The 47,970-nt window shown below is 66.6% G+C and carries 49 protein-coding genes and 1 tRNA gene (1 of these 50 cut by a window edge); 33 read left to right on the top strand and 17 right to left on the bottom strand.

The features are described from left to right. A partial coding sequence (locus tag IT779_RS34355) for an acetyl-coenzyme A synthetase N-terminal domain-containing protein (protein WP_196153642.1) occupies window positions 1-454 on the bottom strand: 454 nt, incomplete at its 3' end. Window positions 455-839: 385 nt separating this feature from the next. Here IT779_RS34355 and IT779_RS34350 point away from each other — a divergent pair. From IT779_RS34350 to IT779_RS34330, 5 genes are read left to right on the top strand one after another with little or no spacing between them, the layout of a single operon-like run. Continuing rightward, a complete protein-coding gene (locus IT779_RS34350) occupies window positions 840-2,447 on the top strand; it encodes a peptide ABC transporter substrate-binding protein (RefSeq protein ID WP_408637821.1) in 1,608 nt (535 codons plus the stop codon). Window positions 2,448-2,466: 19 nt separating this feature from the next. Further along, the gene (locus IT779_RS34345; protein WP_196153640.1) at window positions 2,467-3,393 is read left to right on the top strand and encodes an ABC transporter permease; all 927 of its coding nucleotides are present in this window, start codon (window positions 2,467-2,469) and stop codon (window positions 3,391-3,393) included. Then, window positions 3,386-4,339, top strand: coding sequence for an ABC transporter permease (locus IT779_RS34340; RefSeq protein WP_196153639.1), 954 nt, complete (start codon window positions 3,386-3,388; stop codon window positions 4,337-4,339). The genes IT779_RS34345 and IT779_RS34340 overlap by 8 nt, the downstream gene beginning before the upstream one ends. A 5-nt stretch (window positions 4,340-4,344) precedes the next feature. Further along, on the top strand, window positions 4,345-6,009 hold the full coding sequence (locus IT779_RS34335; RefSeq protein WP_196153638.1) for an ABC transporter ATP-binding protein: 1,665 nt from the start codon (window positions 4,345-4,347) through the stop codon (window positions 6,007-6,009). Window positions 6,010-6,049: 40 nt separating this feature from the next. Then, the gene (locus tag IT779_RS34330) at window positions 6,050-6,796 is read left to right on the top strand and encodes an oxidoreductase (protein ID WP_196153637.1); all 747 of its coding nucleotides are present in this window, start codon (window positions 6,050-6,052) and stop codon (window positions 6,794-6,796) included. A 435-nt stretch (window positions 6,797-7,231) separates the two neighbouring features. On the opposite strand, the gene IT779_RS34325 is transcribed toward IT779_RS34330, so the two are convergent. Continuing rightward, window positions 7,232-8,011, bottom strand: a complete 780-nt coding sequence (locus IT779_RS34325; protein ID WP_332839092.1) for an HAD-IB family hydrolase — start codon at window positions 8,009-8,011, stop codon at window positions 7,232-7,234. Between the two features lie 480 nt (window positions 8,012-8,491). Here IT779_RS34325 and ssd point away from each other — a divergent pair, with 480 nt between their 5' ends. From ssd to IT779_RS34290, 7 genes are all read left to right on the top strand, one after another. Beyond that, on the top strand, window positions 8,492-9,598 hold the full coding sequence (ssd, locus tag IT779_RS34320) for a septum site-determining protein Ssd (RefSeq protein WP_196153635.1): 1,107 nt from the start codon (window positions 8,492-8,494) through the stop codon (window positions 9,596-9,598). Between the two features lie 169 nt (window positions 9,599-9,767). Continuing rightward, entirely contained in the window at window positions 9,768-10,955 is a 1,188-nt protein-coding gene (locus IT779_RS34315; protein WP_196153659.1) for a TadA family conjugal transfer-associated ATPase, read from the top strand. A gap of 253 nt (window positions 10,956-11,208) precedes the next feature. Beyond that, window positions 11,209-12,009, top strand: coding sequence for a type II secretion system F family protein (locus IT779_RS34310; RefSeq protein ID WP_196153634.1), 801 nt, complete (start codon window positions 11,209-11,211; stop codon window positions 12,007-12,009). A gap of 108 nt (window positions 12,010-12,117) precedes the next feature. Further along, window positions 12,118-12,756, top strand: coding sequence for a type II secretion system F family protein (locus IT779_RS34305; protein ID WP_196153633.1), 639 nt, complete (start codon window positions 12,118-12,120; stop codon window positions 12,754-12,756). A gap of 222 nt (window positions 12,757-12,978) precedes the next feature. Beyond that, a complete protein-coding gene (locus IT779_RS34300; RefSeq protein WP_196153632.1) occupies window positions 12,979-13,200 on the top strand; it encodes a DUF4244 domain-containing protein in 222 nt (73 codons plus the stop codon). A 53-nt stretch (window positions 13,201-13,253) separates the two neighbouring features. Beyond that, window positions 13,254-13,565, top strand: a complete 312-nt coding sequence (locus IT779_RS34295) for a TadE family type IV pilus minor pilin (protein ID WP_196153631.1) — start codon at window positions 13,254-13,256, stop codon at window positions 13,563-13,565. Next, entirely contained in the window at window positions 13,562-13,975 is a 414-nt protein-coding gene (locus IT779_RS34290; RefSeq protein WP_196153630.1) for an Rv3654c family TadE-like protein, read from the top strand. Before IT779_RS34295 ends, IT779_RS34290 begins: the two co-directional genes overlap by 4 nt. A gap of 296 nt (window positions 13,976-14,271) precedes the next feature. Here IT779_RS34290 and IT779_RS34285 read toward each other — a convergent pair whose 3' ends face one another. Beyond that, a complete protein-coding gene (locus IT779_RS34285; RefSeq protein ID WP_196153629.1) occupies window positions 14,272-16,620 on the bottom strand; it encodes a DEAD/DEAH box helicase in 2,349 nt (782 codons plus the stop codon). A 500-nt stretch (window positions 16,621-17,120) separates the two neighbouring features. Here IT779_RS34285 and IT779_RS34280 point away from each other — a divergent pair, with 500 nt between their 5' ends. The 4 genes from IT779_RS34280 (at window position 17,121) to IT779_RS34265 (ending at window position 22,087) form a co-directional block, all read left to right on the top strand. Further along, window positions 17,121-17,327, top strand: coding sequence for a cold-shock protein (locus IT779_RS34280; protein WP_011206895.1), 207 nt, complete (start codon window positions 17,121-17,123; stop codon window positions 17,325-17,327). Window positions 17,328-17,808: 481 nt separating this feature from the next. Then, a complete protein-coding gene (topA, locus tag IT779_RS34275) occupies window positions 17,809-20,694 on the top strand; it encodes a type I DNA topoisomerase (protein ID WP_332839091.1) in 2,886 nt (961 codons plus the stop codon). Between the two features lie 54 nt (window positions 20,695-20,748). Next, the gene (locus IT779_RS34270) at window positions 20,749-21,954 is read left to right on the top strand and encodes a DNA polymerase III subunit delta' (protein ID WP_196153628.1); all 1,206 of its coding nucleotides are present in this window, start codon (window positions 20,749-20,751) and stop codon (window positions 21,952-21,954) included. Window positions 21,955-22,011: 57 nt separating this feature from the next. Then, a tRNA-Thr gene (locus IT779_RS34265) sits at window positions 22,012-22,087 on the top strand. A gap of 92 nt (window positions 22,088-22,179) precedes the next feature. On the opposite strand, the gene IT779_RS34260 is transcribed toward IT779_RS34265, so the two are convergent. Further along, window positions 22,180-23,487 (bottom strand): tyrosine-type recombinase/integrase, encoded by a 1,308-nt coding sequence (locus tag IT779_RS34260; RefSeq protein ID WP_196153627.1) that lies wholly within the window; start codon window positions 23,485-23,487, stop codon window positions 22,180-22,182. Between the two features lie 83 nt (window positions 23,488-23,570). Further along, window positions 23,571-24,146 (bottom strand): helix-turn-helix domain-containing protein, encoded by a 576-nt coding sequence (locus IT779_RS34255; protein WP_196153626.1) that lies wholly within the window; start codon window positions 24,144-24,146, stop codon window positions 23,571-23,573. Window positions 24,147-24,271: 125 nt separating this feature from the next. On the opposite strand from IT779_RS34255, the gene IT779_RS34250 reads away from it, so the two are divergent. The 3 genes from IT779_RS34250 to IT779_RS34240 all read left to right on the top strand — a co-directional run bounded on the left by IT779_RS34250 (window position 24,272) and on the right by IT779_RS34240 (window position 28,893). Continuing rightward, window positions 24,272-24,667 carry a helix-turn-helix domain-containing protein gene (locus IT779_RS34250; protein WP_196153625.1) on the top strand — a complete coding sequence of 132 codons (396 nt, stop codon included), beginning with the start codon at window positions 24,272-24,274 and terminating at the stop codon, window positions 24,665-24,667. Window positions 24,668-25,118: 451 nt separating this feature from the next. Continuing rightward, window positions 25,119-27,029 (top strand): AAA family ATPase, encoded by a 1,911-nt coding sequence (locus IT779_RS34245; RefSeq protein ID WP_196153624.1) that lies wholly within the window; start codon window positions 25,119-25,121, stop codon window positions 27,027-27,029. A 1,204-nt stretch (window positions 27,030-28,233) separates the two neighbouring features. After that, window positions 28,234-28,893, top strand: a complete 660-nt coding sequence (locus tag IT779_RS34240; RefSeq protein ID WP_196153623.1) for a hypothetical protein — start codon at window positions 28,234-28,236, stop codon at window positions 28,891-28,893. 432 nt (window positions 28,894-29,325) lie between these two features. Here IT779_RS34240 and IT779_RS34235 read toward each other — a convergent pair whose 3' ends face one another. Then, complete coding sequence (locus IT779_RS34235) at window positions 29,326-29,745, bottom strand: hypothetical protein (RefSeq protein ID WP_196153622.1); 420 nt, start codon at window positions 29,743-29,745, stop codon at window positions 29,326-29,328. Between the two features lie 122 nt (window positions 29,746-29,867). On the opposite strand from IT779_RS34235, the gene IT779_RS34230 reads away from it, so the two are divergent. Next, window positions 29,868-30,698: a hypothetical protein gene (locus IT779_RS34230; protein ID WP_196153621.1), complete on the top strand. Its 831-nt coding sequence runs from the start codon at window positions 29,868-29,870 to the stop codon at window positions 30,696-30,698. Window positions 30,699-31,141: 443 nt separating this feature from the next. On the opposite strand, the gene IT779_RS34225 is transcribed toward IT779_RS34230, so the two are convergent. Beyond that, entirely contained in the window at window positions 31,142-31,288 is a 147-nt protein-coding gene (locus tag IT779_RS34225) for a hypothetical protein (protein WP_196153620.1), read from the bottom strand. 270 nt (window positions 31,289-31,558) lie between these two features. Between IT779_RS34225 and IT779_RS34220 the strand changes: the two genes are divergently transcribed. The 4 genes from IT779_RS34220 to IT779_RS34205 all read left to right on the top strand — a co-directional run bounded on the left by IT779_RS34220 (window position 31,559) and on the right by IT779_RS34205 (window position 33,664). Beyond that, window positions 31,559-31,780 (top strand): hypothetical protein, encoded by a 222-nt coding sequence (locus IT779_RS34220; RefSeq protein WP_196153660.1) that lies wholly within the window; start codon window positions 31,559-31,561, stop codon window positions 31,778-31,780. Beyond that, the gene (locus IT779_RS38980) at window positions 31,761-32,288 is read left to right on the top strand and encodes a DUF6879 family protein (protein ID WP_196153619.1); all 528 of its coding nucleotides are present in this window, start codon (window positions 31,761-31,763) and stop codon (window positions 32,286-32,288) included. Before IT779_RS34220 ends, IT779_RS38980 begins: the two co-directional genes overlap by 20 nt. Further along, entirely contained in the window at window positions 32,260-33,114 is an 855-nt protein-coding gene (locus tag IT779_RS34210) for a helix-turn-helix domain-containing protein (RefSeq protein ID WP_196153618.1), read from the top strand. The genes IT779_RS38980 and IT779_RS34210 overlap by 29 nt, the downstream gene beginning before the upstream one ends. A gap of 139 nt (window positions 33,115-33,253) precedes the next feature. Next, window positions 33,254-33,664, top strand: coding sequence for a hypothetical protein (locus tag IT779_RS34205; RefSeq protein ID WP_196153617.1), 411 nt, complete (start codon window positions 33,254-33,256; stop codon window positions 33,662-33,664). Between the two features lie 60 nt (window positions 33,665-33,724). On the opposite strand, the gene IT779_RS34200 is transcribed toward IT779_RS34205, so the two are convergent. Then, complete coding sequence (locus tag IT779_RS34200) at window positions 33,725-33,961, bottom strand: hypothetical protein (RefSeq protein WP_196153616.1); 237 nt, start codon at window positions 33,959-33,961, stop codon at window positions 33,725-33,727. 555 nt (window positions 33,962-34,516) lie between these two features. On the opposite strand from IT779_RS34200, the gene IT779_RS34195 reads away from it, so the two are divergent. From IT779_RS34195 to IT779_RS34185, 3 genes are all read left to right on the top strand, one after another. Continuing rightward, on the top strand, window positions 34,517-34,858 hold the full coding sequence (locus IT779_RS34195; protein ID WP_196153615.1) for a hypothetical protein: 342 nt from the start codon (window positions 34,517-34,519) through the stop codon (window positions 34,856-34,858). Window positions 34,859-35,193: 335 nt separating this feature from the next. After that, complete coding sequence (locus tag IT779_RS34190) at window positions 35,194-35,478, top strand: type II toxin-antitoxin system Phd/YefM family antitoxin (RefSeq protein ID WP_196153614.1); 285 nt, start codon at window positions 35,194-35,196, stop codon at window positions 35,476-35,478. After that, window positions 35,475-35,735 (top strand): Txe/YoeB family addiction module toxin, encoded by a 261-nt coding sequence (locus IT779_RS34185; RefSeq protein ID WP_196153613.1) that lies wholly within the window; start codon window positions 35,475-35,477, stop codon window positions 35,733-35,735. Before IT779_RS34190 ends, IT779_RS34185 begins: the two co-directional genes overlap by 4 nt. 89 nt (window positions 35,736-35,824) lie before the next feature. On the opposite strand, the gene IT779_RS34180 is transcribed toward IT779_RS34185, so the two are convergent. From IT779_RS34180 to IT779_RS34165, 4 genes are read right to left on the bottom strand one after another with little or no spacing between them, the layout of a single operon-like run. Beyond that, complete coding sequence (locus IT779_RS34180; RefSeq protein ID WP_196153612.1) at window positions 35,825-36,661, bottom strand: ABC transporter permease; 837 nt, start codon at window positions 36,659-36,661, stop codon at window positions 35,825-35,827. Continuing rightward, a complete protein-coding gene (locus IT779_RS34175; RefSeq protein WP_196153611.1) occupies window positions 36,661-37,551 on the bottom strand; it encodes an ABC transporter ATP-binding protein in 891 nt (296 codons plus the stop codon). The genes IT779_RS34180 and IT779_RS34175 overlap by 1 nt, the downstream gene beginning before the upstream one ends. Window positions 37,552-37,610: 59 nt before the next feature. Next, a complete protein-coding gene (locus IT779_RS34170) occupies window positions 37,611-38,279 on the bottom strand; it encodes a hypothetical protein (RefSeq protein ID WP_196153610.1) in 669 nt (222 codons plus the stop codon). Then, window positions 38,279-39,196 (bottom strand): hypothetical protein, encoded by a 918-nt coding sequence (locus IT779_RS34165; protein ID WP_196153609.1) that lies wholly within the window; start codon window positions 39,194-39,196, stop codon window positions 38,279-38,281. The genes IT779_RS34170 and IT779_RS34165 overlap by 1 nt, the downstream gene beginning before the upstream one ends. A 400-nt stretch (window positions 39,197-39,596) precedes the next feature. Here IT779_RS34165 and IT779_RS34160 point away from each other — a divergent pair, with 400 nt between their 5' ends. Continuing rightward, entirely contained in the window at window positions 39,597-39,797 is a 201-nt protein-coding gene (locus tag IT779_RS34160) for a hypothetical protein (RefSeq protein ID WP_196153608.1), read from the top strand. A 110-nt stretch (window positions 39,798-39,907) separates the two neighbouring features. Here the strand turns inward: IT779_RS34160 and IT779_RS34155 are convergent, their stop codons facing one another. Both IT779_RS34155 and IT779_RS34150 read right to left on the bottom strand, forming a co-directional pair. Next, a complete protein-coding gene (locus tag IT779_RS34155) occupies window positions 39,908-40,678 on the bottom strand; it encodes an SDR family NAD(P)-dependent oxidoreductase (protein WP_196153607.1) in 771 nt (256 codons plus the stop codon). A gap of 144 nt (window positions 40,679-40,822) precedes the next feature. Then, window positions 40,823-41,530, bottom strand: a complete 708-nt coding sequence (locus tag IT779_RS34150; protein WP_196153606.1) for an SDR family oxidoreductase — start codon at window positions 41,528-41,530, stop codon at window positions 40,823-40,825. Between the two features lie 200 nt (window positions 41,531-41,730). Here IT779_RS34150 and IT779_RS34145 point away from each other — a divergent pair, with 200 nt between their 5' ends. Together IT779_RS34145 and IT779_RS34140 are read left to right on the top strand one after the other, a co-directional pair. Beyond that, window positions 41,731-42,537 carry an SDR family NAD(P)-dependent oxidoreductase gene (locus tag IT779_RS34145; protein WP_196153605.1) on the top strand — a complete coding sequence of 269 codons (807 nt, stop codon included), beginning with the start codon at window positions 41,731-41,733 and terminating at the stop codon, window positions 42,535-42,537. Between the two features lie 235 nt (window positions 42,538-42,772). After that, window positions 42,773-43,963, top strand: coding sequence for an esterase/lipase family protein (locus tag IT779_RS34140; RefSeq protein WP_232542362.1), 1,191 nt, complete (start codon window positions 42,773-42,775; stop codon window positions 43,961-43,963). A 174-nt stretch (window positions 43,964-44,137) separates the two neighbouring features. Here IT779_RS34140 and IT779_RS34135 read toward each other — a convergent pair whose 3' ends face one another. Together IT779_RS34135 and IT779_RS34130 are read right to left on the bottom strand one after the other, a co-directional pair. Continuing rightward, window positions 44,138-45,193 (bottom strand): alpha/beta fold hydrolase, encoded by a 1,056-nt coding sequence (locus IT779_RS34135; protein WP_196153604.1) that lies wholly within the window; start codon window positions 45,191-45,193, stop codon window positions 44,138-44,140. 220 nt (window positions 45,194-45,413) lie between these two features. Next, entirely contained in the window at window positions 45,414-45,683 is a 270-nt protein-coding gene (locus IT779_RS34130; RefSeq protein ID WP_196153603.1) for a hypothetical protein, read from the bottom strand. A gap of 100 nt (window positions 45,684-45,783) precedes the next feature. On the opposite strand from IT779_RS34130, the gene IT779_RS34125 reads away from it, so the two are divergent. The 3 genes from IT779_RS34125 (at window position 45,784) to IT779_RS34115 (ending at window position 47,052) form a co-directional block, all read left to right on the top strand. Beyond that, the gene (locus tag IT779_RS34125; protein WP_332839090.1) at window positions 45,784-46,152 is read left to right on the top strand and encodes a glyoxalase superfamily protein; all 369 of its coding nucleotides are present in this window, start codon (window positions 45,784-45,786) and stop codon (window positions 46,150-46,152) included. Window positions 46,153-46,261: 109 nt separating this feature from the next. Beyond that, complete coding sequence (locus IT779_RS34120) at window positions 46,262-46,648, top strand: DUF2752 domain-containing protein (RefSeq protein WP_196153655.1); 387 nt, start codon at window positions 46,262-46,264, stop codon at window positions 46,646-46,648. A gap of 215 nt (window positions 46,649-46,863) precedes the next feature. Next, window positions 46,864-47,052, top strand: a complete 189-nt coding sequence (locus tag IT779_RS34115) for a hypothetical protein (RefSeq protein ID WP_196153602.1) — start codon at window positions 46,864-46,866, stop codon at window positions 47,050-47,052. A 21-nt stretch (window positions 47,053-47,073) separates the two neighbouring features. On the opposite strand, the gene IT779_RS34110 is transcribed toward IT779_RS34115, so the two are convergent. Next, on the bottom strand, window positions 47,074-47,970 hold the 3' portion of the coding sequence (locus IT779_RS34110) for a M1 family metallopeptidase (RefSeq protein ID WP_196153601.1). 450 nt of this gene lie beyond the right edge of the window; 897 of the gene's 1,347 nt are visible here — the last part of the coding sequence; the start codon falls outside the window, past its right edge; its stop codon occupies window positions 47,074-47,076.

Raw genomic sequence — 47,970 nt, 5'->3', positions numbered from 1 at the left:
GGGCGCAGGCCAGGATGGCGACGACGGCCTCGGGGATCATCGGCATGTAGATCGCGACCCGGTCACCGGCCACCAGACCGAGTTCGGTGAGGTAGTTGGCGGCGCGGGAGACCTCGGCGAGCAGGTCTCGGTAGGTCATGGCGCGGGTGTCGCCGGGTTCGCCGACGAAATGGATGGCGGTCTGGTCGCCGTGGCCGTCGAGCACGTGGCGGTCGACGCAGTTGTAGGCGACATTGAGTTTCCCGCCGAGGAACCATTTGGCGACGGGGGCGTCGCTCCAGTCCAGGACCTGATTCCATGGCTCGTGCCAGTGCAGGCGTCCGGCTTGTTCGGCCCAGAAGGCTTCGCGGTCGGTGGCGGCGCGTTCGTACCAGGACTGGTCGGCGTTCGCCTGCGCGGCGAACTCGGCGGAGGGAGGGTACGAGGCACTGTGATCGGCGCTGATATCGGTCATCTCGTCACTTCTTTCCACGGAACCTTGGCGCGGGTCGTTCGCGCGAACGCTGTCGTGTCGACAGTAGTCAACGTCGATCACCGGGATCGACAACTCGGGAACCCGGTTCGCGTACCCGGCCCGCGGAAGCTCGGCGCCGGGCTCGAACCGCTTGTCGCCGGTGCGTCGCGCACCGTCGGGGATCGGTCGTTTCCCGATGATCATCGACCTGTTTCGGCTAAGTTGCCGCTTTGGTAATAAGTGTCATAGTCGGGGCCGAGCGGGTGACAGTCGTCGGCTCGGATGGTTAATCTCCGAGGCGTCGTCGGGTGGAGTCGAGTCGGGGGCGCGCGGGCTCGGATCGGGCCCGTCCGGTCCGCAATACTGTCGAAATCGGGAGGGCGCGTTGATTTTTCGCAAAGCTACCGCGTACGCGACGGCGGTGCTGCTCGCCGCGGGCCTCGGCCTGGCCGCCTGTTCGTCGAGCGATCCCGTCGATCCCGACGTCGTCACCGTCAACGGCGGCGAGCCGCAGAATCCGCTCGTGCCGACCAATACCAACGAAAATCAGGGCGGCCGTGTGGTCGATCGCCTGTTCGCGGGCCTGAAGTACTACGACAACAAGGGCGCCGCGCACGACGAGATGGCCGAGTCGATCACCTCGAGCGACCGGAAGTCCTACCGCATCACGATCAAGAGCGGATGGACATTCTCCGACGGCACCCCCGTCACCGCGAAGTCGTATGTCGACGCGTGGAACTACGGCGCACTCGGCGCCAACGCGCAGTTGCAGAGCTATGTCTTCAGCCCCATCGTCGGCTTCGACGAGGTCTCGGCGAATCAGCCAACCGCGCAGACCATGTCGGGCCTGCGGGTCGTCGACGACAACACGTTCACCGTCGAGCTGAAACGGCCGTCCATCGATTTCGAGACCGCACTCGGCTACGCGCCCTTCTATCCGCTGCCGGAGGCGGCGTTCAAGGACATGAAGGCGTTCGGCGAGAACCCGATCGGCAACGGGCCATACAAGTTCGCGGGTAACGACGCGTGGGAGCACAACGTCAAGATCGACCTCGTGCCCAATCCCGACTACCGGGGCGGGCGGCCCGCGAAGAACAAGGGCCTGCGCTTCGTGATGTACCAGTCCTTCGACACCGCGTACTCCGATCTGCTCGCGGGCAATCTGGACGCCCTCGACACCATTCCCGACAGTGCGCTGACCACCTATCGCGCCGACCTCGGCGATCGGGCGATCCTCGCTCCCACGGCACAGAACGGGCTCATCGGCGTACAGCCGAACGTCCCGCATTTCGGCGGCCAGGAGGGTCTACTGCGCAAGCGGGCCATCTCCCTTGCCATCAACCGCGAGCAGATCGGGCAGACCATCTTCAACGGCACCAGGATGCCCGCCCGCGATTTCACCGCGAGCACGCTGCCCGGATTCGACCCGAACCTGCCCGGTTCCGAAGTGCTGAAATACAACCCGGAGGAGGCGCGACGGGTGTGGGCGCAGGCCGATGCCATCGCGCCGTGGTCGGGTCGCTTCGAAATCGCCTACAACTCCGACGGCGGACATCAGGCGTGGATCGAGGCCGTGGCCAACAGCGTCAAGAACACCCTCGGCATCGACGCCGTCGGCGTGCCGTACCCGACCTTCAAGACCGTCAGGGACCTGGTGGACGCGAAGACCATCGGCAAGGCGTTCCGACACGGCTGGCAGGGCGACTACCCGACCATGCTGCAATTCCTTACCTCGCAGTACTACAGCTACTCCGACACCAACAACGTGGGCTACGCGGATCCCGAATTCGACCGCCTGCTCGATGCCGCGCTGGCCGCGCCGACACTGGAGGAGTCGCACCGGATCGTGGCGCAGGCGCAGGCGCTGCTGTTCGCGGATATGGCCGATATCCCGGTCTTCGACTACAAGGGAGCCGCGGGTCGTTCGGATCGGGTCGGCAAGGCCGAACTCGCCTGGAACGGCCTGTTCGACTTCGAGAACATCGAGAAGTAGTCGCGGAGCCCGATCCCTCATGGCGTGGTACATCCTGCGGCGACTACTCCAGATGATCCCGGTCTTCCTCGGGGCCACCCTGCTCATCTACGCACTGGTCTTCCTCATCCCCGGCGACCCGATTCGGGCGCTGGCGGGCGACAAACCGATGACACCGGCCGTCGAGGCCCAACTCCGGGCGCGCTACCACCTCGACGAACCGTTCCTCGTGCAATACCTGCTCTATCTGAAAGGCATAGTCACCCTCGATTTCGGCACGGCGTTCTCCGGTCGCCCGGTGCGCGACGAGCTGGCGCGCGCCTTCCCGGTCACGATCAAACTCTCGCTCCTGGCGGTGCTGATCGAGGGCGTGTTCGGCGTGCTGTTCGGCCTGATCGCCGGACTGCGCAAAGGCAGGCTCTTCGATTCCACCCTGCTGGTGGTGAGCCTGGTCATCATCGCGGTACCGATCTTCGTGACCGGATTCCTCGCCCAATTCCTGTTCGGGGTGAAATGGGGTATCGCACCGGTGACGGTCACCGGCGGCGCGAGCGTGTCCGAACTGCTCCTGCCCGCCTTCGTCCTTGGTTCGCTGTCCTTCGCCTATGTGCTTCGGCTGACCCGGAATTCGGTGGCCGAGAACATGTCCGCGGACTACGTGCGCACGGCCACCGCCAAGGGACTCGGCAGGCCGCGTGTAATCACCGTGCACATCCTGCGCAATTCGATGATCCCGGTGGTCACCTTCCTCGGCGCGGATCTGGGCGCGCTGATCGGCGGCGCGGTGGTCACCGAGGGCATCTTCAACATTCCGGGCGTCGGCGGCACCCTCTACCAGGCGATCACGCGCGGCGAACCGCCGACGGTGGTGTCGTTCGTGACGGTGCTCGTGGTGATCTTCCTGATCGCGAATCTGGTCGTCGACCTGCTCTACGCCGCACTCGACCCGAGGATTCGCTATGGGTGACCGGTTCGCGAAACCCCGTCCGCGCCAAGAGCGTTACGTCGCCCCGCCCGACGAGGTGGAAGTGCTCGCCACCGACGGGGTGCGGGAATCCGGTGCGCCGCTGAGTCTGTGGCGCGACGCCTGGCGCCGGTTGCGGCGCAACCCGCTGTTCGTGATCGCGGCGCTGCTGATCGTTTTCGTGCTTGTCGTGGTGATCTGGCCGAGTCTGTTCACCGACCAGGATCCGCGCTACTGCAACGGCGATTTCAGCATGCACCCGCGCGAACCCGGCCACCCGTTCGGCTTCGACAGGCAGGGGTGCGACATCTACGCGCGCACCGTCCACGGCGCGCGGGCCTCCGTATTGTGCGGACTCGGCGCCACCACGCTGTTCCTGCTCGTCGGCGGAGTTCTCGGCGCACTGGCGGGCTTCTACGGCGGTGTGCTCGACTCGATAATCTCGCGGATCGCGGAGATCTTCTTCGCCATCCCGATGATTCTCGCGGCGATCGTCATCATGCAGCTGCTCGATCAGCGCACCATCTGGACGGTGATCCTGATCCTTGTCGCGTTCACCTGGCCGCAGGCCGCACGGATCGCCCGCGGCGCCGTGATCGAAGCCAAGAACAGCGAATACGTGAAGGCCGCCACCGCGCTCGGGGTCTCGCGCGGGCGCATCCTGTTGCGGCACGTCCTGCCGAATGCCGCGAGCCCGCTGATCGTGGTGACGACCATCGGGCTCGGGGCGTTCATCGTCGCCGAGGCGACACTGTCCTATCTCGGCGTCGGGCTGCCGCGCACCATCGTGTCCTGGGGCTCGGACATCAACACCAATCAGGTGCAGCTGCGCGGCGGCTCACCGATTCTGTTCTATCCCGCCACGGCGCTGGCGCTCACCGTGCTGAGTTTCATCCTGCTCGGCGACGCCCTGCGTGACGCGCTCGATCCGCGGACGAAACGGAGGTGAGCGCGATGTCGGATCGCCCACTGCTCGAGATCGAAAATCTTACGGTCTGCTTCACCTCCGACGGTGAGCGCGTGCCCGCGGTGCGCGATGTCGGGCTCACCGTGTACCCGGGCCAGACCGTCGCGATCGTCGGCGAATCCGGGTCGGGCAAGACCACGACGGCGCACAGCATCATCGACCTGCTGCCCGGCACCGGCGAGATCACGGCCGGATCGATCGTCTTCGACGGCAATGACCTGACCAAGGCATCGAAGAAGCAGATCGTAGCGGTGCGCGGCAGCGAAATCGGGCTGGTGCCGCAGGACCCGATGTCGAACCTGAATCCGGTGTGGAAGATCGGCTTCCAGATCACCGAAACCCTGGAGGCCAACGGCATCGCCAAAGGCAAGGCGGCGCGACGTCGAGCGGTCGAGCTGCTCGAAGAAGCGGGTATGCCCGATGCCGAACGCCGGGTCAATCAATACCCGCACGAATTCTCCGGCGGGATGCGCCAACGCGCGCTCATCGCCATCGGATTGGCTTGCAGGCCCGCGCTGTTGATCGCCGACGAACCCACCTCGGCGCTCGACGTCACCGTGCAGCGGCAGATCCTCGACCACCTCGCCGGACTCACCGCCGAACTCGGCACCGCGGTCCTGCTCATCACCCACGACCTCGGATTGGCCGCCGAACGCGCCGAACACCTGGTCGTGATGTATCGCGGCCGCGTGGTGGAATCCGGTCCGGCCGCGGACATCCTGCGCGACCCGAGGCATGCCTACACGAAGAAGTTGGTGAATTCCGCGCCGTCCTTGGCTGCCGGGCGCAGGTCCGCCGATCGCGAGCGGATCGCGGTGCGTGAGCGAGCCGTCGAGGTAGCGACGGCCGACGGCGACGCCGATCCACTGGTCGCGCGAAATCTCACCAAGGTCTTCCGAATTCGCGGCGCGACGCCGTGGCGGTCCACCGGACTCACCGCCGTCGACGACGTGTCGTTCCGGCTGCGACGCGGCACCACCCTCGCGATCGTCGGCGAATCCGGCTCGGGGAAGTCGACGGTCGCGCAGATGGCGCTCGGTCTGCTCGAACCGACCTCGGGCGCGGTCGAATTCGACGGTCGCGCGGTCGCGACGCTGGATCGCAAGGCGGCTTTCGCCTTTCGCCGTCGCGTGCAGCCGATCTTCCAGGACCCCTACGGGTCGCTCGATCCGATGTACTCGATCTACCGCACCATCGAGGAACCGCTGCGCACCCACCGGATCGGCACCCCGAGCCAGCGGCGCGACATGGTGTGCGAACTGCTCGACAAGGTGTCGCTGCCGAGTTCGGTCATGCGCCGCTACCCCAACGAGCTTTCCGGCGGGCAGCGTCAGCGGGTCGCGATCGCGCGGGCGCTCGCGCTGTCGCCGGAGGTGGTGATCTGCGACGAAGCGGTTTCGGCGCTAGACGTGCTCGTGCAGGCGCAGATCCTCGCCCTGCTCAACGACCTACAGGCCGAACTCGGACTCTCCTACCTGTTCATCTCCCACGATCTCGCCGTGGTGCGCCGGATCGCCGACGAGGTCCTGGTCATGCGTGCGGGGAAGGTGGTCGAGGCCGCGCCGACCGCGCAGGTGTTCGGCGATCCGCGCGAGGAGTACACGCGCGGACTGCTCGACGCCATACCGGGACGGGGGCTGGTGGCGGGTTGAGTGCCGGGTCACCGGCGCCGGGTCGCTAGCCTCGTAACCCGTGACCGACCCGCTACAGCCCCTAGTCGACCTGCCCGGTGTGCGCGACGCCGCCGACCGCGCCCGCGACGCGCTCGCCGCCGTGCACCGGCATCGCGCGAACCGGCGGGGTTGGCCGACCACCGCCGCCGAGGCCGCGGTGCGGGCGGCCAGATCCTCGGCGGCCGTCGACGGCGGAAGTACCGACATCCCCGTCGACGGCCGGGTCGCCGACCCGATTCTCGCCGGGGCGCTGCGTATCGGTCAGGCGCTCGACGGTGACGCGCTGCGCAATCTGGTCGGGATCTGGCAGCGCGCACCGCTGCAAGCGCTGGCGCGACTGCATCTGCTCGCCGCCGCCGACCTGGTTCCCGATGAGCGGAGTCTCGGTAGGCCGAGGGCCGAGATCGGGGTCTCCGAGCGCCTGGACCTGCTGGCCCAGACCGTATTGGCCACCGCGGCGCCCGCTCCCGTTGTGGCGGCGGTGGTGCACGGCGAGCTGCTCGCGCTGCGTCCCTTCGGCACCGGCGACGGCCTGGTGGCGCGCGCGGCGTCGCGGCTCGTCACGGTGGCGAGTGGGCTGGATCCGCACGCGCTCGGGGTTCCCGAGGTGTTCTGGCTGCGTCGGCGGCAGGCGTATGCGGACGCGGCCGCCGGATTCGCCTCGGGTGACCCGGAGGGGGTGGGAGGTTGGGCGATCCTGTGCTGCGGCGCACTCGAGGACGGTGCGCGCGAGGCCACGTCCATCGCCGATTCGGCGGCCGGATAGGGCCGGACACATCGAAGCGGGCGGCGTTGTCTTCGATGACCTCACCGCCCGCTAGCACGGACTACCCGGTTACCAAGCGTGCTGTTCGGGTTGTGTTCTTCGGCCTCGGCGGTTCTCCGATTCCCGCCGGTTAATCCCCGCAACCTGTGCGAGGCTCTCGCCGCCGGATATCGAATCTCGCAGGCCCACAACGCTTCTGCCCTTGTCGCGGCGTGCTCCGCGTGGGTGCCTGGTGTCCGTGCTGGGAAGGGTGGGTCGGGAGACGAAACCTTCTCTTCCGGTCTGGCCTTGGCCGTCCGTCCTTCCGTAGCTACCTTTCTACCACTGTGACCGGCCTCACTTCAAGGGCCGGTAAAGGCCGGAAAACAGGGCGTGTCGCTCGGCGTTTCATGGTTCAATCGCGCCCGCGACGCAGCGCGTTCGCGGGGCGGCAACTCAGCGGCGACCGCGCAGTATCCGGTAGGTGATCGCACCCGCGAGCAGCGCGCTGACGCTCACCGCGGCGGTGGCCGCGACCGTGGTCGAGGACGGCGTCTGCAGCCGCGCCCACAGCGACACCGGATTGGAGAAGGTGAGGATCGGCCAACCCCGCGCCATCGCCTCGCGGCGCAGGCTCCGGTCCGGGTTGACGGCCGTCGGATGCCCGACCGCGCTCAGCATCGGCACGTCGGTCACCGAATCGGAATAGGCGTAGCAGCGCGAGAGGTCGTAACCCTCACTCGCGGCCAGCTTTTCGATCGCGGTGACCTTGCCTTCGCCGTAGCAGTAGAACTCGACGTCGCCGGTGTACTTGCCGTTCTCGACCACCATCCGGGTGGCCTCGGTGTGTGCCGCGCCGAGCGCCGCCGCGATCGGCGCGACGATCTCGTCGCCGGAGGCCGAGACGATGACCACATCGTGGCCGCGGATCTTGTGATCGGCGATCAGGTCGACCGCCTCGGCGTAGATCAGCGGGTCGACCAGATCGTGCAAGGTCTCGGCCACAATGGATTTCACCTGTTGGACGTCCCAGCCCGCGCACATGCTCGCCAGATGCGCGCGCATCCGTTCCATCTGGTCGTGGTCCGCGCCCGACAGCAGATACAGGAAATGCGCGTAGCTGCTTTCCAATACGGCGCGTCGGTTGATCAGGCCCTGCGCGAAGAACGGCTTGCTGAACACGAACGCGCTGGATTTCGCGATCACCGTCTTGTCGAGATCGAAGAAGGCGGCCACCCGCCCGCCACCGCCGGAAGGTTGGTCCGGAGCCGCCGTGCTGCGCGCGGTCCGGTCATGAGCCGATTCGTGGTCGCCCTCACCCGTCACCCGTTCAGGATATGCGGTGCCCGCCGCCGCGCCCGAAGGATGCGGGCGCTGATGCGACCCGCCCGCGCGTGTCTCGTTGCCTCCGAGAGTTTGCCGGCGAGATGCAGGCTCGCCGACGCGCTCAAAGTTCTCCCGCGACGGACTTGCGTTCCCGCCGGGATATGGGTGTAGTATTGCTGGCACCTGGACATAGTCCAGGCGCGTTCAGCCCGACCCCCCGGGGCTGAACCCGACGGCCCCAGCCTCCTCCCCCCCCGGCTGGGGCCGTCCTCTATTTCGGGCACGGATGGCCCCTTTCTCGGCCCTCCGATTCATCCACACCCCGCGAGTTATCCACATTCGGTATATCGGCGCTGTCGCGGTGCTCCGTAATCGGACACGCTGACCTGCATGGATCTCCTACCAGAGCGGATGGTCGCGAAACGCCCGGCTCTCGTCCTCATCGGGGGCGGTCGGCTGCGCGAAGAGGTGCGTCGCATCGCGGCGGCCGCCGAGCGTGAACTCGAGGAACGAGAGCTACCGGTCGGTCGTCATACCTGGGCGGCCGCCCCGCTGGTGATCCTCGACACAACCGCCGCCCGCGGCTGCGCCGAGGCCGGATATGTCCGCCGGATCGGCGTCGTCATGGTCACCGAAGGCGAGCCGGGCCTGTCCGATTGGCAGGCCGCGGCGGCCGTCGGGGTGGAGTGTGTGACGGCCCTTCCCGGCGCCGCCGTCGGGCTTATCGAGAAGTTTGCTGAGCACGCGGAAACGCGCGCGGGAGACGGCGTCGTCGTCGCCGTGGCGAGCGCCTGCGGCGGTGCGGGAGCCTCCGTGCTCGCCGCCGCCACGGCGCTGCGATCGGCCGCGCTGCGGTTCCGCCGCGACACCGTCCTGGTCGACGGAGCACCCCTCGGCGGCGGCCTCGACCTGCTGCTCGGTATCGAATCCGCAGCGGGATCGCGCTGGCCGGATCTGGTGGTCGAGGAGGGGCGAGTCTCCGCGGCCGCGCTGCACGATGCGCTGCCCGCCGCCGCCCCCGGCCTGGTCGTGCTGGCCAGTGGGCGCGGCGGTGCCGGTCGATTGCCGGGCGCCGTCGCACCGGCCGCCGTCCGTGCCGTAGTCGAAGCAGGCCGTGCCGCAGGCGATCTCGTGATCTGCGACGTGTCGGGAGAGCGCGGGCCACACGCGGATCAGATGTTCGACTGCGCCGATCTCGTCGCGCTCGTGGTCCCGGCGCGGCTGCGCGCGGTCGCCGCGGCGGAAGCGGTCGCGACGTATATCCGTCATCGAAATCCCAATCAGGGGTTGATAGTTCGAGGGCCAGCGCCCGGTGGATTGCGCGGCGGCGAGGTCGCCGAACTGCTCGATCTGCCCCTGCTCGCGGCGATCCGCGCCGAAGCGGGTTTGGCCGCCCGCCTGGAACGCGGCGGGCTCACCCTGCGGCGCGGTCCGCTGTGTCGGGCGGCCGATGCCGTGCTTTCTGTGCTCAGCGCGTCGACGGCGCAGGTGGCGTGATGAATTCGAGTGAGCGAGTCGCGCGGCATCGCTGTCATTCGACACGGGTGTCCGATGTGATGAAAAACGCATGGCGGCCGATATTTCCGGATTTGCCCGCCCGTACCGCACCCGGCACGGACGCGACCTGTCCTCGGTGTCGCATGCGGGCGGCGTCGGGAGACGTGCGATGAGCGGCGTCGTCACCGGGGAACTGCTCGACCGGGTCCGCGAGCGGCTCGCGGGCGAAGCGGGTGAACCGAATCCGGCGCGGGTCGCGGCGGCCATCCGCGCCGAAGCGGGCGGAGTCCTCGGCGACACCGACCTGCTGCGCGCACTGCGGCTGCTCCAGACCGAGATGACGGGCGCAGGCGTCCTCGAACCACTGCTGCACGACTCGAAGGTGGCCGACGTGCTGGTCACGGCGCCCGACGCGGTGTGGGTGGATCGCGGACGCGGACTGGAGAAGGCCGCGGTCACCTTCCCCGACGAGGCCGCCGTGCGTCGGCTCGCGCAGCGGTTGGCCTCCTCGGCGGGCCGCCGACTCGACGACGCGCAACCGTGGGTCGACGGTCGGCTGTCGGGAACCGAAGCGGCGCTCGGTGATTCGTTCGGAGTTCGGCTGCACGCCGTCCTCGCCCCGATCGCCCACGGCGGCACCTGCCTGTCGCTTCGCGTGCTCCGCCCAGCCACCCAGGGCCTCGACGCGCTCGCCGCCGCCGGATCGATACCCGCCGACGCGATGCGGCTACTGCGGCGCGTCATCCGGGCACGTCTGGCCTTCCTGGTCGTCGGCGGCACCGGCGCCGGAAAGACCACCATGCTGTCGGCCTTGCTCGCCGAGGTCGCCCCGGCCGAGCGCATCATCTGTGTGGAGGACGCCGCCGAACTCGCACCGCCGCATCCGCACGTGGTGCGGCTGGTGGCGCGCACGGTGAATGTGGAAGGCGTCGGCGATGTCACCGTCCGCGATCTCGTCCGCCAGGCCCTGCGCATGCGGCCCGACCGCATCGTCGTCGGCGAAGTGCGCGGCGCGGAAGTGGTCGACCTGCTCACCGCGCTGAACACCGGTCACGACGGTGGCGCGGGTACCGTGCACGCCAACTCTCCACGCGAGGTGCCCGCCCGGCTCGAAGCGCTCGCGGCACTCGGCGGCATGGACAGACCGGCCCTGCACAGTCAACTCGCCGCGGCGGTACAGGTCGTCCTGCACGTCCACCGCAGGCCCGACGGTTCCCGCGGCCTGCGCGAACTCGGTGTGCTCGACCGCGACGGACAGGGGCACGTCCATATCGTGCCCGCGTGGCGCGCCGACGGTACCGACGCCCCGGCCGCCGATCGACTCGCCGAACTGCTCGCGGACAGGTGCGACGAATGACGGCGACGGTTTTCGACTCCGGGAGGGAGGCTGCAACGTCGGTGGACAGGGCGCTGACGGTGTCGTCCTCGTCGCTTTCCGTGCCGGTGTCTTCGGCGTCGGTGCTTTTCCACTGCGATGCCGATCAGCAGCCGGGCGGCGTGCTGGTCGAATCGTCCGCGCGGCGTCGGAATCGAGCCGTCGAGCCACGGCCGGTGCAGGTAGGCAGGCGAACCGAAGACGGCGTCGGCGTCGAGACGGGCGGATTCAGCGCATGACGGCCTCGGTTCTCGCCCTCTTGTGCCTGGCCTCGGCGTCGGTCGTCGCGGCGCGGCCGCTGGTCGAGCGTCGGCGGGCGGCCGTATTCGGTTCGCGGCGTTCGGTTCCGCGTATTCCGCGGGCATTGTCGGTTCCGGTCGTCGCCGTCGCGGGCCTCGTGTTCGTGAGCGCGTTCGGTCTCGGTGCGTCGGTCGCCGCCGTCGCGGTGGCGGGTACGAGCGCGTACCGGTGGCGGCGCTCGCGCCGGGAGCGAAACAGCGCCATCGAACGCGCACGGCTGCTCGACGCCTTGGAAGCAATCGTCGGCGAACTGCGAATCGGCGCGCATCCGAGCGCGGCGGCTCACGTCGCCGCCGCGGAGGTCGAAGGTGTTGCCGCACAGGCATTCGCGGTCGCGGCGGCGCGCAGCAGGCTCGGCGGCACCGGCGCCGACGGTCTGCGTCGTCCGGGAACGGTCCTGTCCACCGAACTGGATCGTGTCGCCGAAGCATGGCGACTGGCCGAACACCACGGACTCGCGCTCGCCGAACTGCTGTCCGCGGCCCGCACCGACCTGTCTGGCCGAATCCGTTTCCGCGCCAGGACCTCGGCCGCGATGGCCGGAGCCCGAGCCACCGCCTGCGTGCTCGCCTGCCTACCCCTGCTCGGCATCGGCCTCGGCCAACTCATGGGCGCGACCCCGCTGACCGTGCTGTTCCACTCCGCCGCGGGCACGATCCTGCTCCCACTCGGCGCCGCGCTCGTCTGCACCGGCCTGCTCTGGGCCGACGCCATCACCGGAAAGGCAGTGGCATGAATTCCGAACCACCGGAATCGAACCCGGCACCCGGGCGCGGGTATGGCGGTGCGACGAATCAGCGGGGCGGAGGCAGCGCCGAATCCATCGGGGGAGTCGGCTCTCGGTATGCGGGGACGAGCGGAATCGGTCGGGAGGTATGCGGTGGCGGTGTCGCTCGTGCTGGTCGCCTGTGCGCTGCTGATGCTGCCGGGGCGGGTGGCGGTGGTGCGGCGCATGCGCGGGTTGCGAAGCGAGGTGGGCGAATGGGGTGTGGCGAAGGGGCGGGCGGCGCGCGACGATCCGCTGGCGGTGGCCTCGGTGCTGGACCTGTTCGCCGCCTGCCTGCGGGCCGGATTGCCGATGGCGGTGGCCGCGCGGGCGGTGGCGCGGACCGCGCCCGGCGCGTTGGGGTCCGCGCTGACGCACGCGGCCGACCTGCTCGCGCTCGGCTCGGATGCCACGATGGCCTGGGAGCGCGCGGCGGCGGACGCGCGCGACGGACGGGTGGCCGCGGAGGTGGAGTCGCTGGCGCGGATGGCCCGCCGGTCGGCGCGTTCGGGGTCTTCGCTCGCGGTGGCGATCAGCGAGTTGGCCGAACAGCGCCGCGGTGCGATCGAGGACGCGGCGGCGGCGCGTGCGGAACGTGCGGGAGTGCTGATCGGCGGTCCCCTCGGCCTGTGCTTTCTCCCCGCTTTCCTGTGCCTCGGGATCGTCCCGGTGGTGATCGGCCTGGCGGGGCGTGTTCTCGATGGCGGACTGCTGTGAACAGTGAGACCTGCCCGCGCGGAGATGCCGCGCGGGCGCGAATAGGAGGGGTGAACGGTGCGAATGGTGGGGAATACGACCGTACTGCCGTCGGCGCGACGCCTGCCAGGGCGGGCGCGAGCGCGTACCGGGGTGTCGCAGGCGCCACGGCCGAGCCGCGGACTGTCGCCGGAGGTGGTGAAACTCAGGATCGCGAGATCGATGGTCAGGTTTCGCGGGTCGATGCGCACCACCCTGCGATCCGCATCGATCCGGTCGGCCCGGATCCGGATACGCCTGCGGCGGTTCGCGGCCGCCGAGGAAGGCATGAGCACCGCCGAGTACGCGATCGGCACCGTGGCTGCCGCGGCGTTCGGCGCGGTGCTCTACGGCGTCGTGACAGGCGACTCGATAGTCGACGCGTTGACCGGGATCATCGACAAGGCGTTGAACACAGCTATCTGACCAGGGGGTCAGGTCGTTGTAGTACAACGGATCTGGTGGGTGACCGTGGTGCGGTGACAGTGGAGGCCGCGATCGCGGTGGCATCGATCGTCGCCGTCGTACTGTGCTGTGTCGGTGCGTTGTTGGCGGCGTCGACACAGGTGCGCTGTGTCGACGCGGCCCGCGAGGCCGCGCGGCTCGGCGCTCGCGGCGACGAGGCGAACGCGGTCTCCGCGGCCCGCGCCGTCGCCCCATCCGGCGCCCGTATCACGCTGCGCGGCGAGGGAGATCGGGTCCTGGCCACGGTCACGGCGCACACACCGCTGCTGCCGCTGGTGGAGTTGCACGCCGACGCGGTCGCGGTGAAGGAACCGGGTGTGCGATGACGAACGGGGCAGGCGCGGTCGCACGGAAACGGGAAGCGGCCGAGGGGGGTGTCGTGCGGGCGGGGGAGCGCGGTGGGGCGACGGTACTCGGCTGTATCGCGCTCACCGCGTTGATCGCACTGACTCTGATGGTCGCGCAGATCGGTGTCGTTGTGGTCGCCCGGCATCGGGTGCAGGCGGCGGCGGATCTGGGTGCGTTGGCCGCGGCGGGTGCGCTTACCGCGGGGGTGGACGCGGGTTGTGCCGAGGGCGAGCGGGTGTTGCGACATATGGAGATTCGTATGCGTACCTGCGAAGTCGATGGCTGGGCCGCATTGATGATTGCAGAAGGCGATGTACCAATAGGTCTGTTCGGACAACGGACTGTTCACGCGGTCGCCAGAGCGGGGCCGGTAGCGGAAGAAGAGTGACCGGCCTGTACGGGCACCGGCCGGTGTTAGTTTCCCGTCCGAGAATGGGTAATTTCGACCGGCGGACAATTGCGGTTCCCGCGCTATTACCGAAACGCTACTGAGAATGGCGGGAATGTTTCCGCAGGTCTCCTCCGGAACTATGTGGCAATGGCTCAGTTAACATGATCGAATTCCTCTTTATTCGGCCCGCTCGGACAGGGGGTCCGCCGGGGGCGGGGCGATACGGAGGGCGGGCTGATACCTGGCGACCGCAGGCCGCGTCGCGGTGCGGTGACGCCGGGAAGGCGCCGCTGTCACAGTTCGAGAACCCGGCCTTGACCTGGCGGAATTCCGCCGCGATCCGCGCCGAGTTCGGCGAGCACGGCGGTCAGCAGCAGTACGGCCCCCGCCTTGTCCAGCGGGTTGTTGCCGTTACCGCATTTGGGGGACTGGACGCAGGACGGGCAACCGCTCGCGCAGCCGCAGGCCTCCACGGCCGACAGCGTGGCGGCCAACCAGCGCCGCAGCTGGCCGAATCCGCGCTCGGCGAAGCCCGCGCCACCGGGTTGCCCGTCGTAGACGAAGACCGTCGGCAGGCCGGTATCGGGGTGTTCGGCGGTGGAGACGCCGCCGATATCCCAGCGGTCGCAGGTAGCGACCAGCGGTAACAGGCCGATCGCGGCGTGTTCGGCGGCGTGCAGCGCTCCCGGCGCGCGCTGCGGGGTGATGCCTGCGCAGGCCAGCAGTTCCGGCGTGACCGTGTAGAACACCGCCCTGGTCGGCAGCACGCGTTCGGGCATATCGAGTTCGACCATGTCGAGCACTTCGCCGGTCACCAGGGTCCGCAGGTAGCCGACGACCTGGCTGGTCACCCTGACCTGCGCGAACGCGTGGGTAACCGCGCCGTGTCGGTGTTGTTCGGTGATCGTGTCGACGGTGATGGAGGTGAGTTGACGCGCGCTGGTGGTCCAGCCGGGATCTTCGGCGTGCACGAAGGCGATCCCGCCGTCGAGGTCGAGTTCGTCGACCAGGTAGGTCTCGCCCTGGTGCAGGTGCACGGCCCCCTCGTGCAGGGTGGCTTGCGCCCGACCGGCGTCGGCGGTGCCGAGCAGCCTGCCCGTTTCGGCATCGACGATCGCCACGGGCGTGCCGATCCCGCCCCTGACGTCGACCGCGTCGTGGGGTTGGGCGTCGGCGGTCACATGCCAGCGCGCCGTGCCGTCACGCCCGCCCGTACGCCGCCGAATCATGCCCTGAGCTGCAAGTTCTTCGAGTAGTTCGCGGGCTCCGAAGGTGTCGACCTCGGCATCGGTGAGCGGATGCTCCATGGCCGCGCACAGCAGTTGCGGGCCGAGTACATACGGGTTTTGCGGGTCGGTGATCGCGGCCTCGACGGGCTTGTCCAGCAGCGCTTCCGGATGGTGCACGAGGTAGGTGTCCAGCGGATCGTCCCTGGCCACGAGCAGGATCAGCGAGCCCTGGGAACGGCGTCCTGCCCGCCCTGCCTGCTGCCAGAAGGAGGCGACGGTGCCGGGAAAGCCGGAGATGACCACGGCGTCGAGTCCCGCGATGTCGACGCCGAGTTCCAGCGCGTTCGTGGTGGCCGCGCCGAGCAGGCTGCCGTCGGACAGCGCCGCCTCGAGTTCCCTGCGGTCTTCGGCCAGGTATCCGGCTCTGTAGGCCGCGACACGCGCAGCGAGCTGCGGATCTGTGTCGGCGAGCAGTCGGCGGGCTTCGATCGCGGTCAGCTCGGCGGCGCGCCGGGACCGCACGAAGGTCAGCGTCCGCGCGCCTTCGACGACGAGATCGGCCATGATCCTGGCCGATTCCGAGATCGCCGAACGGCGTACCGGTGCGCCGTTTTCCCCGGTCAGCGCCGTGACCAGCGGAGGTTCCCACAGGGCGACGGTCCGCGCGCCGCGCGGTGAGCCGTCCTCGGTGACCGCCGCGCACGGCGCCCCGATCAGTCGGGCGGCCGCGGCGGCGGGTTCCGCGCCGGTCGCCGAGCAGAGGACGAAGGTCGGGTCGGCGCCGTAGTGCGCCGCGACACGCCGCAGCCTGCGCAGTACCAGCGCCACGTGCGAGCCGAAGACGCCCCGGTAGGCGTGGCATTCGTCGATCACGACGTAGCGGAGCCTGCGCAGTACTCGGGCCCAGCGCTGGTGCGAACGCAGGATGCCCAGGTGCAGCATGTCGGGATTGGTGAAGATCCACCGCGCGTTGGCGCGCACCCATTGCCGTATCTCGGCTGGTGTGTCGCCGTCGTAGGTCGCCGGATGGATATCGCGAAGCGGGCCATCGTGGGTCAACGCGCCGGTGGCCCGCAACTGATCGGCTCCCAATGCTTTTGTCGGCGCCAGATACAGGGCGGTGGCCTTGGGATCTTCGAGTAGTGCGGTCAGCACCGGAAGTTGGTAGCCAAGTGACTTGCCGGATGCTGTCCCGGTGCTGACGACGACGTGGCGGCCGGACGCCGCGAGGTCGGCGGTCCGGGTCTGGTGCGCCCAAGGGGCGTGCACGCCCTGCTCGCGCAGCGCGTCGATCACCCCGGGAGCGACCCAATCGGGCCAGGTGGTGGTCACCGCGGGGTGTGCAGGGAGCTCCACGACGTGGGTGAGTCCCGATGTCGATTCCGATCGCCCCGAAAGGACACGATTCAGCAACGATCGCCCGTATCCTGCGGAGTTGCCGGTGGTCGCGGGAGCGCTTCGATCGGCCGGAATCACGAGGCGCGGCCCTCGTTACGCTCGGAAAGTGTGAAACGTGTGCGGTTGGGACGCGCGACCCGACTTTTCGATACCAAATAGCGACCTGGGTCACAGCCTGATTGCTGAACGTGCACTCGGTTATCGAGCGGCAAACGTACCCGAAGTCTGGATTCGAGCATTGTCTCCCTTACCTGCGCATTCGCAAGATCAAGTTTTTTGCAAATTGTCGGTAACTCGACTGTTGAATTGCTCGAAGACATGGTTCACTGGTTCCTGGTCGCAAGCTTCTGTGTTCGAGGGACGGATCCAAAGTCCAAACCGTCAGCAGGATCGATGTTGCGAACGGTGTGCTTGGTGCTTTCCTTGCAGGGGGAACCAAGAGTACAGCGGTCGGAACGGACCCGGTGGACGAACCCAGTTGTCCGCCGTTCCGGTAAGAAAAGAGAAGGAACAGAATGGCACAGGGAACTGTGAAGTGGTTCAACGCGGAGAAGGGGTTCGGCTTCATCGCGCCCGAGGACGGGTCCGCTGACGTCTTCGTCCACTACTCCGAGATCCAGGGTTCGGGATTCCGCACCCTCGAGGAAAACCAGAAGGTCGAGTTCGAGGTCGGCCAGGGCACCAAGGGCCCCCAGGCCACCGGAGTTCGCGCACTCTCCTGAGTGGCGCAACGATCCAGCTCGTCCCTCACCACCGGAAGACCGGAGGTGAGGGACGAGCTATATCCGGGGTAGGCACGACCGGCGTTCGCCGGAACACTCACGCCGCACGCGGCGGGAACACTCACGCCGCACGCGGCGGAGATACCCACGCCGCACTCGGCCCGGGATATCGGGGACGCTCACGCCGCCATACGGCCGAGGACGCTCTTGCCGTTCGCGGCGGGAACGCTGATGCCGTTCGCGGCGGGAACGCTCATGCCGCACGCGGCGGGGACACCGGGGCCGCTCGCGGCCGGGGACACTGCATACTGAACGACGGTGAACACGTACGCTCAGTGGTTCGAGTCGTAAGAACTCGACCGCCGTCGGCGTCAAGGTATAAACGTGTCTGGTGGCGGGATAACAATCATCGCTGCTTACCCCAGCCGCGCGAGCGGCGCTGACGCGTCGCGCGGGTCGAGAAGGAAAGGTGTATTCGCCGGTGGCAACACGAGACCGCGGTGCAGCCGACCAGGGCCGTCCCCTGCGTCGTCTCGTGATCGTCGAGTCCCCTACCAAGGCTCGCAAGATCGCGCCCTACCTGGGCCGCAACTACACGGTCGAAGCTTCGGTCGGTCATATCCGCGACCTCCCGCGCGGCGCGGCGGATGTGCCCGCCAAGTACAAAGGCCAGTCGTGGGCGCGGCTCGGTGTCGATGTGGACAACGACTTCGAGGCCATCTATGTGGTGAGCCCCGACAAGAAGGCCAAGGTCACCGAGCTCAAGAGTCTGCTGAAAGATGCCGACGAGCTCTATCTCGCCACCGACCCCGACCGTGAGGGCGAGGCCATCGCCTGGCATCTGTTGGAAACTCTCAAGCCAAAGGTGCCGGTTCGCCGGATGGTGTTCCACGAGATCACCGAGCCCGCGATCCAGGCCGCCGCCGCCGACACGCGCGAACTCGATTCCGATCTGGTCGACGCGCAGGAGACCCGCCGCATCCTCGACCGCCTCTACGGCTACGAGGTCAGTCCCGTGCTGTGGAAGAAGGTCATGCCCGGCCTGTCGGCGGGGCGCGTGCAGTCGGTCGCGACGCGGGTGATCGTGCAGCGCGAGCGCGAGCGCATGGCGTTCCGTTCGGCCGAGTACTGGGATATCGCCGCCAAACTCGACGCGGGTATCGACGAGAAGTCCGATTCCACCAATCCGCGGACCTTCGGCGCGCGTCTGGTGAACGTGGACGGCGCCCGTGTCGCCTCGGGCCGTGATTTCGGCGCCGACGGTCGACTCAAATCCGACGCGGGCGTCGTCGTCCTCGACGAGGCGCACGCCCGCCGACTCGCCGAGGCGCTCGACGGCGCGGACCTGGTGGTTTCCTCCGCCGAGGCGAAGCCGTACAGCCGCAAGCCGTACGCGCCGTTCATGACCTCGACGTTGCAGCAGGAGGCGGGCCGCAAACTGCGTTTCACCTCCGAGCGCACCATGCGGGTGGCGCAGCGGCTGTACGAGAACGGCTATATCACCTATATGCGTACCGACTCGACCACGCTGTCGGAGTCGGCCATCGCCGCGGCCAGGTCGCAGGCCACCCAGCTCTACGGCGCGGAGTATGTCTCGCCGTCGCCGCGTCAGTACACCCGCAAGGTCAAGAACGCGCAGGAGGCGCACGAGGCGATCCGCCCCTCCGGCGACACCTTCCAGACGCCGGGGCAGCTGCATTCGCGCCTGGACAACGACGAATTCCGGCTCTACGAGCTGATCTGGCAGCGCACCGTCGCCTCGCAGATGGCCGACGCGCGCGGCACCACGCTGACCTTGCGCATCACCGGTATCGCGGGTACCGGCGAGGAGTGCGTGTTCTCCGCGTCCGGTCGCACGATCACCTTCCCCGGCTTCCTCAAGGCGTACGTGGAGAGTGTGGACGAGGAGGCGGGCGGCCAGTCCGACGACGCCGAATCCCGCCTGCCCGCCTTGGAAGAGGGCCAGGGCGTCACTGCGGTCGAGTTGAATCCCGACGGGCACAGTACGAATCCGCCCGCGCGCTACACCGAGGCGTCGCTGATCAAGACGCTGGAAGAACTCGGCATCGGGCGGCCTTCGACGTATTCCTCGATCATCAAGACGATTCTGGATCGCGGATACGTCTACAAACGCGGCAGCGCGCTGGTGCCGTCGTGGGTCGCCTTCGCCGTGGTCGGCCTGTTGGAAGCGTATTTCGGCAGGTTGGTCGACTTCGACTTCACCGCCGCGATGGAGGACGATCTCGACGCCATCGCCGGTGGTCGCGAGCAGCGCGGCAATTGGCTGTCCAGCTTCTATTTCGGCGGCGACCACGGCGTCGAGGGTTCGATCGCGCGGTCGGGCGGGCTGAAGAAGATGGTCGGCGGCCAGCTCGACGATATCGATGCCCGCGAGATCAACTCGATCAAGCTGTTCAGTGACGCGCAGGATCGCGATGTCGTGGTCCGGGTCGGCCGCTACGGCCCGTACCTGGAGCGGATGATCGTCAATCCCGATGATCCCGATGGCGATTCGATCTCCCAGCGCGCGAATCTGCCCGACGACCTGCCGCCCGACGAGTTGACGGCCGAGGTCGCCGAGGAGTTGTTCGCGACCCCGCTGGAGGGCCGCAGTCTCGGTGTCGATCCGGCGACCGGGCACGAGATCGTCGCGAAGTCGGGACGTTACGGCCCGTACGTGACGGAAATCCTGCCCAAGCCCGCCGCCGAGGAACCCGCGCAGGCGAAGAAGACCGCGAAGAAGGCCGCCGCGCCGAAACCGCGCACCGGGTCGTTGTTCAAGACGATGGATCTGGAGACGGTCACCCTCGAGGACGCGCTGAAACTGCTGTCCCTACCACGTGTGGTCGGCAACGATCCCACCTCCGGTGAGGAGATCACGGCGCAGAACGGCCGCTACGGCGCGTATCTGAAGAAGGGGACCGACTCCAGGTCGCTGGCCGATGAGAATCACATCTTCACGGTGTCGCTGGACGAGGCGCTGAAGTTGTATGCCGAACCCAAACGCCGTGGCAGGCAGGCCGCTTCCACCGCACCCCTGCGGGAACTCGGGAACGATTCGGCCAGCGGGAAGCCGATGGTGATCAAGGACGGCCGCTACGGGCCGTACGTCACCGACGGTGAGACCAACGCCAGCCTCGCCAAGAACGAGGATGTCGCCACGGTCACCGATGAGCGGGCGTCGGAACTGCTGGCCACGCGGCGGGCGCGCGGCACGGTGAAGAAGACCGCCAAGAAGGCCGCGGCGAAGAAGACTCCCGCCAAGAAGGCCGCCGCGAAGAAGACGGTCGCCAAGAAGGCTGTCGCGAGTAAGACAGCTGTCGCGAAGAAGACACCGGCCAAGAAGACGGCCGCGAAGAAGTCCTGACCGTGCCCCGGTGCGGGGGCGAACCTGTCGGTGGCTGCCGTTAGGGTGTATCGCGTGGCGGGTGTCTTCGATCGGTTGGTCGGCCAGGAGGCGGTCGAGTCCGAGCTCACGGCTGCCGCCGTCGCGGCGCGCGGCGGTGTCACCGACGGGGCGATGACGCATTCGTGGCTGTTCACCGGGCCCCCGGGTTCGGGACGTTCAGTCGCGGCCGTATGTTTCGCCGCCGCATTGCAATGCACCGATCCCGGCGCGCCCGGTTGCGGCAAGTGTCACGCGTGCACCACCGTCATGGCAGGCACGCACGGTGATGTCCGGCGTGTGATCCCCGAGGGGCTGAGCATCAGCACCAAGGAGATGCGCGAGATCGTGCAGATCGCGGCAAGGCGCCCGAGCACAGGCCGCTGGCAGGTCGTGGTCATCGAGGATGCCGACAGGTTGACGGAGGCCGCGGGCAATGTGCTGCTGAAGGTGGTCGAGGAGCCGCCGGACCGCACCGTATTCCTGCTGTGCGCGCCGTCGGTGGATCCCGAGGACATCTCGATCACCCTGCGTTCCCGATGCAGGCACGTCCATCTCGTCACGCCGTCGGTCGCCGCCATCGCCCGTGTCCTGCGCGAGAGCGACGATCTCGACGAGCGCACCGCGCAATGGGCCGCCTCCATCAGCGGCGGCCACGTCGGCCGCGCGCGCCGCCTCGCCACCGACGAGGAAGCCCGGATGCGCCGCCAACGCGCACTCGCCCTCGTCGGCGCGGTCGGCAAACCGGGCGCCGTCTACGCCGCCGCCGACGACCTGGTGAAATCAGCCGACGACGAAGCCAAACAGCTCAGCGCGGCCCGCGACGAACGCGAACGCGAGGAACTCGCCACCGCACTCGGCGCGGGCGGCACCGGAAAAGGCACAGCGAGCGCCACCCGCGGCTCGGCGGGCGCACTCAAAGACCTCGAACGCAGACAGAAATCCCGCGCCACCCGCACCGGCCGCGACGCCCTCGACCTAGCCCTCATCGACGTGGCGGGCGTCTACCGCGACGCCATCGCCATCCGCTTCGGCGCCGCCCGCAACGGTTCCGGCGTCCCCCTCACCCACCCCGACCTCTCCGACCAGATCCACGACCTGGCCGACCGCGTAAGCCCCGAAGGCCTACTCCGCTCGGTGGACGCCGTCCTGGCCTGCCGCGAAGCCCTCGACCTCAACGTGAAACCCCGCTTCGCCCTCGCCGCCATGGTCGCCACCCTCATAGCCGCCCGATCCACCTGACCACCCGTTTTCGCGTTAACCCCCTCCAAGCGATAGACTCGCGTGGCCGAAAGGCACGCCGCCTTAGCTCAGTCGGTAGAGCGCTTCACTCGTAATGAAAAGGTCGGGGGTTCGATTCCCCCAGGCGGCTCCATGAAAAAGGCCCCTGACGTGGTAATTCACGCCGGGGGCCTTTTGGTTGGAATCGCTCATGCGTTCGGTGTGGTCACATTGTGGTCAGATGTGTCACACAGCCTTGCGGGGGACCAACACCGACACCGCCTCCACCGCTGCGTCCTTCGCATCCTCGTACACGCTGGCGTAGATATTGCCCGTGATCGTGAGGTCCGAATGTCCGAGGATTTCCGACACCGTTTTCATGTCCGACCCAGACGCGAGCATGAGCGACGCGGCGGTGTGCCGGAGATCGTGGAACCGGATCGGCGGGAGATCGGCGGCGGTCACCTGTCGCTTGAATTCCTTGGACACCCAGTGCGGATCGAGCGTTTCCCCGGTGGGTGTGGTGAACATGTAGCCCGACCCCTTGCCCACACCCCACGACAACAGTTCGGCGCGTTGGTCCGACCGGTGCGCGGTGAGCAACTTCACACCCGCCGTGCCCACCGACACGGACCGGCCGGACGCATCTGATTTCGGGGTGTCCTCGATGATCCCGTCCGGCGTGCACACCAGCTGGCGTTCCACGGTGATCACGCCATCATCGAGGTCCGACCATTTCAACCCGCACACCTCCCCGCGACGGAGGCCGCAGTGCGACGCGATCCAGAACAACGCGTACAGCGGGTGGTCGGCCATCGCATCGAGAAACGCGCCCAGGTGCGCGGGGGTCCACACCATCGATGACGACGGACGGGGCGCGGACCGGCGTGCGGCGGCCACGGTCTTACCGTCCTCCACCAACGCGGCCACGTCCCACCGCCACGACGACTCACGGGCTTTGGTCCACACCAACGCGCGGGGTGATCGACCACCGGCCATTTTCACCAATGCCGCCGCGTTGACCGTCACGAGACCGGCCCTGAGCGCGTCGGAGAGCGCCGAACGCAACACCGCCCGCATCCGTTGTGCCGACGATGGGGCGAGGTGGGTGTGGTCATCGAACATGGCCTTGATGTGCGCCGACCGGAGATCACGCAACCGGACGTGGCCGAGGTGGGGAACGAACACCTTCTCGATGTACCGCGAATAGTTCGCATGGGTGTTGGCCTTGATGTCGTCCTTGCCGTCGATCCATTCGTTGAGGTACTGGCCAACAGTCATTTTTTCATTGACCACAACACCTTTCGACGCACGGGCCTTCACGTCGTCCATCGCGGACACGGCATCGTTCTTGGTGGCGAACCCGGCACGGCGGACCTGACTCCGCGCACCGCCCATGCCGACGACGCCGATCGTGAAGCCCCACGTGCCGTGATCGGCCCACGTCCCATTCGGACGTTTCAACTTGGGGCATTTGGGGCCGAGCTGGACGCGCTTGCCGTTGTCGTCCACGGTCGTGCACCCGCACCGCCGATAGACCGAACCTTGTGCCATCAGAGTTCCTTCGCCTAGAAATGACAATGGCCCCGTTGCCGGGGCGCATCGGATGTGAGATATGCAGTTGTGGGAGAACGGGTTTAACTGGTTCCTGACTCCTCCCGATGCAACTTGATTTCGTTCGCGAGTCGTTTGGTCATGCCGCCCCGGAGGTTCCGCATGGCGGCGGGATCCTTGGTGCCGTGATGGGCCAACCGTTTGTCACGTTCCTCGGTGGCGGTGTGGCCCCACAGTTCGCAGGCGATCCCGATTACAACGTCACGGTCGATGTCGAGGCGCACGGCGATGCTCTCGTCTGCGGGCAGGCGGACATCGTTTCGGAAGTCGAGAACGCGCGATGCGTCGTGATCCGCCTCGCCTTTCAACGCATGTTGGATATCGCTGCGACTGACCGTGTACTCGTCGTTGAGGTCGACAAATCCGTCACCGTCGAACCACTCATGGAGTTGGACCTTGTAGGCGTCCGACAGGATCAACAATTCTTCGATCGAGACCGATTTGCGGTTGCCGCTTTCGAGCGATGACACATGGCTCTGCGCCCAGTTGAGGCCGAACGCCGACACGCGCTGTGCACACTCCGACTGGCTGTCACCTGCCTTGACGCGGATGCGTTTGAGGTTCAGGCCGACGACGTGACCTGTCCTTTTCTCTGTCATGCAACAGACCATACCGTATTCATGAACCAGTTGCACGTATTCATGACGACGGGTTACCGTTGGCGTCGAACATACGTGAATCGTGTTCATGACATTGATCGAGGAGATGGAGAATGGCCGGTCAAATGACCATCGAAGACATCCATGCGTTGCCCGCCATGTTGGGTATCGAAGTGGCCGGGCGGGCGCTCGGGTTGTCCCGGCAGCACGCCTACACGTTGCGCATGAATGGGGAGTTTCCGGTACAGGTCCGCCGGATCGGTAGTCGGTACAAGGTGTCGAAGGCCGACGTAATGCGGTACCTCGGCATCGACCCGTCTGCACACGGCGTGACCACACCCCCCGCTGCCACGGACAACGACGGCGGGATTTCACCCGTTGTGACAATCCGCTCGGGTCGGGTGGTGCACCCGGTCACGGGCAAGGTCATCGAACCGGACAAGGGATACAAGGTCGACGGCCGCGCGATGTTGGGGGCCGACATCATCGCCGTACTTCATCGGTGGGGTGTGGTGGCGTGACGTCGATAGTCGACCACGAGTGCCTCATGTGCGGTGAATTTATCGACGGTCCGGACGTACCGGAAGACGTTCGGTTCGGTGTTCACGCCGTCGGGTGCCCGCTCGAACCACCCCCACCGGTGAATCTGGACGCGGTGGTCAGGTATCCGGAGCACGCCGAATGCCGACACGCGCAGAAGGCCGCTGCCGTTGCGAAGTGCGAACGGCGTAACCGACCGGTGCCGGAGATGGCCCCCCGACATCCCCGGTGCACGCACCCGCTCACCGCGCATGAGGTCGACAAATGCAACAGGCGTCGGTTGTCGCGCGTCCCGAAAAGGTGGCGAATCCGCCAGGGGCCAGTCAAACGGGCCAAACGATCACACGCCCGGTGCGACCACCCCGCCACTCCCGCAGGCCGCGCCGCGTGCCGCGCGGCGGGCAGACCGAATCACGAGACAGGACAATAGGAATGAGCGAATCAACCGTGGCAATGCGCCATATCGAAACCGACTTCAGCGATGCGGCGATCATGGCCCCGCATTTCGCGCGGATGTTCCGGACGGACGGATTCCTGGTCGCGTCGTTCGGGGTGAAGCCGGGTGCGATCCAGAAGTACCCCAACACCCGCGAGGGATATGGGCGGTTGTATGCCGACGCGGCCGAAGCGGAGACACGTGGGCGCAGTTCGTTCTTCAACGGTGGGGTGTGGTCGGAGGTCGGTCGGACGCTCAACAGTCGAACGGCCACACCCGCCCAGGAACAACACGTGCTGTGGGTGGATATCGACGCGGACAAGAATCCGAACTGGGACCTGTTGAATCGGTTGCAGCGCAAGGGATGCCTGATCATCAACTCGGGCTCACTGGGGAATCAACACGTGTGGTTCATCATCGAGGACGCCATGGCCCCGGACACATGGCAAGAGATGAACACCGCGCTTACACGGGCGGTGGGTGCGGACCACAAGGACAACGTGCACTCGTGGCTCCGACTCCCCGAAATGAAGAGTTTCAAGCCGGTGCACGGACCGGATGGCCGGAAGGTCGAAATCTACGACATCCGTGAGGGTACGTGGGGCCTCGATGAATTCAAACGGGCAATCGGCTACAAGCCCGTTTCCCGGCCTGGGGGTGTCAAACGGTGGAACGATGCCCGAAACGGCCCGATAGCCCCGGAAACGGGCAAACAGCGGGCATTACCGGCCGCCGTACGATGCGTTAATCCGGGGTCATACGACGACAAGAGCGCAGGGTGGTGGCAATTCTGGCGGTTGTGCGCTGAGCATGGTGTGTCCAAGGAGCGGGCGAAGGCGTACACAATCGACCACGAGGATTTCCCGCGTCGGTGGGATGACGCAAACCTCGACAAACAAATCCATAAGGCGTACGCGGAGGAATCGGCCGTGTCCACACCCGCCGCGCCGACCAAGGCGAAACGCGCACGGCGCACCGAGTGGGGGCTCGATGATCTCATGCGTGCGAAATTTCCAAAGTTGCGGTTCATCGCATCGGGCCTTCTGACGGAGGGACTGGCGCTCGTTGTTGCTGCGCCGAAAACCGGAAAGTCATTTTGGCTGCTGGATCTTTCGCTCGCGGTGGCACAGGGTAAGCGGGTATTCGAGTCGATCGACACCACACCCGGCGAGGTGTTGTATCTCAGCCTCGAAGGTGGTGGCGGGCGGTCGCTTCAATCTCGTGTGAAAACCCTTGTGTCGGGCGATGAACTGGAACCGCTCCACCCGATCCATTTCAAGACCGAGTGGCCGAATATGAACGACGGCGGTATCGGCGCGCTGGATGAGTGGTTGGCCGATCACCCCGAATGCTCGCTGGTTGTGATCGACACACTCGCGGCGTTCAAAGGCGAGCCCCGCGCCGGACGAGTAGACCCTTTCGCTGCGGACTACGGTCCCGCCAAGGAACTTTCGGACCTGGCCCACACCCACAGTTGCGCAATCGTCGTCGCGCACCACGACCGGAAAGCCGAGGCCGAGGACTACGTCGATTCGATATCGGGTACCAAAGGATTGACCGCAGCGGCCGATGTGCTGATCGTGCTGCGACGGCCTCGGAACAAACCGGTCGGCAAGATGTTCCTGGTGGCCCGTGAGATGGAAAGCGCCGAATGGCTGGTCGCGTTCGAGGACGGCCGGTGGCGGATCACGGATCAGGCGGAAGTCGAAGCAGGCCGCGGAACTGCCAAAGGGACGGTGCTCAAAGCATTGGGCCACGACGTGCTGACGGCAGAACAGGTGTACGAACGAGTGCAAGCATGGGATCGAACGATGACACTCGGCAATGTGCGCACCACGTTGAGCCGCCTTGCCAAAGTGCAGCAGGTGAACCATTCGAAGCCGGACGGAACGTACGAACGGGTGTAAACGTGTAATTGTGTAACTGCCAGCCATGGAATTACACAATTACACAATTACATCAATTTATATCGGGTGACGTATGAAACCGCATGTCAAGCAGTATGTCGCGAACGGGGATCGGTCGAATAGGGGCCGGAATTACATCGGAATTACACTCCCAGTGTAACAAGTTTAAGGTGTTACACCCCCATGTAATTCCGGTGTAATTGCGGCCCGATATGTGACCGACCGAAACCTGTGATTCAGAAATGAAAGGTGCATCACAATGGGCGACATCAAACTACGGCGGGCATCGGCGGTGAAGGTGCGCCGGTTGAAAGCGTCGGAACTCGACGGGACGGAATCGCGTCGGGGGGTGTGGTCGACATTCCCGCATTGCCCTGGTTGCAAGAGGCGGTTGTGGTCGAAATCTCCACGGCATCCTCGCGACCCGCGCGGGCCGGTCATTCCGCCGACCGATGACGGACGGTGCCCGCATTGCAAACGCACATTGTCCGGCCGATAAATGGCCGGGCCTCGGGGTGTTAGAAATTGGGGCATTATCCGATAAAATGGATTCGATATTACGTGAGGGAGAGGACGATCAAATGCCCGCCAAAGGATTTAACCTCGTGAACGGCGTTTACGAACACGATTTGTGGGGTGATCGGGACACGTTCGAGCCGCAAGCGCACGAATTGTGCCCGGACTGCACGACGCCGTCTGTGCTGGTCGACATGACCGGGACGATGTATGACGTTCCGCCGCGATCGGTGGTGTACCGACGCCATGACGACACGTGCCCGGCGGTGAAACGACCGGCCGCGAAGAAACGGGGACGGAGGGCCAAAAAGGGGGCTTAAAAACACGACTTACCGGATTCGGTATTACGTAGTAATGGCGCAGTTAAACCCTTCAAGCGTTGATACAAAGGAATGGATCGTGAAGCAACTCACCGAAGGGGACTTGGAAGACATGTCGCCCGTGGAAATCATCAAAGCCTACGAAGCGGGCGAACTGGATGAGTACGTCGGAAGGGACGTGAAGAAATGAACGATGGATTGCAGCCCCCCGCGCCCGTCGCGGTGCCGAAGAACATCACCCGCGCGGCGACTACGCCCGTGCCCCGGCCTGCACCGTCGGGAGCCGTAGTCATGCGGGAACCCACACGGTCCGAGCCCCGCACCGATCTCCCCGTCGTCGAGCGGGAATCCACGGAAGGAATGAACGAATGAGCGCGGAACAGAAGGCGCGTGACGCCGCACAGGCCGTCATCGACCTCGAAGAACGGGTACGCGACGGAGACACCACGGTCACGGCCGCGATGATCGAGAAGGCGCGGCGTGAATCGTCCTACGCCGAACTGCTGGTCGACGCCGAACGGCGGGGTGTGGAGAAACAGCGCCAGGCCGAACGCGCCGCCGCCGTCGAGGCGTTCATGGGCGAATACGAGGAGTACATGACCGGTGCGGACCTCGAAACGCTCCGTGGGGTGTACGCCAATCTGGTCGTCGCTGCGGCCGACCTCCACACGTTGCTCGCGGAACGCAAGCGGGCGCAAACGGACATCATGAACCGCGCCCTCGCGTTGGGCCTGTTCGCGGGTCCGATCAATCCTCAGTCGGGCGGTGGCAACGCGCCCGTGCCGAACGACGCGGAACGGTGGCGGTCGCGGTACGTCAAGCCGCAAACCGATTACCTCGCGCTCGCGGTGCAGGAGGGGCAGCACGGGTACGTGTCCGCCAACGGCCAGACCGTCACCCACGCGCTCCACACCCCCGAACGCGCCGAGGAATTCCGTTCGCTCACATCGAGCAACAAGCGGGAACTGGGTATCGAGATGCGTGACCGCATCCTCAACGATGCGCTGACCGTGACCGAACCCGCATAACCTCTCTGCCCGTGACGCACCCCGTCGCGGGCAGACGAGTAGACGGCAGAGCGGAGTTCGGCCGCGAACCGACCATCCAGTCACAGCCATCCCTTCGCTTCCGCAAAACGTGCGACCAACGCGAAAATCGCAACGGGTGCTGTGCGCCTCAATGTCAGCAGGATGCCGAATCGTACCGTGACGCCCCATCCGGCCGTAGCCGCGTGTAGGTCCGTGGTACTGACCGTGCTCGACTGGTTCAAGCTGGAACGACGTCCACGTTTGGCTTTGTCGGAACGCTGCGGCGATCCATTCTGACCGCTAGTCATGTGACCCTCCCGGTTGGCGCGACTAAGCGCCCCACCGGATCAGCGGGTTAGAGACTGCCCGAATCAGCTTGACTCGGCTGGGAGATAACCCCGCCCAGGTCCAGGGGCCACGTTCATGGCTACGTCAAAACGGTAGCAGAGACAAGTCGATCGAGTCCAAGCCGTTGATGGCGGCAGCGTCAACCAGCGACCACCAGCGGTGTCGGTCGATCCTGGGATTGCGACGACACCTAGGGCATCGGAAGTCATACGAACTGCGGCTCAGGTTGAATTCATCCGCCTGTTGCTCACCCACCGCTGGTGCCGCGAACCATCTCAAGGCGTGATTCATTCCATGTCCGCCGCCGAGTTCCCGGCGAGCGGTTGTCAGCAATACCGGCTCGTGTTGTCCCCGATCGGAGCAGAGGACAAAAACGAAGAAATCCACTTCGGCACCTGACATCGTGTACTGCCGTGGCGCATCGGGGTTGAGCCTGAGCGGTTCGTTTGCCATGTCGATGTCCTGACTGCGGCGGTGTGGTTCATCGTCCGGTGGTGTCGGCATATGGTCTCATCCGACATGAAATGCACGCTCGCCTGCCGCACGTCAGATCGTGCATGTGCAGGGTGTGGTCACACCGCCCCGAAAGCCGTACGTGACTCATGTGGGTTGGCTATGGTCACCCGATGGGCTACTCATTCCGAATTCATATCGAGGTCAGCGGCCATACCCGACTGAACATTGATGAGCCGCAACATGAACTGACATCCGACGGTGCCGTTCCCCGCGTTGTGTTGACGACGGAATCTGAGCGATCCATCGTGACGGCGGAAACGCTGTTCCTGATTGGGGGCTCGTACCAATCGCGCGACAAGGCCGAGGACGAAGCGGCGCGTTGGCGGGTAGCGCTTCAAGGGTCCTTCGCGAAACTGCAAGTCGGGGCGGACTTCGGTGACCGTGTGCCCCGCGAACCCGACCAGATGCCAGCGCACCAACTCATGTCCGCCAACACTGGCGCTCGTGCGGTCGCTGGTCACCACGGGACGATCGTGTTCGAAGACGATCCGTTCCCCAGGTTCAACACGCTACAAGCGGGCGCGGTCCGGCCGGTGCCCCCCGATCAACTGGCGACCGCGCTCAAAGGTGCGTTGGCTGCTCCGCGGACTACCCCGATGCCGAACGACGAAGCGGCGTACGTCCTGTTCAGCGCGTCGTTTTTCGAGTCGAACCCCGAAGCGCGAATCATCCTGTTGACCAGCGCCATAGAGGCGTTCCACGGTAACCAGCGAAGCGGACCGATCACGCGAACGTTGGAGAACTTTGTCGCGACGAAACTGCCAAATGGGCAGTACGGGGGTATGTCGTCGGGCGACTTCTTCATTTACTGCTACAACGTTCGGGGAGACATCGTGCACGGTCAGGCGAGCCGACTGGACCGCGCGGGGGTTACGCTGGCCGCCGATCATCTCGAACGGATGGTCGCTGACCTGCTCTCGGAACCGTTTCCGGCCGGGTAACGCACGTCGTCCGGGCCGGTGTGGACACGATCGTGGCGGAATGACCCGATAGAGGCGGCTATATCGGCCGTGGGCGGGTTATCGGGGGCGGTTGGCGGCCGGGATACCCCCGACGGCCACACGGCCCGCTGAGGCGGCAATGGATTCGATTTCGATTGCAGCCCAGAGTGGTTCGTATCCGGGTAACCGCAGCCGTGCGTCATCGAGCGTCGGGTACGGCGCGAAAGCGATGTGTCCGCGACGGGTGTACGGGATCGGAGAGTCCGGCCATTCGACCGCGCGCCGGTCCGTGGTGGGGTCATCGACGTATTGGATTCTCAGCGGAACCGACCAGATGTCACCGAGCGCATCAGCGCCCGCGATCCACGACGCCGTGATGCCGGTGGGTGTGGAGGTCCGGTATATCCGCTCGAACGGTGGTGTGCCGCGCCGGTAGACGAGCATCATTCCTCGCGTTCGCGGTTGAGCCGCGCGATGATGTCGGCCACCGTGGGGCCGGACGGTGGTTCGCTCGATACCAGCGCCCACGCCACGCTCCACACGAGGACGATCGCGAAGAATGCGATGAGGAATACCTGCCATCCGGCCATGTCGAACCCTCCCGTTCGATGGCTCCCGACGCCGGGGGGTTTGTCACCCACCGGAGCCGTTTCCGGTCGGTGTGCCCGCGCGGGGCATCACCCGGCATCGGGGCCGACCCACACGTTATGAAGGCTGGTCGGTAACTCGGAACATTGTTGCGAATTGTTGCGACGCTAGGCTTTTGGACTGGTGGGCGCGCGATTGACCGGGCGGTGTGGTGCGTTCACGATGGACCGTGCGGCGCAACCGTTCGCAACACCGAAGGCAGGGGAGCAATCATGCGTCTAACGTTCATCGGCAAGGATCCGGGATCGAATCCGACCGGCTCGCCGACCGTGTACCGCACAGACCGGGAATCGTGGGTGGTGCAGGGATGGGTGGTCACCGATCCGGAAACGCTGGCCCAGATGGACATCCCGGAAGGCGAATCGTGCGTGGAGATTCCAGACAGGATGATCCCGTTTTTCAGGCAGGGAGACAGTGGCGTCGATAACGGATGACGAGTTCGACCGGTTACTGACGACGTTCGACCGCGAGTCGGTCCACCTCGAATCACGTGACGCGTACGGCACGGCGGTCGAGTTGCCGCACATGGCCCAGTGGGCGGCGGGTGAACCGGACGACCTCGAATGGTTGGCGGGGTGGTGCGCCACACTCCGCGACCACGTGAACGCGGGCCGGTCGGTGCGCCGTGCCCGCATCGTGTCCGAACCGCTGAGCGATTACCAGCGGTGGTCGCACGCCATCGCGGGGCCGATGGTGGACGCGGGCGAGGATATCCGTTGGGTGCCGCGTCGGCTGGTGTCGTCGGTTGCGATACCGGGCAACGATTTCTATCTGTTCGATGACCGCCTGGTCGTGTTCCTGCACTACGCCGGAAACGGGCTGGGCACCGACAAAGTCACATCCACCGATCCCGACGACATCCAGCGGTGCCGCACGGCATTCGAGGCGGTGTGGACGCTGGCCATACCCCACCGTGAATACAAGCCCGTCCAGTTCGGCTGAGCAGGCGCGCAAGGCGCTCGGTGCCCGGCTGCGGGAGCTACGCAAAGACGCGGGGCTCAGCGGCCGGGCATTCGCCGATGCCACGGGCCAACACTTCACGCGGGTATCGAAGATCGAGAACGGCACCCAGGCGCCCACCGATCACGACATCCGCGAATGGTGCCGGGTGTGTGGTGCCGACGACCAAACCCCGGACCTGATCGCCACACTGCGCGCGGTCGATTCGGCATACCTCGAATTCCGGCGTCAGAGCCGCGCCGGGATGAAACGGGTACTCGGTGCCCACACCTCCCAGCGATACGAGCACACCGACGTGTTCCGGATCTACGAACACAACGTGATCCCCGGACTGTTCCAGACGGCCGAGTACATGGCCGCGATGCTGACGTTCTGGGTCGGGTTCCTCGGCACCGACGACGACGTAGACGAGGCCGTGGCCGTGCGCATCGAACGGCAACGGGTCATCCAGTACGGCGGCAAACGGATCGTGGCACTGCTCGAAGAACAGGCGCTGCGCACATGGTTCGGAACGGCCGAGGTCCAAGCCGGACAACTGGGCCGGTTGCTCGAATTGATGTCCCAGCAGAACATCTCGCTCGGGATCATCCCGTTGATGCGCGAACGCGTGGCGGTCGGATCGGCGGGGTTCTGGATTTTCGATGACTCGTTGGTCGCGCTCGAAACACCCACGGCCAGTATCCAGGTCACGCGACCCCAAGAGATCCACATGTACGCCCGGATGTTCGAAGCGCTCAAGTCGTCGGCGGTGTACGGCCGGGACGCCCGCGGACTGATCGTGAATGTCCTCCGCGAACTGGACGGGTGATCCGGGGCGATGGCGCGTCCACACCACCCGAAACACCCGGCTAGATTCAATTGTGAGCGACGCTAACGGTTTTCGGGCGGTATGGGGTCCACGGGACAACGCAAGCCGCCCACGGGCCGGGTGCGTACGATCGAATCTCGTGGCAACGACAAACCTTTTCCCGTGGTGGGACAGCCTCATGCCGGAAGCGCGCTATGCACTGCTGTCGGACCCGTACGGCCCCGTGCCGGTCGAACACGTTCCGGAGCTGCGGTATCACAGCGACGCTGCGATCCATTGGCGCGAGGATGGAACGGGCGCGGTGTACGTCGTGCAGAGCACCGGTGCATCCGAACAGATCGAGTCGTACCGGGACAGGATGGAGAAGTGGTTCGCGTCTCTGGACCCGCAGCAGCAGGCGGTTGTGCTGGCGCATGATGATGGCAAGATTCCTGCCGAGTTGCGGGATGCGGCCTCGACCGCAGTCGGCGGGGTTTCACCGGAACCGAAGCTGGGTCCGTTCGCGGTCGACTTCCTCATTTGGAAGGCGCGGTCGGCGAACGCGTCGTAGCGCGGACTGCACACGGCCCCACACCCAACGCGGGGCATGGGGCCGTCGTGCGGGGCGGGGTTACTCGGCGGGGGGTGTGGCCGGGGCCTTCGCCGCTGCGCGCTCCTTGGTCCATTTGGTGAATCGGGTCTTCATGGGGCCGACATCCTTCGTGGTGAACGCGTACCGCTTGCCCGATCCCACCGCCGTGTAGTCGGCCGACGCGCGGAGGAACACCCGCAGCGTCTTGGCGTCGGTGCCCAACGCCTCGGCGACCTGCTTGGTGGTGAGCGTTTCGGTGGTGGCCTTCGTGGTCATGGTCCGGGGTCCTTTCGATCGGGTGGGAGGACCGTAAGAGACCGGACGCCGCTGTCTGACGAATCTGTAGTCAGTCGTGATCTTTTGGGGCGCAACCGGGATGATGGATCGGACACGGGAGAGGGGCAGATGGGGTACCTACCACGGCTCATACCAGAACGCACGATCGACTCATTGCTCGCGGCGGAGATAGTGCGGCACGATCCGTATGCACTGATCTGGTCGCCCAGCCAGCGGGCTAAGAACGCGGTTGATCACGTAGCTCAAGGCCAGATGGGCCGTTTTGCTGCATTCGAGTGTAAGGCGGTCATCAGCAATGCCCGCCGTGATCCTGCTGTTTCCTGGACTGCGCCGATCGATACGTACCAGCTGGGACGCTATGTCACGTTGCCTGTACCTGTTGTCTACCTTTTCCTGGCGAAACCTAAGGTGCCCGCATATCCCTACGTGCGAGAGTGTGATCTGGGCCGCTGTACAGGACGCCATTGTTTGGCGTGTTGCCGGGACAGACGATCATGGGGAGCGTTAGTTCCTCACATCCAGGAAGCATCCCCAATGCTCAAATTGCAACCGTGGTTCTGCCACTGGGCGTGGGTCATTCCGGCCACTGATCTGCACACTATGTTGACAACCAGAGCCGCAGGCCGTGTTCTCGAACCGGAGGAAGTGATCCCCACCGAGGACGGCAATATATTCCTCAATGACCGGAGCAAGGCGACCCGGCTATGCCATTTCTTGGCAGACGTTGCGAGTGGCGCTACTACCGGACAATGGACCGCGCATGCCGCTGAAGCGGGTGGGTTGCTCCGCGATGTCGGATGGCCGCTCCCGATGGTGGAGGCCGACAGTGAGGATAAACCCACCTTGCCGCTGTTCTCATTCTTCTCGCCCGCATAGAGGTCCCGGTCAAGTGTGCACACGATGTGGTCACAAATGCCGGATGACGGGCGGTCACCGGGGAGCATGAAAACCGTTGTCTACCTGCATGGGAGCGGTTAGGGGAGTAACGTCGGATCACCGGCGATCACGGTTGTCCGGTTGCTCGTAATGAAAAGGTCGGGGGTTCGATTCCCCCAGGCGGCTCCATACTCCTCCCACAGTGGGGTATTCGTGGCTGCCTGTTGTCAATCGTGTCGCTGTGGTGGTGCTGTACTCAGCGGCACATTTTTTGCGGGTAGCTGTGGCGGGAAAATCCCGACGGTAACCGTACAGGGATCCCGTACGTTTGACGTATGAGGCAGATTTCCTACACCGAGGCTCGCGCGACCCTGGCGAAGGTCCTCGATACTGCTACCGATGACCTGGAGGAGATCGTAGTCACTCGCGCCGGTCATGAGCCTGCGGTCGTGGTCTCGCTTCGGGAGTACGAGTCGTTGAAGGAGACTGCGCATCTGCTCGGCACCCCCGCCAACGCCCGGCATTTGCAGCGCGGACTGGAAGAATTCGCGGCGGGCGGATTCGCTCCCGGTGAACGTCTTGACGTGCCCGAAGGCGATGATTCGGCGGGGGTGGCGTGAAGTCGCAGTTCTTCGGCGAAGCGTGGAACGACTACGTATGGACAGTCGCCAACGATCGGTGGGCGGCCCGCAAGATCAATCGCTTGTTCGATGACATCGCGGCCAACGGCCACGCCGATGGGATCGGGAAGCCGGAGCCATTGCCGCACAGTCTGGCTGGTTGGTGGTCGCGGCGGATCACTCAGGAGCATCGGTTGGTGTACCGGGTCGAGGACGAGGTGATCCATATCTTGTCATGCCGCCACCACTACGAGTAGGTACGCGGATTCGTGCGGTCGTACCGAGTCGTACTCGTGGTGGTGATGCCGAGATAGGTGTGAACCGACAGTGGGGACGGGGATTCCGTTCACGGTAGGTCGCGGCGGTGGGTCAGGTAGAGGGCGGCTGTGGTGAAGGTTGTCGTGTAGACGGCCAGGGTGGTGATGGCTGTCCACGGGGTGAGGGTGGTGAGAACGCCGGGGGTGGTTTCGCCGGTGAGGGTGCGTAGGGCGCCTGCCAAGGAGCCCGCGGCGGTGCCGGGGAGGTAGTCGGTGGCGGTGCCTGCGCGGCCGAGCATGTCACCGAAGAAGCGCAGGACGTTTTCGAGGACGAGTAGCCAGACCAGGCCGAGGCCGACGGCCAGTGCTGGGCCGCGCGCGATGATTCCGATCAGGATGCCGAGCATTGTCCACATGCCGAGAATTGCTGTGGCGCTGCCGATTCCGGCCAGTGATCGGGTCGGTGACGGGAGGTCGACCGGTTGGGATTCCACGGCGGCGATGAGGGTCGCGATGCTCAGGTCGACGGCGAAGGTGCACAGTACGACGCCGACGACGATCGTGAGGACGGCAAGTACGGTGCCCGCCAGGGCTGGGATTCGCGCGGGGCCCTGGGTGAAGACGGTTTTCCAGGTGCCCCAGCCGTAGCCGCTCCCGGTGGCGAGGCCGCCGAGGATCAGCATCAGCGCGCCGCCGAAAACCACTGTGCCGCTAGTGAATTCCTCGGGAACGGCGGCGGGCATCAGCTGGGCGAGGAGTTCTTCGCGGGTTTGGCCTTCGGTGGCGTTGGAATCGCCGCCCGTGTAGCCGACGTAGTTGAGCAGGTACATGAATGTGAGGTTCAGCGCGAACCAGACGCCGATCAGTGCCCATAGGGTCGGCCAGCGACGCAGCCGCAGCAGTTCGGCGTTGAAGCTCGCGATCATCACGCCACCTCGCCGGTCATGGCGAAGAACGCCTCTTCGAGTGAACGTTCCTCGGTGCGTAGTTCGTGCAGGTCGGCGCCCGCGTCGATGATGGCGCGCGCGATCCGCGGCGCGACCTCGCTGCCCGCGTTCACGCGGATGCCGGTCGCGGTCAGGCCCGCGTCGTCTACGGTGGCGCGGACCGCGGCGAAGGCGATGTCGATGGGTTCGGCGCGCACGTAGAGAGTCGTGTTGCCGCGCATTTCGGCGACAGTGGACTCGGTCAGCAGTTTGCCGCCGTGTATGACGCCGACCCGGTCACAGATCTCCTGCACTTCCGACAGTAGGTGACTGGACAGCAGGACGGTGTGTCCGTCGGCGGCGAGATCGGTTATCAGGCGGCGCATTTCGGCCATTCCCGCCGGATCGAAACCGTTGGTCGGTTCGTCCAGTATCAGTAGTTCCGGGTCGCCGAGCAGGGCGGACGCGACGCCGAGTCGCTGTTTCATGCCGTGGGAGTAGGTTCGGAATCTGTCGTGTCCGCGTGTCGCGAGACCGACTCGCGCGAGTGCGGTGTCGGCGGCGGAGTCGGGGACGCCGCGATAGCGTGCCATGACCCGCAGGTTGTCGCGGCCGGACAGGTAGGGGTAGAAGCCGGGGTTCTCGATGAGAACACCGAGACGCGCAAGGGCCGCCGGGTCACCCGGTGTGCGCCCGAAGATCCGCGCGGCGCCGCTGGACGGGTGGACGAGTCCGACGAGCATGCGCAGGGTCGTGGTCTTGCCCGCGCCGTTGGGGCCGAGGAATCCGTAGATCTCGCCCGCGCGGACGGTGAGTGCGACATTGTCGACGGCGAGATGGTCGCCGAAGCGTTTCGTCAGCGCGTCGGTGAACACGATGTCGTTTGCCATAGCGGAACACTATTTTCCGCGCGGGCCCGCCACATCCCGCCGCAGGGCGATCTTTTCGACTAGCTCTCGGGAGTGACGGCCGCGCCCGCGGGTCGGCGGTTCGGTGCGGGGTTCGCGCGGTTCATGCGGACGGTCGGCGGGTCGTCTTCGCGGCGGACCAGGGGTATCGGTCGGCGCAGATCGACCAGTGTGGCGACCGGTAGCTTGTGCTCGCGGCGCATGATGTCGCCGATCTCCGCGGCCGCGACGCTCGCGGTAGCTGTGCAGTCGCCGGGGCCGAGTGCGACCAGTAGGCCGCCGCGCACGGTCGCGGTGAGCGGTCGCAGGAGCAGGGCCACGCGGAGTTCCAGGTCCAGTTCGCCGACCCGAGTGCCGTCGACGGTGACCTCGAGGTGCGGACTGTAGGTCTGGGTGACCTCGTGTTCGAGTAGTTCGACCTGTTCGGATCCGCCGGATCGGGTGCGCATCGCGGCGCCGCGCAGTCGGTCGTAGCGCCGCCAGCCTTCGACGCACAGTCTGCCGAGGTCCATTTGGAGGAGTCGGTCCATGGCGGTGGTCACCTCGCGCAGCGCGGTCGAGCGGAGCACGGTCGTGACCATCGGCGCACGGCGCAGCACGAAGTGCTCGACGTCGTGCTCGTGCAGGCAGCGTGCGAGTTCGCTCACGCTCGCGGCGTGTGGGATGCCATGGAAGAGCACGGATTCGGCGGTGATCGGCGGACTTGTCATCACGGTACCTCTCTGATCTGCAATCGTGGCTCGCCGCCGAAGAGCCGGACCAGGACGGTCGGCGCGCCGAACTGTCGGAAGCCGATCGCGGGGGCCGAGTCGGTGACCACGGCGACTCGCAGGTCGGGTCGGGTCGGGTGCCGTTGGCGTCGGACGCGGCGCCGCACGATCGAGGTCGCCACCGCGAGGGCGAGCAGCATCGCGCCGAGGCCGAGGATGGAGCCGACCGGGTTGGTCGGGTCCGGGGTTGTGGTCGACGAGTCGGTGTCGATGCCGCCGCCCTGCGGTCGGGCGACGGGGGGTGACGAGACGGTGGTCGTGGGGGGCGTCACAGGTGCTCGAGCCGGGACGATCTGGATGGTGACGGAATCGTTCAGCCTTCTTTGCAGGTGGTCGCAACTCGCGGAGATGAGGTATGCGCCGACGGCGGTATCCGCGGGAATGGTCACCGGTACCTCGGCGCGCGGGTCGACGACGGTGCTGGTGCCGGAGTGGGTGAGTGTCACGCCTCGGCACGGCCAGCCGGTGAGGTGGACGGTGATGGTCGTGCCCGGCTGCGCGGCGGTCGGGTCCGCGGTGATCGCCGGGGAGAACGATGTCAGCGGCGTGGTCGCGGGGGTCGTCTGCGCGGGCGGTGGTGTCGTGATGGGTGGCGGTGGTGTCGTGATGGGAGGCGGTTGAGGGGTGCAGCATTCGGAGCCTGTCCCCGCGTGGGGGGTGACCGGTCCGCCGGGGGCGGTTGGCGGGGCCGCGGGCTGTGAGACCGGTGCGGCGCTCGCGAACGGCGCGGGCGCACCGATCAAGATCGTCGCGGCTGTGGCGACCAGCAGTGAACGCGCATCACATCTCATGTCGATCTCCGGTACGGGTGTTCCGAATTCGGAGATCAGTTTGTGGCGCGGGGTGAATTTGCGCACGAGTAGCCAGCTACCTGTTCATACACTCGTGCAGTAACTGGCCCGCATCGGGTGGGCGGTGCGCGGGAGCGAGTGTCCATGTCTCGGTCACAACGGCCGTGTGCAGCGACTTCGCGGGGGGCTTTGTCGCGAGGCCCAAAGGTCCCGAGGCGGATAGGTGGCGCGTCACATCACAGTTGACTGGGGTGGCCGAGATGCGGAACACTACTCTGCGATAACCGGACACACGTATCCGGTTACCTCCGGGCAGCCGAGTTCCTTTCCATTGTGCCGGATCGGAACTCGCCTACGGAATTCGGTCCCGACAGCGCTGTCGGTGCCGGCTGGACCGCCTCGCGGACAAGCCGATCGCCGGGTGTGCCAACGATCGAAGGACCGCGCAAGCCTCTCAGGAGTTGATATGCGAGTGTTGCCCGGTCGTTTGCTGCTCGTGCACGCGGACAGCAGGCTCGCCGAGCATTTGTGCGGTGTGCAAGTCATGGGTCTCACGGAGCCACGAGCCCGTGAACTCATCGATTTCCACTCCGAACATCAGCCCGACGACTGCCAAGTGCATCTGGCGTCGCTGGAACTGCTGCATCTGCGGCCCGGACAGGCCTGAACAGACGCACCGGTAGGCGGTCGGGGCCTACCGGGTGCGCGGACCGGGCGAGTGCGCACGCCGTGCTCGCCCGGTCGTCGCGGCCCGCGGATTTCACCCGGCCGATCGGCTCACGGCATGCCGCCGTCGGAGCGCAGGGTCGTACCGGAGGTGTAACTCGACGCGTCGGAGGCGAGGAACAGTGCGGCCCCGATGATTTCGGCGGGGCTGCCGAGGCGCTGCAGGGCGTGCGCGGCGAACGGGTTCTCGGCCGGATCGAGATCGTCGAGATTCCAGCCCTTGGTGGCGCCCGTGCGATACGGACCCGCCATCAGGGTGTTGACCCGCACCTTCGGCCCGAATGCGAGGGCGAGCCCTTCGGTCATGGCGTTGAGACCGGCCTTGGCCGCCGCGTACGGCACGATCGAGGGGCGCGGGCGGATCGACCCGGTGGAACTGACATTGATGATCGACCCGCGCCCGGCCGCGACCATACGCTCGCCGACCAGCACCGACAAACGGAACGGGCCCTTCATGTTCAGGGCGACCACGGCGTCGAACAGCTTCTCGCTCACCGAATCCAGTGAGTCGTAGACGGGCTGCATCCCGGCGTTGTTGACGAGGACGTCGACCTTGCCGAATCGGTCGTAGGCGGCATCGACCAGTCCGTCGAGCTGATCCCACCGGCCCACGTGCACGCCGTATGGCATTGCGGCCCTGCCGGTTTCGCGCTCGATCTCGGCCGCCGTCGCCGCGCAGTTGTCGTAGTCGCGGCTGGCGACGATCACGTCGGCCCCGCAGCGCGCGACGGCGAAGGCCATCTCGCGTCCGAGGCCGCGACTGCCGCCGGTGACGAGTACGACCCGGTCGGTGAGGTCGAAGATGGTGTCGGCGTATCCCATGGGAACTCCTGTTCGGTCGGCGGATGTGTGATGGCCGTGGTCACGCTGGTGGTGTTCTCGGCGGCTGTTCGGGCGGACGACGGGTTCCCGCGCACGATCGCGACCGTGTCGGCAGGCCGTGGTGTGCGGTGTGGCGGGCGGGGCTCATGGCAGCGGCGCCGGGAGGTAGTGGTGGTCCGGCTGTCCGGGGCGGACGACGAGTTCGTCGCCGGGTTGGCCGTGGCGCAGGGTGTGGACGATCGCGGCGGCCACGGTGTCGGCGGACAGCATCGGGATTCCCGCCGCGTGGAAGTGGTCGCGGGCGGGTGCGGTCAGCGGGGTGTCGACGAGTCCGGGGCAGACCGCGGCGAGGCGGATGTGCTCCGGTGCGAGGGCGCCGGACAGGGAACGCACCAGCCCGATCACCGCGTGTTTGGTCATGGCGTAGACGGGGTCCTGCGGGGTGGCGCGGATGGCCGCGAGTGAGGCCGTGACCACGATGGATCCGCCGCCGCCGCGTCGCATGACCGGGAGACCGGCGCGCAGCCCCCACATCACCGCGTGCTGGTTGACGCCGACGACGCGGTGGTAGCGCTCGATGTCGAGGGCGGCCGGGTCCTTGTCGGCGGAATTCGTGCCCGCGTTGAGTACCAGCAGGTCGAGGCGCGGGCCAGCGGTCGCGACCGCGCGCACGGACAGTTCCGGATCGGTGAGGTCGCCGACGACGGCCGCGCCCCCGATCTCCGTCGCGAGCTCCGCCACCGCTGGATCGCGGTCGACCACCACGCAGTGCGCGCCCTCGGCGGCCAGCAGTCGGGCGACGGCCGCGCCGATTCCGCCCGCGGCTCCGGTGATGACTGCTGTTTCGCGCATAGATCCTCCGTGCGTGCCGAGGTCGCCGCGGCGACCACCCACCTACGCACCTTGCCAGAATGGCATTCTGATTCGCAAGAATATGATTTTCACCGATGCTGCGTTGACTCGCGTGCACGGTGGTCAGGCACACGGTGGTCAGGAACGCGGTGGCCGGAACCTGCCGGCTCGGCGCCTGACCTGCGACCAGGCTGCTTCGCATGGATCTCTTGTTGCGCAATGAAATCGCGGTGGTCACCGGAGCTTCGAAAGGCATCGGCCTGGCCACGGCGCGAACCCTGCATGCCGAGGGCGCGCTCGTCGTCGCGGTGTCGCGGCGGTCGAGCCCGGAACTGGACGCGATCGCGGGAGAGCGGCTCGTGCATGTCGCGGTCGACCTCACCGCCTCCGACGGACCCGCACGCGCGCTTGGCGAAGCCGAACGCGCCTTCGGCGGCGTCGACATCCTGGTCAACAATGCGGGCGGTCCGCCGCCGGGTGCGGTGCTGCCGCGCTTCTCCTTCACCGCGCTCGACGACGCCGACTGGCATGCCATGCTCGAGTTCAACCTCATGGCGACGGTGCGCGCGGTCCGCGCCGCGATACCGATGATGCTGGCCAGGGGCGGCGGTGCGATCGTCAACATCTCCTCGACGCACGCGCACGTGCCGAGCGGAGTCAATGTCGACTACGGCGTGGCCAAGGCGGGCATCGGCAACCTCACCAAGGCGCTGTCCGAGGAATTCGGGCCGAAAGGCATCCGCGTGAACACGGTTTCGCCGGGTCCGGTGGTCACGCCGTGGTGGACCGAGCCGGGCGGGGCCGCCGAGGTGATCGCGGCGGCCACCGGAAGCGACCGCGACACCGTGTTGCGCACGGGTGCCGCCGAGATGATGAAGCTGACCACCGGCAGGCTCATCGATCCGCAGGAGGTCGCCGACGCCGTCGTGTTGCTCTGCTCACCGCGCTCGGCCAGCACGACCGGAATAGATGTGCTCGTCGACGCGGGGCTGCGCAAGGCGGTGTGACGGGCGAAACAGTATGGCGCGGCCCGGTATCGGCGTTCGCCGGGACCGACTGTGTGTCGTCACTGAACGGTTGCTCCGCATTCATGATCTGCCCGGACTTCCCCCGCGGGCTGGATTACCGGCCGGTATCGGCACCACGCTGAGCGCAGCGCGGTGCGCACACACTGCGCATCGCGGAACACCGATGTCGCGCGAAAGGTACTCGATGAGGACGAAGATTCGGAGCGGATCACGAATGCGCAGGTCCGGCGCGCTGGCCTTGATGGTCGGCTTGACCGCGCTGACGACCTGCGTGAGCGGCGCCGTCACCTCGGCCGCTCCCGCTCCGGCGCCCGCCGAGCCCGCGCCGACCGAACAGGCGCTCGCCGATTACATCAAGGCCGGTTTGAAGGCGCAGCCGGTCGCGGGCACCGGATCGGCCTGCAACTCCGGCAGCGGCACCGGTTCGGGCAACGGTTCGGGCGACTGCTACGGCGGTTCCGGGAGCAGCTCGGGTTCCTCGGGCGGATCGGCCACCGACACCATCGGTTTCGGGCCCGCGCAGACCTCGTGGGTTTCGGCGTTCGGCTACGGCCTGCAGAACCCGGATGTCGCGCCGCCGGGAACCAACGACTGGAACTGCAAGCCAACGGCCGCGCACCCCCGCCCGGTGGTCGCGCTGCACGGCACCTGGATGAACGCCTACAACGGCTACGCCTACATGGGCCAGCCGCTGAAGGACGCCGGATTCTGCGTCTTCACCTTCAACTACGGCCGGTCGAACCTGCTGCAAGGCGGCGGCGTCGGATCGGTGCTGCCGGGCGTCATGGGCACCGGGTACATCGAGGACTCGGCCAAGCAGCTCGCGCGGTTCGTCGACCGGGTGGTGACGGCGACCGGCGCGGACAAGGTCGACATCATCGCGCATTCCCAGGCGGGTCCGATGGCGAGCTACTACACGAAGTTCGAGAACGGCGCGCCCCGGGTGCAGAACCTGATCACCCTCGGCGCCACCAACCACGGCACCACCCTCGACGGGATCGGCGCGCTCGGCCGCGCGGTCAACAACCTCGGTATCGACGTGCTCGGCTTCGTCGAGATCTTCGTCGGCCACGCGGGTATCCAGCAGACCGTCGGCTCGAACTTCGTGAACAAGCTGAACGCAGGCGGCGACACCGTTCCGGGGATCGATTACACGGTCATCGGCACCCGCTACGACGAGATCACCACGCCGTTCGACCTCACCTTCCTGAAGGCGGGACCGGGTGCGACCGTGAACAACGTTGTGCTGCAGGATGGTTGCGATCAGGACTTCTCCGATCACCTGACCATGCTGTACTCGCCGCGCGCGCTGTCGCTCGTGCTGCGCGCACTCGACCCGGCCGGTCACCCCGGTCTGGTGTGCACCTTCAACCCCTGGTTGATCGGTGGCGGCGGGTCGCTTTAGGCGGCAATAGGTTTCGGTTCGGCGAGTCGCCGGGCCGAACGATACGGCGGGGCGCTACCCTTCCGTACGGGGGGAAGCTCCTTCGGATACGTACCGGAGCTTCCCCCTTTTCGTTTTTCCGGCGCGGCAACGAGATTCGCGGCCGGTGGGGAATAGTTCGCGGCGGGCGGGACCTCAGACCGCTGCGGCCTTCCAGCGGGACGCGCGGGCGGCGACGCGCTCGAGCACCGCGTCGAACCGGTCGGCGGCTTCGATGGTGCCGAGGTGGCCGGTCGGCCAGACGTGGTAGTCGGCCAATACGCCGTTGCGGTCCAGGATTTCGACGATGTGGCGCGACATGCGTTCGGGGAGCAGTAGATCGGCCGAACCCGCGATCACCGTCGTCGGCACGCTGATATGGGTGGCGGAATCGCCGAGGTCGAGATCGACGAGGGCGGCGGCGTGCAGGCCTCGGGTGAGCGGGCGGCAGGCGCGGATGACGGCGAGCGCGAAGGCGACCTGATCGTCGGTGGCGTCCTTGTTCATCACCCGGTTCTTGAAGACCGCGCTTACGAGCCGACCGCCGGGTACCGGTACGGGGGAGAACAGGACCGTCTCCGCGACCAGGGACGGCATGCGAAGGGTGCTGCCGCACAACGTCACCGGGCGGGCGCCGACCGTGAGCGGCTTGTTCAGCAGGGGCAGCATGTCGGTTTCGCCGCGCACCTCGCGCGCGGCGGTGTTCACGAGCACGATCTCGCTCGCGCGTTCGGCCACCTGATCCGGGTAGCGGGCCGCCCACGCCTGGATGGTCATGCCGCCCATGCTGTGCCCGACGAGCACGGCGCGTTCGCCGCGCGCGAGGCCCGCGTGCAGGACCGCGTTCAGGTCGCTCGCCAGGCTCGCGGCGCCGAGGCGGGACCGGCCGAGTCCGCTCTCGCCGTGGCCGCGCTGATCGTAGGTGAGTACCCGGTAGCGGTCGGCGAACGCGTTGATCTGCGGATACCAGTACTCGATGCTGCAGCTCCAGCCGTGCACGAGCACGATCGTCGGTGCGTCGGCCCGGCCGTAGGCGTGCACGCGGAGCCGGGCGCCGTCGGCGGTGGTCACGGGTATGACTTCGTGCGGTGCGGTCGGCTTGTTCAGCGCCGCGGTCGCGTAGGCGCGACCGCGCAATCCGGCACGGTAGGCGGCGGTGAGCGGTTCGGTTCCCCGTAGCGCCGCGATCGTCTGCATCGACGTGACCAGCATTCGAGCACTCCTTTGTGTCCTGCCGTTACCGTACCCTGCAAGCAGGGTGCTAGCTAGTGCAAGCGGTACGGTCCGGAAATCCTGGCCCGAATGGTCGGATATCCGATAATCGGTACGGCGAACACCGCGACCGGCACCCTTTTCCCACGTATCGCGCGGGCGCCGGTTCGCGTGACATCGGCGTGAGCTCGACTCGGAACCGTCGAGTCGAGCTCGGGAATCAGCCGGGAGCGAAGAGTTCGGCGATCAGATCGGGAATCACGAGACAGACCTGATCGTCGGGGTGGAAATCGGCACTGCTGTCGAGTCGGTGCGGCGTCCGCACGAACACCACCACCGAGGAACCGTCACCGGGATCGATCTCCACCGCCACCGACCCCGCGGTATCGCCGTCCCGTACTGCCTGCCAGTGACCCACATGCCCGAATTCCAGCTTGCGAGCCGTGCTGACCCCGAATCCGTCGAGCCGGGTGAAACCAGCGGCATCCACGCTGTGAAATTCTACGGCGGCCGAGGAAACGCCGGATGAAATCGATCATGATCGGCCGATGACCGGCTAGGATCCGGCAAGATCTTTGGGGGTGACGAAGGTGGATATTCGTATTTCGGCGCCGGTTCCGGTGCTCCGCGTCTTCGATGTCGACAAAGCCTACGAGTTCTACCGGGATTACCTCGGGCTCGACATCGACTGGGAACACCGATTCGGTCCCGACTTCCCGCGCTACGCGCAGGTCTCGCGGTCGGGACTGCGACTGCACCTCAGCGAACACCACGGTGACGGCACACCGGGCACCGTCGTGTGGATTCCGGTCGCCGACGTGTACGCGCTGCAAGCCGAGTTAGCGGAGAAGGAATACCGGTACGCCGCACCGGGACCGCCGGAGCCCGGTCCCGGCGGCCCCGGATTCGCCGTCACCGATCCGTTCGGCAACGTGCTGCGCTTCGCCCAACCCGAATAAGCGGTTACCGTTGAACCTTGTGGAGAGCGCGCATGTCGCAGGTGAAACGGCCGCCGACTCGATTCTGGCGAAATACACCAAGCCGCCGACGCAGCGCGGCTGGCGGGCCATGCCGTTGCCGTTGTTGACGGCAGGCGTGGGGATCGGGGCGGTGGCGCTGCTGCATTTCCGTGATCCGCACGTGGAAGGGGCATACGGTGTGTGCCCGGTGTACGCGTTGACCGGTATGTACTGCCCCGGGTGCGGTGGCATGCGGTCCGTGCACAACCTCACCGACGGGCGGATCGTCGACGCGCTGCACAGCAACCTGATCGCGGTCCCGCTGCTGTTCGGACTCGCGCTGTGGGTCGGCGCGTGGGCCGTGCGCGCCTGGCGTGGGCAGCGGCTGGTGCTGCCGAGGATCGAGCGGTCGACGATGTGGATACTGCTCGCGCTGATCGCCGTGTACTGCGTCTTCCGCAACACCCCGTGGGGCGGCTGGCTCACCCCCGTCTGATTCGTGGGCGGTGAGTTCGGCTCGAGCGCTGTCGTGCGGTGAGTTCGGCTCGCGCCGTAGGTGTGCGGTGTGCTCGGTGTCGCCAACTGGCGTCGGGTCGCGGTGCCTGTCCCCGCCCGGTCGTGCGGCGTCGCGGTGTGTCGGTGCGGGAGCGGTGCGGTTCGGTGTGCGCGGCGTTGCTGGTTGCACCGTCGTGTGGCGGGCAAGCTTCGAGTATGAGCGACACATTGAAGCAGCGCGTGCGGGCCAAACTGTTGCGGCAGCTCAACGAGGACGGCGCGCCGGATCCCGAGCAGGAAGACACGCGACAGGTCTCGGTCGAAGACGATCTGGAACGGCTCGATTCGGTGGCCGACGACGATCCGCTGATCGAGGAGATCGCCGCGCGCTACCTGGTCTTCTGACGCGGAATCGGTCCCGAGCCTTCAGTGCGCGAGCTTGCCTTGCGCCGACGGCAACTGGGGCAGGGTTCGCGCGCGCAGCCAGCCGTCCCACAGCGGGCGCAGCGAGGTCATGCTGTAGTGCCCGGCCAGGTCGGTGAAATCCTCGGTGGTGACCGAGGCGTGGCGGTACCGGCGGGTCCATTCCCGCACCAGGTCGAAGAAGGCGGTGTCGCCGAGGTGCAGGCGCAGCGCGTGCAGGGTCAGCGCGCCGCGCTTGTACACGCGGTCGTCGAACATGCGGCGCGGGCCGGGGTCGCCGATCGCGATGTCCTGCGGCTGCCTGGCCAGGTGCCCTCGCGCGGCCCTCGCCTGCTGATCGGCGCTCGCCCCGCCCGACGCCTCCGACCAGATCCATTCGGCGTAGCACGCGAAACCCTCGTGCAGCCAGATGTCGCGCCACTGGCGGATGGTGAGGCTGTTGCCGAACCACTGGTGCGCGAGTTCGTGCGCCACCAGGCGTTCGTAACCGCGACGCCCGTCGCAGTGGTTCGCGCCGAACACGGAGATGCCCTGGGCTTCGATCGGGATCTCCAGCTCGTCGTCGGTGATCGCCACGGTGTACGCGCCGAACGGGTACGGGCCGAACCTCTCGACGAACAGTTCCATCATCTTGGGCTGGCGGGCGAAGTCGTGTTCGAAGGCGGAACGCAGCCGCGGCGGCACAACGGCGTGCATCGGCACCCTGCTGTGCGCCGGACCGACCCGGTAGCGGCGGTACGGGCCGATCTGGATGGTGGCCAGATAGCTCGACATGGGTTCGGGCTGATCGTAGGTCCACGTGGTCTGGCTGGCTTTGGTCTGCTTGCCGACCAGGGCGCCGTTGGCCAGCGCGTAGTACGGGGTGTCGGTGGTGATCGAGATGCGGTAGCTGGCTTTGGA

It is taken from the genome of Nocardia bovistercoris (assembly GCF_015674855.1).
GTDB lineage: Bacteria > Actinomycetota > Actinomycetes > Mycobacteriales > Mycobacteriaceae > Nocardia > Nocardia bovistercoris.
This window is presented reverse-complemented; position numbering and strand designations above follow the sequence as displayed.

Excerpts from the sequence above, each read along its gene's own strand:
- IT779_RS34345 (WP_196153640.1), top strand. The coding sequence starts at position 2,467 with ATGGCGTGGTACATCCTGCGGCGACTACTCCAGATGATCCCGGTCTTC.
- IT779_RS34340 (WP_196153639.1), top strand. The coding sequence starts at position 3,386 with ATGGGTGACCGGTTCGCGAAACCCCGTCCGCGCCAAGAGCGTTACGTC.
- IT779_RS34335 (WP_196153638.1), top strand. The coding sequence starts at position 4,345 with ATGTCGGATCGCCCACTGCTCGAGATCGAAAATCTTACGGTCTGCTTC.
- ssd (WP_196153635.1), top strand. The coding sequence starts at position 8,492 with ATGGATCTCCTACCAGAGCGGATGGTCGCGAAACGCCCGGCTCTCGTC.
- IT779_RS34315 (WP_196153659.1), top strand. The coding sequence starts at position 9,768 with ATGAGCGGCGTCGTCACCGGGGAACTGCTCGACCGGGTCCGCGAGCGG.
- IT779_RS34310 (WP_196153634.1), top strand. The coding sequence starts at position 11,209 with ATGACGGCCTCGGTTCTCGCCCTCTTGTGCCTGGCCTCGGCGTCGGTC.
- IT779_RS34305 (WP_196153633.1), top strand. The coding sequence starts at position 12,118 with ATGCGGGGACGAGCGGAATCGGTCGGGAGGTATGCGGTGGCGGTGTCG.
- IT779_RS34300 (WP_196153632.1), top strand. The coding sequence starts at position 12,979 with ATGCGCACCACCCTGCGATCCGCATCGATCCGGTCGGCCCGGATCCGG.
- IT779_RS34290 (WP_196153630.1), top strand. The coding sequence starts at position 13,562 with ATGACGAACGGGGCAGGCGCGGTCGCACGGAAACGGGAAGCGGCCGAG.
- IT779_RS34280 (WP_011206895.1), top strand. The coding sequence starts at position 17,121 with ATGGCACAGGGAACTGTGAAGTGGTTCAACGCGGAGAAGGGGTTCGGC.
- IT779_RS34260 (WP_196153627.1), bottom strand. The coding sequence starts at position 23,487 with ATGGCACAAGGTTCGGTCTATCGGCGGTGCGGGTGCACGACCGTGGAC.
- IT779_RS34255 (WP_196153626.1), bottom strand. The coding sequence starts at position 24,146 with ATGACAGAGAAAAGGACAGGTCACGTCGTCGGCCTGAACCTCAAACGC.
- IT779_RS34250 (WP_196153625.1), top strand. The coding sequence starts at position 24,272 with ATGACCATCGAAGACATCCATGCGTTGCCCGCCATGTTGGGTATCGAA.
- IT779_RS34245 (WP_196153624.1), top strand. The coding sequence starts at position 25,119 with ATGAGCGAATCAACCGTGGCAATGCGCCATATCGAAACCGACTTCAGC.
- IT779_RS34240 (WP_196153623.1), top strand. The coding sequence starts at position 28,234 with ATGAGCGCGGAACAGAAGGCGCGTGACGCCGCACAGGCCGTCATCGAC.
- IT779_RS34235 (WP_196153622.1), bottom strand. The coding sequence starts at position 29,745 with ATGCCGACACCACCGGACGATGAACCACACCGCCGCAGTCAGGACATC.
- IT779_RS34230 (WP_196153621.1), top strand. The coding sequence starts at position 29,868 with ATGGGCTACTCATTCCGAATTCATATCGAGGTCAGCGGCCATACCCGA.
- IT779_RS34225 (WP_196153620.1), bottom strand. The coding sequence starts at position 31,288 with ATGGCCGGATGGCAGGTATTCCTCATCGCATTCTTCGCGATCGTCCTC.
- IT779_RS34220 (WP_196153660.1), top strand. The coding sequence starts at position 31,559 with ATGCGTCTAACGTTCATCGGCAAGGATCCGGGATCGAATCCGACCGGC.
- IT779_RS34200 (WP_196153616.1), bottom strand. The coding sequence starts at position 33,961 with ATGACCACGAAGGCCACCACCGAAACGCTCACCACCAAGCAGGTCGCC.
- IT779_RS34195 (WP_196153615.1), top strand. The coding sequence starts at position 34,517 with ATGCTCAAATTGCAACCGTGGTTCTGCCACTGGGCGTGGGTCATTCCG.
- IT779_RS34190 (WP_196153614.1), top strand. The coding sequence starts at position 35,194 with ATGAGGCAGATTTCCTACACCGAGGCTCGCGCGACCCTGGCGAAGGTC.
- IT779_RS34180 (WP_196153612.1), bottom strand. The coding sequence starts at position 36,661 with ATGATCGCGAGCTTCAACGCCGAACTGCTGCGGCTGCGTCGCTGGCCG.
- IT779_RS34175 (WP_196153611.1), bottom strand. The coding sequence starts at position 37,551 with ATGGCAAACGACATCGTGTTCACCGACGCGCTGACGAAACGCTTCGGC.
- IT779_RS34170 (WP_196153610.1), bottom strand. The coding sequence starts at position 38,279 with ATGACAAGTCCGCCGATCACCGCCGAATCCGTGCTCTTCCATGGCATC.
- IT779_RS34160 (WP_196153608.1), top strand. The coding sequence starts at position 39,597 with ATGCGAGTGTTGCCCGGTCGTTTGCTGCTCGTGCACGCGGACAGCAGG.
- IT779_RS34155 (WP_196153607.1), bottom strand. The coding sequence starts at position 40,678 with ATGGGATACGCCGACACCATCTTCGACCTCACCGACCGGGTCGTACTC.
- IT779_RS34150 (WP_196153606.1), bottom strand. The coding sequence starts at position 41,530 with ATGCGCGAAACAGCAGTCATCACCGGAGCCGCGGGCGGAATCGGCGCG.
- IT779_RS34145 (WP_196153605.1), top strand. The coding sequence starts at position 41,731 with ATGGATCTCTTGTTGCGCAATGAAATCGCGGTGGTCACCGGAGCTTCG.
- IT779_RS34140 (WP_232542362.1), top strand. The coding sequence starts at position 42,773 with ATGCGCAGGTCCGGCGCGCTGGCCTTGATGGTCGGCTTGACCGCGCTG.
- IT779_RS34135 (WP_196153604.1), bottom strand. The coding sequence starts at position 45,193 with ATGCTGGTCACGTCGATGCAGACGATCGCGGCGCTACGGGGAACCGAA.
- IT779_RS34120 (WP_196153655.1), top strand. The coding sequence starts at position 46,262 with ATGCCGTTGCCGTTGTTGACGGCAGGCGTGGGGATCGGGGCGGTGGCG.
- IT779_RS34115 (WP_196153602.1), top strand. The coding sequence starts at position 46,864 with ATGAGCGACACATTGAAGCAGCGCGTGCGGGCCAAACTGTTGCGGCAG.